Genomic DNA, 57,671 nt, shown 5'->3' on the forward strand with positions numbered 1-57,671 from the left:
GTGATGGAGAAGACCAAGCGCGCCGCGGTGGTGCCGGTCGATTGCGGCTGGTCGGACGTCGGATCCTGGCGCGCGGTGTGGGAGCTCACCGCCAAGGATGGCGGCGGCAATGCCGCGCAAGGCCCCGCGGTCTTCGAAGATTCCCGCAACTGTCACGTGTCCAGCGACCACACCCTGGTCGCGCTCGAAGGCGTCGACGATCTCGTCGTGGTCGCGACCCAGGACGCGGTGCTGGTGTCGCGGCAGAAGGACGGCAATGGACTGAAGCGGCTGGTCGCCAAGGTCAAGACGGTAGCGCCCGAGGTCACCGACCACCACGCCCAGGTCCATCGCCCGTGGGGCTCCTATCGTTCGCTGGATTCCGGTGACCGGCATCAGGTCAAGCGTATCATCGTCAAGCCCGGCGAGCGGCTGTCGCTGCAGAAGCACCACCACCGTTCCGAGCATTGGATCGTGGTGCGCGGCACCGCGCAGGTGACGGTCGACGAACTGATCAAGATCATCCACGAGAACGAGTCGATCTACATCCCGATCGGGGCCACCCACCGGCTGGAGAACCCGGGCAAGATCACGCTCGAGCTGATCGAAGTGCAGACCGGCAGCTATCTGGGCGAAGACGACATCATCCGGTTCGACGACGACTATCGTCGGTCGTAAACCGATCGCCGTCCCCGTCGCGCCCTTCCTTGTTGCGAAAGACCGCCATGTTCCCGACGCCGCAGCCGCTTCTGACGGCCAACACCTACGCCTATGAATCCGAGCCGATGGTGAAGCCAACCGGCTTCCGCGAATACGATGCGCGCTGGCTGTTCGGCCAGGAGATCAACCTGATGGGGGTGCAGGCGCTCGGCATGGGCCTCGGCACGCTGATCGCCGAACTCGGCCGGCCGCAGGAAATTGTCACCGGGCACGACTTCCGCGGCTATTCGGCCTCGATCAAATACGCGCTGATCGCCGGCCTGATGGCGTCGGGTTGCAAGGTGCACGACATCGGCCTGGCCGTGACGCCGATGGCGTATTTCGCGCAGTTCGAGCTCGACGTGCCATGCGTCGCGATGGTGACCGCTTCGCACAACGACAATGGCTGGACCGGCGTCAAGATGGGCGCCAACCGGCCGCTGACCTTCGGTCCCGACGAGATGAATCGGCTGAAGGAGATCGTGCTCGGCGCAGCGTTCAAGCAGGGCGCCGGCTCGTATGTGTTTCATCCGAATTTCCCGGCCCGCTACATCGCCGACCTCACCAAGCACGCCAAGCTGAAGCGCAAGCTCAAGGTGGTGGTCGCCTGCGGCAACGGCACAGCCGGCGCGTTTGCCCCGCAGGTGATGGAAGCGATCGGCTGCGAGGTGATCCCGCTCGACACCGAGCTCGATCACACCTTCCCGAAGTACAATCCCAACCCCGAAGACATGGAGATGCTGCACGCGATCCGCGACGCCGTGCTGCAGCACAAGGCTGATCTCGGGCTCGGCTTCGACGGCGACGGCGACCGCTGCGGCGTAGTTGACGACACCGGCGAGGAGATCTTCGCCGACAAGGTCGGCGTGATGCTGGCGCGCGACATGTCGGCGATCCATCCGAACGCGCGCTTCGTCGTCGATGTCAAATCCACCGGCCTGTTCGCCACCGATCCGGTGCTGCAACAGCAGGGCGCCCAGACAGAATACTGGAAGACCGGCCACTCCTACATGAAGCGCCGCACCAATGAGAGCAAGGCGCTCGCAGGCTTCGAGAAATCGGGCCACTTCTTCTTCAACGCGCCGCTCGGCCGCGGCTATGACGACGGTCTGGTGTCTGCGATCGCGATCTGCGAAATGCTCGACCGCGCGCCCGGCAAGTCGATGTCGCAGCTGAAAGACGCGCTGCCGAAGACCTGGTCGTCGCCGACGATGTCGCCGCATTGCGCCGACGAGGTGAAGTATCGCGTGATCGACGAGGTCGTGAAGCACTTCGAAAAAGCGCAGAAGAGCGGCGATAAGGTCGCCGGCCAGCCGATCCGCGATCTTGTCACCGTCAACGGAGTTCGCGTCACCTGCGAAGACGGCAGCTGGGGCCTGGTCCGCGCCTCGTCGAACAAGCCCGAGCTCGTGGTGGTGGTCGAAAGCCCGGTGTCGGAGCAGCGGATGCACGACATGTTCGAGGCCGTGAACGTCGTGCTGCGCCAACATCCCGAAGTGGGTGCGTATAACCAGACGATCTGAGCCCGATTGCCCGGCAGACCGTGCACGGCAAAGACAGCGGCGCTGAACGCCTAAAGGGTGTCTGCAGAGTTCAGGAAACTGCCATATGACAGGGCAGGTTGGCGGCGTCAGCCGTCACCCTCCCCCCTAGGAGGAGGCGGTTGCCGGAGCCAGAGCCACGAGCGAACCGAGGCCTCTGACATATCCGACACGGTCGGCCGGCGTCGGCTGCCACCAATCAGAGATCAGCTGCTCACGTCCTTTATAGTGCGTGATAAGATCAGCAAACGGACGCTCATTCAGCGGGATCGCGGATTCCAGCTTGTAGATCGACCGGGTGCCCTCCTGTGCATCGAGCTCATCGCTGAAACGCTGGATTTCCAGACCGCGATAGTTGGGCATCATGTGAAGGAAGCCCAAATGGGCCAGCCGGCTCAGCTGCAGGAGTTCGATCACCGACAGGTCGACGCGGATGTAGCCCTCGGCCGGTGCCATCATCTCGACGCCTTGCGCCTGGCCCTTCGAACAGCAGGCTTCGCCGATGGCGTCAGCCAGAATCGAGAGCTGAAGATGGTAACGCTCGATATCCTTGGTTTTCAGATGGGGACGTTGGCTGAACATCGCTTTGATGTCGGCCATCGCTTTCGAGACCCCCTCGGGGGTTGCTCTGGCGGCCATTTCGTAGTGGCGGCCGATCCCCCGGACGATCTGCCGGACGCTTCGTCCATGCCCCTAATTCGCCCGTGCTGGTAGTATGATCTAGCCGAAGACCAGCACGCCCACAAAAGGGCGGCCAGAAGGCCGACGACTATCAGCAGAACGATCATTCCAGCCCCCGCTTGAATGTCTCGAAGCAAGCCCCTTAGCGCAGTCCCGTGTCACTGTAGTGAGTTCTGGTAATTCAATGGTAAACTAATCGGCGGCCGCACAAAGTGTCGCGAGGGGTATCGTCCGAGTAATTCCCGTAGGATGATTACATGTGTCCGCGTCGTCTGGGTGCCGATCGGTGAGCTCGATCCGGCCCAAGTATTTCAACGGGGCAGCTAAGAAGTAGCCCCGCTGGGATCGGTCAAGGGGCGGAGAGAGAGCGTGCTGCTTGCGCCGGGACGGGTCAGGCGCGTGCCCCGGTCATTACCCTCAACGCCTTCACCCTTTCCCCGGCAGGACGCTCGCCAGCAGCTCCTTGGCGCTGTTGGTGAGGACGCTGCCGAGTTCGGGTTCGCTGCCCATCATGGTCATGAAGTTCTTGGCGTCTTTCAGCGTGATGTGGGGCGGCAGCGGCGGGACGTTGGGGTCGGTGTAGGCTTCGAGGATCACCGGGCGGTCGGCCGACAAAGCCTCGTCCCAGGCCGCGCCGACGCGGTCGGGGTTGTCGACGAAGATGCCCTTCAGCCCGATCAGTTCGGCGTAGCGGTGATAGGGGAAGTCGGGAATGCTCTGGGTGGACTCGGTCTTGCCGGCGCCGAGCTGGATGCGCTCCTCCCAGGTCACCTGATTGAGGTCGCGGTTGTTCAGCACCAGCACGATCAGCCGCGGGTCCGACCACTGCTTCCAGTATTTGGCGATGGTGATCATCTCGTTGAGGCCGTTCATCTGCATCGCGCCGTCGCCCATGCAGGCAATCACCGTGCGGTCCGGATACGCCATCTTGGCCGCGACCGCGTAGGGCGTACCGGCGCCGAGCGAGGCGAGGCCGCCGGACAGCGATCCCTTCATGCCGCGGCGCATCTTCAGGTCGCGCGCGTACCAGTTCGCCACCGATCCTGAATCGGCGGTGATGATAGCGTTGTCGGGCAACCGCGGTGACAGCTCCCAGAACACCCGCTGCGGGTTGAGCGGTTCGGCGCTCTGCAGCGCGCGGCTCTCCAGCGTCTTCCACCATGAAGCCACACCGCGCACGATGCCGCGCCGCCAAGAGGTCTCGTCCTTCTGGTTCAGCAGCGGCAATAGGGCGCGTAGCGTCCTGGCGCTGTCGCCGATCAGGTTGACCTCCATCGGATAGCGCAGGCTGAGGCGGCGGCCGTCGACGTCGATCTGCACGCCGCGGGCGTCGCCCGGTTTTGGCAGGAATTCGCTGTAAGGAAACGACGATCCGACCATCAGCAGCGTGTCACAGCCCTTCATCAGGTCCCAGCTCGGCCGGGTGCCGAGCAGGCCGATCGAGCCGGTGACGAACGGTAGGTCATCGGGCAGGGCGGCCTTCCCGAGCAGCGCCTTGGCGACGCCGGCCTGCAGCCGCTCGGCCACCGCAATCACCTCGTCGGTGGCGTCGAGCGCGCCGGCGCCCACCAGGATCGCCACCTTGCTGCCGGCGTTCAGCACCTGCGCGGCGGCCTTCAGGCCGGCTTCGTCCGGCACCTGCGCCGGGTAGGCGTGGCCGATGCCGGTGTGGGTGGCGCCGTGCGCCATCGGCGGGTCTTCGTAGTCAAGGCCCTGCAGATCGTTCGGCAGGATCACGCAGGCGACGCCGCGCTTGTCGTGGGCGATCCGCACCGCGCGGTCGATCAGATGGCGCACCTGCGACGGCACGCTGGCGGTCGCGACATATTCGCTGACTTCGCCGAACAGCGTCTGCAGGTCGACTTCCTGCTGATAGTCAGCCCCGATCGCACTGCGCGCCTGCTGGCCGAGCAGTGCCACCACCGGCACGTGATCCATCTTGGCATCGTACAGGCCGTTGAGCAGGTGGATCGCGCCGGGCGCGGAGGTCGCGTAGCACAGCCCGACCTCGCCGGTGAACTTGGCATGCGCCGACGCCATGAACGCGGCCATCTCTTCGTGGCGGACCTGGACGTATTCGATGCGGTCCTTGGCTTTCTCCAGCGCGACGTCGAGACCGCCGACACCATCTCCCGGATAGCCGTAGACCCGCCGCAGGCCCCACTCGGCCAGTCGCTGCCAGACGAATTCGCTCACATTCATGTCGATGACCCGTGTTTGCGCGCGCCGTCGCGGGGCGACGGTGCAAGTGCGGGATCAACGATGGCTTGGAGCAAACGTTGCAGCGCGGTGCGGCAGCGGCGGATGCGGCGCTGCCGGTCTCACTGCCTTTTGAGGTGGCCTTCGTCAGGCCGCGCCGGTGAGGCGCAGGATCGCCTGCACGACGAACTGGCTCGATTGCGCGATGAACTGCGTGGCGATGCCGATGCCGGCCAGCGGCAGGATGAAGATCAGCCCGAGCAGGATCAGCATGCCGTAGGGCTCAACCCGGGCCAGCGGATGGGCCAGCACCCGCGGCAGGATGCCCACGGCGATCCGGCCGCCGTCGAGCGGCGGGATTGGCAGCAGGTTGAAGATCGCCAGCACCACGTTGATCAAGAGCGCGTTGACGAGGTTCTGCGCCAGCCACTGGCCGGCTTCGCCCGGCACATAGCCGACGACGTGAAACGCCAGCGCAGCGACCGCCGCGAGAATGAGATTGATCGCCGGACCGGCTGCGGCGACTAGCACCATGTCGCGGCGCGGATTGCGCAGATTGCGGAAGTTCACCGGCACAGGCTTGGCGTAGCCGAACAGGAACGGCGATTGCATCACCAGCAGCAACAGCGGCAGCAGCACGGTGCCGAACGGATCGATGTGCTTGATCGGGTTGAAGCTGACCCGGCCGAGCATCCAGGCGGTGTTGTCGCCGCACAGCTTGGCCACATAAGCGTGGGCAGCTTCGTGGAACGTAATCGCGATCAGGAGCGGCAGCGCCCAGACCGAGATCACCACCATCATGTTGGACAACGAACCTGTCATGTCGATCCACTCGGGTTGGGATCGATCGGGAAGCCGAAGATCCGAAGCGGGAACCAGCGAGATATAGAAGCCGCGCCGACGCTGCGCCAGCGCCGGCGGCGATGATGGACTCAAAGTAATCCAGCACCTTGCGGCAGGCAGTTGTTTATCTCCTCTTAACCATCGGCACCTTGGGGCGCCGCGACGGAGCGCCGAACCAATTGGTGGAACCCGCCGGAACCTGATGCATTAGCGCTGGCCGGCAAGCGGAACCTGGCTTGCCGCAGCTCCCGTAAGCGTCATCGTTCGAGACACGCCGCCATGACCACGTTGCCGCCGCATGCTCCGCCGCCCCCGCGTCCGCCGGGGCTTGATCCACTGGCCCGCGAGCAGGCCCAGATCCGCCGGGCACAACGCACCGAACGTCTGCTGCGGATTGCGATCGTCTGGCTGCTGGTGCTGGCGACGCTCTGGGTGGCGCAGCCTTATCTCAGCGCGCTGTGGTTCTCTGCGACGGGCCCGCGGACTGTCACGGCGCGCGGTGAGCTGGCGCCGGCCGAGAAGGCGACAGTCGAGCTGTTCAAGCAGGTGTCGCCCTCGGTGGTGCATGTGTTCGCGCAAAGCGGCCAAAAGGTACCGCCGTTTTTCGCGCAGCAGGAAGCGCCGGTGCAGTCCGGCTCCGGCGTGATCTGGGATGCGGCCGGCCATGTGGTCACCAACAACCACGTCATTCAGAATGCCAGCCAGCTCGGCGTCCGGCTGGCCTCGGGCGAGTTCGTCACCGCGCGGGTGGTGGGGACGGCGCCGAACTACGACCTCGCGGTGCTGCAGCTCGAGCGGCCGCACACGCCGCTCCGCCCGATCGCGATCGGCAGCTCGGACGATCTTCAGGTCGGGCAGGCGACCTACGCGATCGGCAATCCCTACGGTCTCGAACAGACGCTCACCACCGGCATCGTCAGCGCATTGCGGCGGCGGCTGCCGACCGCAGCGGCCCACGAGGTACGCGGCGTGATCCAGACTGACGCGGCGATCAATCCCGGCAATTCCGGCGGCCCGCTGCTCGACAGCGCCGGCCGGCTGATCGGCATCAACACTGCGATCATTTCCGGCTCCGGCGCTTCGGCCGGCATCGGCTTTGCGATCCCGGTCGATGCGGTCAATCGCGTCGTCACCGCGCTGATCACCAACGGCAGCGTGCCGGTGCCGGGCATCGGCATCGTCGCAGCACGCGAGACCGAGACCGCGCAGCTCGGCATCGACGGGGTGGTGATCCTGCGCACGCTGCCGGATTCGCCGGCCGCGCAGGCCGGCCTCGAAGGCGCGACCGACGACGGTTATGTCCGCGATGTCATCACGGGGGCCAACGGCACGCCGATCCACAGCATGTCGGATCTCGCCGCGGCCCTGGAAGAGGCCGGGATCGGCAGCGACGTCAAGCTGACGGTCGAGCGCGACGGGCGCAGCCGGACGGTCACCGTGAAGGTCACCGACATCTCGCAGCGTCGGCGCACCTGAAGCACCGCTCGACGTCCCAATCGGAACGATTGCCCCCGCCGCCGATTGTTGCAGCAATTGGAGGTGAGCGATGGGAAAGGCGTATTACGACATCATCGGCAGCGACAACCGTTGGGGCATCCGCCACGACGACGATCCGACCGGCGACTATTCCAGCAAGGAAGCGGCGTTCGAGGCAGCCTGCGCCGCGGCGTCCAACGCGATCAAATTCGGCCACGAGGTGCGGATCACCGTGCCGGGCAACGAAGGTTCGGAAACCAATCTCGGCGTGATCACGAACTGAACGGCATCGTTCGAAGTTAGAAGAGGTTCTGTGTCTCAGGCGGCCGGGTGCAAGCTCGGCCGCTTTTGCCGTTGTGAGGAGTGACAGTTTTGCGTCATTGCGAGGAGCGAAGCGACGAAACAATCCGGACGCTCCGAGGAGGAGCCTGGATTGCCTCGCTGCGCTCGCAATGACGGAAAGGTGGTTTTCAAAAGATTGGGGGACGCCTCACGCCACCTTTGGCAGTGGGGCCGTTGTCGCCGCGGCCTGATCGGTCACCTCATGGGTGATCACTTCGAAGTTCAGCAGGTTCGCGGTGCCAAATGATGTGGAAATCGCGACGTCGGCGGCGTCGCGGCCGCGGGCGATGACGATGCGGCCAATCCGCGGGGTATTGTGCCTCGCGTCGAAAGTGTACCAGCGGCCGTCGAGATAGACTTCGAACCACGCCGAAAAATCCATCGGTGCCGGATCCTGCGGCACGCCGATGTCACCGAGATAGCCGGTGCAGTAACGGGCAGGAATGTTCATGCAGCGGCACAGGGCGACCGCAAGATGCGCGAAGTCGCGGCAGACGCCGATCTGTTCGGCATGACCTTCGGAGGCGGTGCGGTCGTTACGGGCGAACTGATAGCCGAAGGTGATGCGATTGTGGACGTAGTCGACGATCGCCTGCACGAGCTCCCAGCCCGAGGTTATGCCGCCGAACAGTGACCAGGCGAGGTTCGACAGCTTGTCGGTGTCGCAATAGCGGCTACCGAGCAGATAGATCATCACCTCGTCGGGCAATTCGGCGACGGGGATTTGACGGGCGCCGGGTGCTGCCTCGTCGGGCAGCCCGGAGTCCTCGATCAGGAAGTCATTGCTGATATCGATGCGGCCGGGGGGCGCGACGATCCGGGTGCAGACGTTGCCGAACATGTCCGTGAAGTCGTGCGCGGGCACATCGGGCGACAACTTGATGACATGCTCGCCGATCACGTGCTGGGCGCGCGACGGATGCACGCTGAGCAGCAGATTGATCGGCGTTTCCTGGAAGCAGTGGAAAGCGATGTTGTATCCGGCTCGAATGATCACCTGCAAAGCTCCGTTGCTGATCGAGAAAGGGCCGATGCGATCGGCCCGTGTTGTGTTCTCAATCGCGGAACGAACCTGGTGTTCCCGATCAGGTGTGTCGACGGTTGCGCAAATTAGTGGCAGCACGCCGGCGATGAAACGGCCGGCGTGCTGCAGCTTATTCGGTCAGGCCGAACAGCAGAACGGACCGTGCGGTCACTTGATAAACCTCGCCGCAAGCGAACTGCTCGTCCGGAATGCCGCTCGGCAGGTTGGTGTCGATCAGCAGCGACCACTTCGAGCCGTGCGGCACCTCCGGCAGGGTGAATTCGACGACGCCGTCGAAGCTGTTCATCACCAACAGCACGGTGGCGTCCTCGCCGTGCCGGCGGATGCCGGTGGTTGGGGCGCGGCCGTCGAGCAGCATGCCGAAGCATTTGACGTTTGGATCGTCCCAATGCTCCTGCTGCATCTCGCCGCCATTGGCGTTGATCCAGGTGACGTCGCGAACTTCGAGAGCCTCGTCGTATTGGCCGGTGAGGAACCGGCTGCGTCGCAGCGTCGGATAGGTCCGGCGCAATTCCAGCAGCCGTTGGGTGAAGGCGCGCAGATGCTGCGCGGCCTCATCATGGTCCCAATGCACCCAGGAGATCTCATTGTCCTGGCAGTAGGCGTTGTTGTTGCCGTTCTGGGTGCGGCCAAACTCGTCGCCGGCGAGCAACATCGGCGTGCCCTGCGCGAGCAGCAGTGTCGCCAGCAAGTTGCGCTTCTGGCGTTCGCGAAGGGCGAGGATGGTCTCGTCGTCGGTTGGGCCTTCCGCTCCGCAATTCCACGAGCGGTTGTCGGAATGGCCGTCGCGATTGTCCTCGCCATTGGCCTCGTTGTGCTTGTCGTTGTAGCTCGCCCAGTCATTCAGGGTGAAGCCGTCATGCGCGGTGATGAAGTTCACGCTCGCCCAGGCGCGCCGGCCCTGGCGGTTGAACACGTCGCCGGAGGCCGACAGCCTCGGGGCCAGCGCGGCCGCCGGAGCTTCGCCGCGCCAATAGTCGCGCACGGTGTCGCGGAATTTGTCGTTCCACTCCGCCCAGCCCGGGGGGAATCCGCCGACCTGATAGCCGCCGGGGCCGCAGTCCCACGGCTCGGCGATCAACTTCACCGAGGCGAGCAGCGGATCCTGCATCACCGCTTTCAGAAAGCCGCTCTGCTCGTCGAAGCCGTAATGCTCGCGCGCCAGGATGGTGCCGAGATCGAACCGGAAGCCATCGATGTGCATTTCGCCGGCCCAGTAGCGCAGACTGTCATTGACCATCTGGATCACGCGCGGATGCGTGAGATTGACGGTGTTGCCGGTGCCGGTGTCGTTGATGTAGTAGCGCTTCTGCTCCGGCAGCAGCCGGTAATAGCTGGCGTTGTCGATGCCCTTGAACGACAGCGTCGGGCCGAGTTCGTTGCCCTCGGCAGTGTGGTTGTAAACCACGTCGAGAATCACGGCGAGGCCGACATCATGCAGCCGCGCCACCATCTCCTTGAACTCGCGCAAGCTGTTGGGCACGTCGGCGGCGTAGCGCGGATCGGGCGCGAAGAAGCCGATGGTGTTGTATCCCCAATAATTCACCAGGTCCTTGTCGAGCAGATAGCTGTCATTGACGAAGGTGTGGATCGGTAGCAACTCGACGGCGGTGATGCCGAGCGAGGAGATGTAATCGACCACCGGTTTGGTGCCGAGGCCCGCGTAGGTGCCGCGCAGATGTTCGGGCACCTCCGGATGCAGCTTGGTAAAACCCTTGACGTGGGTTTCGTAGATGATGGCCTGGTCCCACGGCACGAATTTGCGGCCAGGTTCGCCCTTCCAGTCAAAGTCGGGATCGACCACCACGCATTTCGGCACGAACCGGGCGCTGTCGCGCTCGTCGAAGGTGGTGTCGTCACCGCTCTCCATCACATAGCCGAACACGGCCGGATCCCAGGTCAGCGAGCCGGCGTGGGCGCGCGCATAAGGATCGAGCAATAGTTTGTTGGGATTGAAGCGGTGCCCGTTCTCCGGCTCGTACGGGCCATACACGCGATAGCCGTAGAAGGTGCCTGGACCGACATCGGGGATGTAACCGTGAAACACCTCGTCGGTGTATTCGGGCAGCTCGATCCGCCGCTCGGTGTCGCCGTCGAAAAGGCAGACCTCGACCCTGGTGGCGTTGGCGGAGAACAGCGCGAAGTTGGTACCATTACCGTCCCAGCACGAGCCGAGCGGGAAGGGCAGGCCTTCACGAACGGTAGAGGAGTCGTTGACCACCTGATAGGGCGGCGGACCTTCGGGCTTGGTCGGCGTTTCGGGGGCGGTGGTTTCCGCCAGCGGCTCGAGCGTCTCGGTCGCGTCGGTCATCGCCCGGCCTCCGTGATGAGAGAGGCGGCGCCGGCGCAAAGCGCCCGGTCGAGACGGAAAAACGCTGATCGTGTCGTCATTTGATTACGGTCCCCCAAAACGATCTTCACCGACAATGCGGGAAGCCGGAATCCGGTTCCAACATCCGGAAGAACGGCGCCCGCCCGTGTGCATCAGGTCGGGCCCCGCGGGGGCCGGTCCGTCGTTGCTGGCCCGGCAGCGCGAATCTGCCGGGCCGATGTTCTAGCTTCCCTCCGCGTTACTTTGCGGCTTTGGACGACTGCGAGGTGGTGTTGGTGCGGTCGCGCTCGAGCTGCTGCGCCATCTCAAGATGGTGCTGCAGCTTCGGCAGCGTGGTGCCGGCCCACTTCTTCAGCGCGTCATTGTCGCCTCCCTTGGAGTAACGCTCAAACAGCGAGACGGCGTCCTTGTGGGCGGTGACCTGCTGCTCGTCGAAGGTCTCGCTGAATTCGGCGCCGTTGGCGTTCTTCAGCTTGTCGAGCTTGCTTTGATGGGCGGAGTCGAGGGCGGTCGGAAGCTCGGCCTTGACCTTGCCGTCCGATACCATCGCCTTCAGCTCGCTGGAGGTCTTGGTGTGATCGGCGATCATCTGCTTGGCGAACGCCTGCTCGGCGGCGTTGCCCTTGCGCTCGGCGAGCTGGTTCGACTGAATCTCGAACATGTCGCTGATCGCCACCTGCTTGACGAAATCCGCCGTGGACGGCGAGACGCCGAGCACCGAATTGATGCCGGTCTTCTCGGTGACCGATTGTGCCAGCGCAGGGGTGGCGACCAGCAGACAGCCGAGAACGAGTGCGGTCCGGTTCATGCGATTGTTTCCTTTCAGCTTGCGGCTTTACGATTGACGCCCTTGCGGAGCGCCACGGTGTTGAGCTTGGTGTTGGCGGCCTTTTCCTCGTTCAGATTGGTGGTGAGGAAACGCACGATGTCGTCGTGGCCGAGCTCCTCGGCCCACGCGATCAGGGTGCCGTAGCGGGCGATCTCGTAATGCTCCACCGCCTGCGCGTTGGCGACGATCGCGGCGTCGAGCACGGTCTTGTCGGCGATCTCGCCGGCGGTCTCGTCGGATTCCTTGATGAGGCCGTCGATCGCCGGGCAGTTCACGCCCGATGGCGTCTCGCCGAGCTTCTTGAACACCTGGTCGAGCCGTTCGATCTGCTTCTGGGTCTCTTCCAGGTGCGCCTTCAGGCCCTGCGACAGGTCGCGGTTGGTGGCCTGTTCGATCATCTTTGGCAGCGCCTTAGTGATCTGCTGCTCGGCGTAATAGATGTCGCGGAGGCCGTGCAGCAGCAGGTCCTCCATCGTCTGAATGTCCTTGCTGAAAAATCCCATCGTCGCCTCCGCCCAAATGGTCCGCGTCCCGCGGCTCGACCGGAGAACCGGGGACGGTCGATTCTGTTCCGTCGCGTGGCAAGCGCCGGGGGCGGGCGGCTGCTGGGCCGGGGCAAGACGGGTCGGGCAGCGCTCCGGCGAACTGTCGGGCAATCGGACGCCAGAAGTTGGTGGCGCGCCGGCGAGGGGAGTTGAGAGCCCCGGGCGAACGTGTTACGGGGGCTGCATCGCGGGTGTAGCTCAATGGTAGAGCAGCAGCCTTCCAAGCTGAATACGAGGGTTCGATTCCCTTCACCCGCTCCAGTCTCCGATCAAAATTTGATAGATATTGCTAAGGCTTACGGTTTTTAAGCCGGGTCTCCGTTTGCCTCTTGCTGGGCAGCCGGACGTTCAGGGCGCAAATCGGGCGCAGGCCCGCGCGCCGTCGCGGATCAATCCGGCAGCGCTGGCGTTGCTCAGGCCGTGGACGTGCTGAGGCGCGGCAGCGAGCGGGTGCGGAGCGGCGTGAAGATCGCGACCTTCAACGTCAACAATGTCAACAAGCGGCTGCCGGTGCTGCTGGCGTGGCTGAAGGCGGCGCGGCCGGACATCGTCTGCTTGCAGGAGTTGAAGGCGGCCGACGCGGAGTTTCCGGAAGCGGCACTGCGCAAGGCCGGCTATGCGGCGGCGTGGGTCGGGCAGAAAAGCTGGAATGGCGTCGCGATCCTCGCCCGCCGCCGCGAGATCGTGGTGACGCGGCGGCGGTTGCCCGGCGCGCCGCAAGACAAGCAGAGCCGCTACATCGAGGCGGCGGTCGCCGGGATCATCGTCGGCAGCCTGTACGCGCCGAACGGCAATCCGCAGCCAGGACCAAAATTCGACGATAAGCTCGCCTGGCTGAAGCGACTGAACCGCCATGCGGCGACACTGCTGAAGAGCGGGGCGCCGGTGGTGCTGGCGGGCGATTTCAACGTCGTGCCGACGCCGGCCGATATCTACCCAACCAAGTCATGGGACAAGGACGCGCTGGTGCAGCCGGCGGCGCGCAAGCTGTTCGCGGCGCTGCTGCGCCAGGGGTGGACCGATGCACTACGGCACTGCCATCCGGACGACGCGCCCTATACGTTCTGGTCGTATTGGCGAAACCGGTACGAGCGCGACGCGGGCTTGCGGATCGATCACCTGCTGCTCGATCCGTCGCTGGCGGTGCGGCTGAAGCGGGCCGGTGTCGATCGCAAGGTGCGGGCGGCACCGCAGGCGAGCGATCACGCGCCCGCCTGGATCGTGATCGATTGAACGCGACGTCAGCGGCCGGTGAAGTTCGGCGCGCGTTTCTCGACGAAGGCGGCGGCGCCTTCGCGCAGGTCGGCGGTGACGAAGGCACGGCCCTGCTGTTCGGCTTCGTCGTCCAGCACCTCGGCGAGCGGGGTGCTCCATGCCGCTTCGATTTGGCGCTTAATCAGGCCGATGCCGATCGGCGGTCCGGCCGCGAGTTGCTCGGCGATTGCCATCGCTTCGTCCATCAGGCGCTCATCGTCGATTGCCTGGAAGATCAGGCCGGATTGCTCGGCCTGTTCGGCGGACAGCGGACGGCCGAGCAGCGCCAGTGCGCGGGCGCGGGCGACGCCGATCGCCCGTTGCACGAACAGCGAGGTGCCGGCATCGAGCGCGGCGCCGAGCTTGACGAAGCTGAGCACGAATTTCGCCGAGCGCGCCGCCACAACGATGTCGGCGGCGAGCGCCAGGCCGACGCCGGCGCCGGCCGCGGGGCCGTTGACCGCGACGACGATCGGCTTTGCCGCGCTGCGCATCGCCTCGAGCACCGGGCTGAGTTCGGCGCGCATCCACGGCGCGACCGCCGCGCCGGCTTCGAACGTCTCGCTACCGAGCGCCGCGCCGGCGCAGAAGCCTTTGCCGGCGCCGGTGAGCAGGATGGCGCGCACCGCATCGTCGGCGAGCGCCGCGTTCAAGGCGGCGCCGAGCTCGCCGAGCAGGCCGCGGCGCATCGCGTTGTATTGCGCCGGGTTGTTCAACGTCAGCACCGCGACGGCGCCGCGCCGTTCCGACAGAACCAGGGTCATCGCCGTATGTCCGCTTACAGGATCAAGCCGCCGCCGCAGACCAGCACCTGGCCGCTGACGTAGTTGGATTCCGGGCTGCAGAACAGATACACTGCGTCAGCCGCTTCCTCCGGCGTGCCGCCGCGCCCGAGCGGGATCATCCGCGCCATCGCGTCCAGCATCTGCGGCTGCACGCCGACCTTGATGTCGCGGCCGGCGACGTCGATGGTCTTCTGCTGCGCCTCGATCGGCTGGGTGAGGCGGGTGTTGATCAGGCCGAACGCGACGCAATTGACGTTGACCTTGTAGCGGCCCCATTCCTTGCACAGCGTGCGCGTCAGTCCGACCAGCGAGGCCTTGGCCGACGAGTAGCTGGCTTGGCCGGCATTGCCGTAGAGCCCGGCGATCGACGAGATGTTGACGACTTTGCGGAACACCTCCCGACCGGCTTCGGCTTCCTTCTTGGCGAAGATCCGGATCGGCTCGGCGGCGGCGCGCAGGATGCGGAACGGCGCCACCAGATGCACGTCGAGCATCGCCTGGAATTGCTCGTCGGTCATCTTCTGGATCGTCGAGTCCCAGGTGTAGCCGGCGTTGTTGACGATGATGTCGAGGCCGCCGAATTTTTCCACCGCGGCGCCGACGAAGCGATCGGCGAAGCCGGCTTCCGAAACGCTGCCATTGATCGCGATCGCGTCGCTGCCCATTGCCTTGATCTCAGCAGCGACGGCGTCGCCCGGCTCGGCGTCGAGGTCGTTGACGACGACCCGCGCGCCTTCGGATGCGAGCTTCAGCGCGATGGCGCGGCCGATGCCGCGGCCCGATCCGGTGACCAGCGCCACCTTGCCTTGCAGTTTGGCCATGAGGTTTCCTCGAATGCTTGTTGTTATGACAGGGCGACGATCGCTTCGCCGGCGAGCTTGATCTCGCCGGTCTGGTCGCGGGCGGTCAGTGCGAGTCGGGCGCGGCGCTCGCCGCCGGCCTCGATCAGTTCCGTGACTTGGCCTTCGCAGGTGATCTCGGCGCCGAGCTGGGTGATCGCCGCGAACCGCGTCGAGAAGCTGCGGATCCGGCCCGGCGGCACGGCGTCGCTGAGTGCCTGGCCGAGATAGCCCATCACCAGCATGCCGTGGGTGAATACGTCCGGAAAACCCGACGCCTTGGCGAAGTCGATATCGACGTGGATCGGATTATGATCACCGGAGGCGCCGCAATACAGCGCCAGCCGGTGGCGGTTGATCGCGGGGAAGCGCTTGTGGACGATGCGGTCGCCGACCGCGGGAGAGGTGGTCATGTCCATCGTGTCGGTCATCCGTTACGCACCACGATGGTCCGCGTCGTATCGGCGACGTGAACCCCGTGCTGATTGGTGACGGTGGTTTCGACGCCGATCAGCGTCATCGCACCGCCCTTCTTGTCGGTGACGCTGGTCACCTGGGGGCTGAACGTCAGCGTGTCGCCGACCATCACCGGGGCATGGTAGGTGAAGCTCTGCTCACCATGCAGCACCCGGCCGAGATCGATCTGAAGCGCAGTGAGAAACTCGAACGGTTTTTCGTTGTCGAGCATCTCGAGGCAAAACAGATAGGTCGGCGGGATCGGCGGCGCCGCGAAGCCTTCGGCCTTGGCCGCAGCGGCGTCGCGATAAACCGGATTGGTCTCGCCGAGCGTGTCGAGGAAGTAGCGCAGCCGCCCGGCCTCGACATGGGCAGTCACCGGGGTGAACCGGCGACCGACAGCGGATTGATCGACCATGAGATTTGCCTCACGCGCGCTCGTACAGCGTCACCACGCAGGCGCCGCCGAGACCGAGATTGTGCTGCAACGCGCGCTTGGCGCCGTCGACCTGGGTCGCCTCCGCGGTGCCGCGGAGCTGCCGGGTCAGCTCGTAGCATTGTGCGAGGCCAGTGGCGCCGAGCGGATGGCCCTTCGACAGCAGACCGCCCGACGGGTTGGTGACGAACTTTCCGCCATAGGTGTTGTCGCCGTCGGCGATGAACTTCTCGGCGCCGCCTTCGGGGCACAGCCCGAGCGCCTCGTAGGTGATCAGTTCGTTGTGGGCGAAGCAGTCGTGCAGCTCGACGACGTCGATGTCATCCGGTCCGACGCCGGCGTCCTCGTACACCTTGGTGGCCGCAGCGCGCGCCATGTCGTAGCCGACCACGCGCATCATGTCGTGCGCTTCGAAGGTCGACGCCGTATCGGTCGTCATCGCTTGCGCGGCGATGCGAACGTCGGTGCGGAGGCCGTGCTTCTTGGCGAAGGCTTCGGACACCAGCACCGCGGCGGCGCCGCCGCAGGTGGGGGGACAGGCCATCAGCCGGGTCATCACGCCCGGCCAGATCACTTGGTCATTGAGCACGTCGTCGGCCGAGACCTCCTTGCGGAACAGCGCCAGCGGATTCTTCGCCGCGTGACGGCTGGCTTTGGCGCGGACCTTGGCGAAGGACGACAGCGGGGTGCCGTATTTCTGCATGTGGCTGAGGCCGGCACCGCCGAAATAACGCAGCGCCAGCGGCACGCCCGGGGCGTCGATCAACTGATCGGCGGCGGCGTCGAAGTCCTCGAACGCGCTGGGGCGATCGACGAACACCGAGCCGAGCGCGCCGGGCTTCATCTGCTCGAAGCCGAGCGCCAGCACGCAGTCGGCGGCGCCGGAGGCGATCGCCTGCCGCGCCAGGTACAGCGCGGTCGAGCCTGTCGAGCAGTTGTTGTTGACGTTGACGATCGGGATGCCGGTCATGCCGACCTGGTACAGCGCGCGCTGACCGCAGGTGGAGTCGCCATAGACGTATCCGACGAAGGCCTGCTGGATCGCATCGTAGCCGAGGCCGGCGTCGCGCAAGGCCAGCCGCGCCGCTTCGGCGCCCATCAGGTGATACGGCTCGTTTGCGCCCGGCTTGACGAACGGGATCATGCCGACGCCGGCGACGTGGACGGGTGACGCCATTGTTTTCTCCCTAAACTTACCCATTGGACTTTTCATTACCCATGAGTAATATATGCGAGCTGCTGGCGAGTCAATCGATCGGCGCCGGATCAGTTACTTGCCAAATTGCTGCCTGCGGAATTTGTGATGAGCGGACACGCCGCCGACGACCGATCGCCCTGGATGCCGTTCGAGAGCCGCCGCCGCGCCCGCGACGAAAAGCGCGAGGCAGTGCTGCGAACGGCGGTGCATCTGTTCCTCGAACAGGGCTATCATCGCGCCACGCTCAACGAAGTGGCGGAGCGGCTGAACATCACCAAGCCGGCGCTGTACAATTACTTCCGCAGCAAGGAGGAGATTCTGTTCGAGTGCTGGGCGCTCGGTCAGGAGCAGGTCGACGAGATCATTGCGGACATCAGCCGGTCTGGTGACGACGGACTTGGCAAGCTGCGCGCGCTGGTGCGCGCCTATGCCGCAACGATGGCTACGGAGTTCGGTGCCAGCATGGTGCGGTTCAATCCGCGCGACCTGTCGCCGGAGAACGAGAAGACGGTGCGCGCTGCCAAGCGCGGCATCGACCAGACGTTCCGCCGCTTCATCGCGGAGGGCGTCGCCGACGGATCGATCAAGCTGTGCGATCCGAAGCTCACCGCGTTCGCGATCGCCGGATCGCTGAACTGGATCGGCCATTGGTATCAGCGCGACGGCGCGCTGTCGCCGGAGGCGATCGCCGACGAATTCGCGATGCGCCTCACCGAGGGGCTCGCCACCCGATCAACCAAGAAGAAGAGCGCCCTTCAGGCGCCTGAAGGCAACAACAACAGGAAACGACCCAAGGGAGGACATCATGAACATCACCCACGGCCTGCGGCGCGCGTTGCAGATCAACCCGGAAGGGCTGGCCACCGTCTACGCCGGCCGCCGACGTAACTGGCGCGAGGTCGGCGACCGCGTCGCGCGGCTCGCTGCCGGCCTGCGCGCCAGCGGTGTCGGCGAGGGCGAACGCGTTGCCATCCTGTCGCTGAATTCGGATCGCTATCTCGAAATGTATCTCGCTGCCGGCTGGTGCGGCGGCGTGATCGTGCCGCTCAACATCCGCTGGAGCGCGCTGGAGAACGAAGACGCGCTGCGCGACTGCCGCGCGGTGGCGTTGGTGGTCGATAAGGCCTTTGCCGCGACCGGTGCCGCATTGGCGCAGGCGATCCCGTCGATGGCGCTGATCTATGCCGACGAAGGCGATGTGCCGGCCGGCATGCAGAGCTATGAGGATCTGATCGCCACTCACGCGCCGATTCCGGATGCGATGCGCAAGGCCGAGGATCTCGCCGGCATCTTCTACACCGGCGGCACCACCGGCCGCTCCAAGGGCGTGATGCTGAGCCACGGCAATCTGATGGCGAATGCGCTCAATGCGCTGGGCGAGGGGCTGTTTCCCGGGACGTCTGTCTATCTGCACGCCGCGCCGATGTTCCACCTCGCCAACGGCGCCGCGATGTATTCGCTGCTGCTGTCGGGCGGCTCCAACGTCATGATCCCGTCGTTCACGCCGGAGGGCGTGATGCAGGCGATGCAGAACGAGCGGGTCACCGACGTACTGCTGGTGCCGACCATGATCCAGATGTTCGTCGATCATCCGGCGCTGAAGAATTACGACCTGTCGTCGCTGAAGAACATCGTGTACGGCGCCTCGCCGATCAGCGAGGCCGTGCTGGCCCGCGCTTCGGCGGCGCTGCCGAAGGTGCAGTTTACCCAGGCCTACGGCATGACCGAGCTGTCGCCGATCGCGACGCTGCTGCATTGGAAGGAGCACATCGGCGAGGGCAAGGCCAAGGGGCGGCAGCGCGCCGCCGGCCGGGCCACGCTGGGTTGCGAAGTGCGGATCGTCGATGCCGAGGATCGCACCGTGCCGTATGGGACGGTCGGCGAGATCTGCGTGCGCGGCGACAACATGATGATGGGCTATTGGGAGCGGCCGGAGGAGACCGCGCGGGCGCTCGCTGGCGGCTGGATGCACACCGGCGACGGCGGCTACATGGACGAGCACGGCTTCGTCTATGTCGTCGACCGGGTCAAGGACATGATCATCTCCGGCGGCGAGAACGTGTACTCGGTCGAGGTCGAGAACGCGGTGGCGCAGCATCCTGCGGTGGCGCAATGCGCGGTGATCGGCATTCCGCACGAAGCGTGGGGCGAGCAGGTCCACGCGGTGGTGGTCACCAAGGCCGGCGCCACCGTGACGTCGGAAGAGTTGATCGCCCACTGCAAGGCGTTGATCGCCGGCTACAAGTGTCCGCGCAGTGTGGAGATCACCGAGACGCCGCTGCCGCTGTCCGGTGCCGGCAAGATCCTCAAGCGTGAACTGCGCCAGCCGTATTGGGAGAGCCGCGAACGTCGCGTCAGCTGACGCGGCGGCAGGCTGCCACACTATCCGCGCCGCGCGGGATCGCCTCGATTGAGGCGTTTCCCGCGCGGCGTTTTCTTTGCGCTCTGCATGCTCGGTCACTGGCGCGCGCTACACTGGCGCGATCGTCGATTCGTCCTTGCTCGAGATCCGAGGCCCTCCCCATGCCGGCGCTTTTGAATCACCTGTCCGTCCCTGCTCAGTCAGAGGCAGCCTCAGGCGGGATCGACCGGCAGCGTCGGTCTCTGGTGTTCGGTGCCGCGGCTACCGCTGGCGCTGTCGCGCTCGGCTTCAGCCCGGCACAGGCGGCGGTGCGGCGCCCCTCACTGCGATCCGGAATCGACATATCGGCGCGGGTCAGCGCTGCGCGGCTCGACGCCGAGGTGGCCAAGGCGTTCGCGCTGTTCAACGCCCCGGCGATCCTGCCTGCCTTCGATGCTGCCACCGCCGGTGCACAGGTTGACGTCGATCTGCACCGGATCGTGACCACGACCCGTGTTCCCGAGACTGGTGAGCGGCTGAGTGTCAGCGGGCTGTTGGCGGTGCCGGCCGGCAAGACCGGCGAATTGCCGCTGCTGTCCTGGCAGCACGGCACCATCCTGTCGTTCGATCAGGTCCCGTCGAACCTGACCAAGCTGGCCGATCCGGCGTACCAGCTCAGCGATGCGGCGGATTCGCTGGAGACGCTGTTCAACGTGCAGCGGTTCGCGGCGCGCGGCTATGCGGTGGTCGCCGCCGATTATGTCGGCAAGGGTCCATTCCGCAACGGGCGAGGCGAGGGCTACGCGGTCAAAGGCGTCAGCGTCCAGACCTGTCTCGACATGCTGGCGGCGGGCGAGGTGGCGATGAAATCGCTCGGCCTGAAGCCGTCAAAACTCTTCCTGCACGGCTGGTCGCAGGGCGCGCTCAACACCCAGTGGCTTCATCAGGCGCTGCGCCGCCGGTCGCGACCGATCGCCGCCACCGCGGTCGCCAGCCCGTTCAACGATCTGAATGAAGCCTGGAGCTACTGGGCCGGCGCGCAGAGCTTCGCGCTGCCGGCCGGCACGACGTCCTATCCGGCGCTGCCGAATTGGATCTCGCTGTGCATGATCGTTGCGTTGGGCAGTTACGAGCTGAACTATCGCCTCAGCGGTCTGCTCGACAGCGCTATCCGCCCCGAATACCGGGCGATGGCCCGCAAATACTGGGGTGACTACAAGGTCGTGGCCGATCCGCAGCAGCCGTTCCCGACTGGCTCCGATCTGTTGGTGCCGGGCTTCTTTGAGCGCGCCACCGACGATCGCAACAGCGCCTTCCTGCGTCACCTCGCAGCCAATCGGGCTTCGTATTGGCGCTACGATTCGCCGATCCGGTTTCACTATGGGCTCGCCGACGAAGCGCTGCATCCGGCGATGGTGTATCGGGCGCTGTCGGCCGGCGGTCGCCAGGCTGTAGGAATCCCGACTGCCAACGCGAGCCATCGCGCGACGTTTCTCGCGGGGCTGTATGGCGATGCCGCCAGTCTCGGCGGCGCGGAGAATGTGCCGACCTGGTTTGGTAAATTCTAAACGATCCTCACACTCAGAACTGTGCGGTATCGGACATGATGTCGCGGGCGTGCATAGTCCAACGCTCGCTTGAGCGACCAAACGTCACATAAATTGGCGGATGCCGATGCGGAGACGTCCGAGTTGTTATTTGGTGCAGCGCGATATGTGACAGTTGTGACAACGCTGCAGTGACTGATCTGCCGACGCTTTCTGATCAATATGCACAATAGTTACTGTGACGAGTTGTCACGACAAGCTGACGATTAGTTCTGTCAACCGCGCGAGCAATTACCTTCGCTGCGAACTGATCGACGCTCCTTAGACAAAAGGAGCGGTTGACCCTATTGGACCCGCTCTCCAAGACTTCGGCTCCGCTGCCACCAAGAGCAGCCTGGGCATCGATCAGCGTGTGAGCGCGACGACCCGAGACTAACAAGAAGACTTCCCGAGGAACCCGAGGAGAGACGCCCCATGGCCGACAAAAAATTTATCATCGACCGCAGAACTGCGCTCAAGACCGGCTTGGCCGGTGCTGCCGCCCTTGCCACGCCGAGCTTTTTCATCCGCGACGCCTGGGCCGACGATTTCTGCAACATCCCGAAGGGCAAGGAAGTCGTTTTCGGCTTCAACGTTCCGCAGTCCGGCGCCTATGCCGACGAAGGCATGGATGAACTCAAGGCCTATCAGCTCGCGGTGAAGCACCTCAACGGTGAGGGCGACGGCGGCATGCTGAAGACCATGAAGCCGCTGGCGCTCAAGGGCAACGGCGTGCTCGGCAAGAAGGTCACCTTCGTTTCGGGTGATACCCAGACCAAGGCCGATCAGGCGCGCGCCACCGCCAAGCGCATGATCGAAAAGGACGGCGCGATCATGATCACCGGCGGCTCGTCGTCGGCTGAAGCGGTCGCGGTGCAGTCGCTGTGCCAGGACGTCGGCGTGATCTTCATGGCCGGCCTGACCCACTCCAACGACACCACCGGCAAGGACAAGCGCGCCTACGGTTTCCGCCACTTCTTCAACGCCTACATGTCCGGCGTCGCGCTCGGCCCGGTGCTGGCCGAAGCCTATGGCAAGGACCGCGTCGCCTATCATCTGACCGCCGACTACACCTGGGGCTGGACCCAGGAAGAGTCGATGAAGGACGCGACCGAGAAGCAGGGCTGGAAGACGGTCAAGGCGGTCCGCACCCCGCTCGGCGCCGCCGACTTCTCGCAGTACATCACCCCGGTGCTGAACTCCGGCGCCGACGTGCTGGTGCTGAACCACTACGGCAAGGACATGATCAACTCCTTGACCCAGGCGGTTCAGTTCGGCCTGCGCGACAAGATGGCGAACGGCAAGAAGTTCGAGATCGTCGTGCCGCTGTTCTCCGAGCTGATGGCGCAGGGTGCCGGTGATGCGATCAAGGGCATCTACGGCACCGCGAACTGGGACTGGAAGCTCGAAGACGCCGCCACCAGCGCCTTCACCAAGTCGTTCGGCGCCGCTTATGGCACCCCGCCGTCGCAGGCCGCGCAGACCTGCTACGTCCAGGCGATCCTGTATGCCGACGCCGTCGAGCGTGCCGGCACCTTCAATCCGTCGAAGGTGATCGCGGCGCTCGAAGGCTTCGAGTTCGACGGCCTCGGCAACGGCAAGACGCTGTACCGCGCCGCCGACCATCAGTGCTTCAAGGACGTGCTGGTGGTGCAGGGCAAGGAAAAGCCGAAGGACAAGTTCGACCTGCTCGAAGTCAAGAAGATCGTGCCGGCGTCGCAGGTCACCTACGACCCGAGCATCTTCGGCGGCGAACTTGGCTCCAAGGACGCCAAGGCGTGCGGCTGATCTGATCCGGCCGGGCTGCGAGCTGCGGCCCGGCGAGCAGAATCGTGACCGGTCGGCTGAGCCACGCGGCGCAGCCGACCGCCACGTGTCTCTTGAGCAGCAATAAAGCGCGTACCGCCTCTGACCGATGGTCGGGCGACAGTGACTGCAAAGTTTGTATTGGCCCGCCGGCCGTGGTCGGTCGCCGGGGAATTTCGATGGACGCGCGCCATGGTGCCGCGGACACAGGGGGAGATTGACCACGCATGGACGCGATCGTTCTGCAGATCCTGAACGGCCTCGACAAAGGAGGGGCCTATGCGCTGATCGCGCTCGGGCTGACCTTGGCCTTCGGCACGCTCGGCGTGGTGAATTTCGCCCACGGCGCGCTGTTCATGCTCGGCGCGTTCTGCGCCGTGGTGTTCAACAAGCTGCTGACGCTGGAAATCGTCAAGATTGATCCGACGCGGACGACGCCCTGGGGCTCGCCGCTGGAGGTCAAGACGCCCTACGTGCAGTCGATGCTCGGCGACTGGGGCAAGGTGCTGATCGATTACTCGGTGCCGGTGTCGATCCTGCTCGCGATCCCGGTGATGCTGCTGATCGGCATCCTGATTGAGCGCGGCCTGATCCGGTTCTTCTACAAGCGCCCGCATGCCGACCAGATCCTTGTCACCTTCGGCCTTGCCATCGTGCTGCAGGAGATCGTCAAGCACTTCTTCGGGGCCAATCCGATCGCGCAATCGGCACCGGCGCTGTTCTCCGGTTCGCTGCAGATCACCGAGGCGATCGTCTATCCGTACTGGCGCATCGTCTATCTGTGCTTCTCGCTGGTGTTGATCGGCGCGGTGTTCGCATTCCTCCAGCTCACCACCTTCGGCATGGTGGTGCGCGCCGGCATGCAGGACCGCGAGACCGTCGGTCTGCTCGGCATCAATATCGAGCGGCGCTTCACCATCGTGTTCGGCCTCGCAGCGATCGTCGCCGGCCTCGCCGGCGTGATGTACACGCCGATCGTGCCGCCTGACTATCACATGGGCATGGACTTCCTGGTGCTGTCGTTCGTCGTCGTCGTGGTCGGCGGGATGGGGTCGCTGCCGGGTGCGGTGCTGGCCGGCTTCCTGCTCGGCATCCTGCAGTCGTTCGCCTCGATGAACGAGATCAAGGGCCTGCTGCCCGGCATCGACCAAATCATCATCTATCTGGTCGCCGTGGTGGTGTTGTTGGTGCGTCCGCGCGGATTGCTGGGACGCAAGGGCGTGATGGAGAGCTGATCCGATGAAGCACACCTCCAAACTCGCCGACATCGCGCTGCTGATCGGCTTTGCCATCGTGGTGGCGCTGGGCCCGATCATCTTCACCCCGATCGGTGCCGGCTATCCGGACCTGCTGCAGAAGTTCGCTATCTACGGCATCTTCGCCATCGGCTTCCACATCCTGTTCGGTCTCACCGGCTACCTGTCGTTCGGCCACGCCGCGTTCCTCGGCGTCGGCTCCTACGCCGCGGTGTGGTCGTTCAAGCTGCTGTCGATGGATCTGTTGCCCGCGGTGGCGATGTCGGTGGTGCTGGCCGGCGTGCTGGCGCTGGCGATCGGCTTCGTCAGCTTGCGCCGCTCCGGCATCTACTTCTCGATCCTGACGCTGGCGTTCGCGCAGATGTGCTACAACATGGCGTATTCGGTGCTGACGCCGATCACCAATGGCGAAACCGGCCTGCGCGTGCTGCGCCAGGATCCGCGCTATCTCGACGCCGCGATCGGCTACGTCTCGCCGACGCCGTCGCTGTTCGGCATGCAGATCACCGGCTGGACCGGGTTCTACATCTGCGGCGCGGTGCTGGTGGCGGCGTTCGGCCTGTCGATCGCGATCTTCCGCTCGCCGTTCGGCATGACGCTGCGCGCCATCAAGTCGAACCAGAACCGGATGGGCTACACCGGCTATTCGACCCGGCCGTATCTGCTGTCCGCCTTCGTGATCTCCGGCATGTTCGCCGGTCTCGCCGGCGCGCTGCTCGCCGCCACCGATCCGCTCGCGGGCGCCGAGCGCATGCAGTGGACCGCGTCGGGCGAGGTGGTGCTGATGACCATCCTGGGTGGCGCCGGCACGCTGCTCGGCCCGGTTCTCGGCACCGGCATCATCAAGTACTTCGAGAACATCTTCTCGGCCTACAACGAAGCCCAGCTCAAGGCGATGTTCACCTTCGTGCCCGACGGGCTGCGCGAACCGGTGGTCAAGACGCTGAGCCTGTTCGTCGGCGAAGGTTGGCAGCTCACCCTCGGCCTGCTGTTCATGGCGGTGGTGATCTTCCTGCCGGGCGGCGTGATGGAAGGCATCAACCGGCTGATCGGCCTGAAGCACACCCCGAAGGTCAAATCGCTCGGCGACTCGCCGCAGCGTGACGGTCTCGGCGAAATGGTGATCGAGGAGATGCCGTCGCACGACCGCACCGCCGAGATCGAGAAGAACGCCGCCGAGCAAAAAGCGAGAGCCACCGCGCCATGAAAGTGAACAGCGACATCGTTCTGCACATCGATCACGTCCACAAGACGTTCGCGGGTCTGCACGCGCTGGCGGATGTGCATCTCGACATCCGTGAGGGCGAGACCCACGCCATCATCGGCCCCAACGGCGCGGGCAAATCGACGCTGCTCAACGTCTGCGTCGGCGTGCTGCCGCCGACGCAGGGCAAGGTGATGTTCCACGGCACCCAGCTCACGGGGCTGAAGCCGTATGAGATCAATCAGCTCGGCGTGGCGCGGGTGTTTCAGACGCCGGAGATCTTCGGCGATCTGACCGTGCTGGAAAACGTCATGATGGCGATGCTGTCGCATCAGGACGGCGCGTTCCGGCTCAAGCTGGTGTCGCGCTTCGACGAGCAGGGCGAGATCGGCCAGCGCGCCGTGCAGGCGCTGCGCGAGCGCGGCCTCGGCGGCCATCTGTATCACCTCGCCGGTGCGCTCTCGCGCGGCGACAAGCGCCGGCTCGAGCTGGTGATGGGCCTGGTGCAGAAGCCGAAGCTGCTGCTGCTCGACGAGCCGACAGCCGGCATGGCGCGCGCCGACACCAACGCCACCATCGAGATCCTGCGGCAGATCAAGCAGTCGGGCATGACCATCGTGATCATCGAGCACGACATGCACGTCGTGTTCTCGCTCGCCGACCGCATCACCGTGCTGGCCGGCGGCCGCGTCATCGCGCAGGGCGTGCCCGACGAGATCAAGGGCAACCCGAAAGTGATCGAAGCCTATCTCGGCGAGGAACAAGTATGACGACGATGACCGCCGAACGGCCGCACGCCACCCACGCGGGCGAGACGCCGTATTTCTGCTGCCGCAACCTCAACGCCTATTATGGCGACAGCTATATCGTGCAGAACGTCTCGTTCTCGCTGAACAAGGGCGAGATCCTGGCTCTGCTCGGCCGCAACGGGGCCGGCAAGACCTCGACGCTGCGCTCGATCGCACGCGCCTCGACACCCGAGCTGGTCTCGGGCGAAGTGATCCTCGACGGCGTCAAGCTGCACGGCAAGCCGAACTATGTCGCCGCCCAGGCCGGCATCCAGCTGGTGCAGGAGGATCGCCGCATCATCCCGGGGATGACGGTGGAGCAGAACCTGCAGATCGCGGTGATCTCCGGCAGTGTCGGCTGGTCGTTCGAACGGATCTACGAGCTGTTTCCGAGGCTGGCCGAGCGCCGCAAGCAGGAAGGCGTGACGATGTCGGGCGGTGAGCAGCAGATGCTGGCGATCGCCCGCGCGCTGGCCCGCGATCTCAAGCTGCTGCTGCTCGACGAGCCCTACGAAGGCTTGGCTCCGGTGGTCCGCCACGACATCGCCAAGGCGCTCAAGGAAGTACGTGCCGCGGGCATCACCACCATCATCGTCGAGCAGAATGCGGTGGCGGCGCTGGAATTGTCCGACCGGGCCGTGATCCTCGACACCGGCGAAGTGGTGTTCGACGGCACCGCCAAGCACGTGCTGGATAGCGAAGAGCTGCGCCATCGCTATCTGGCGATCTGAGGTGTCCGCGCACGTGCGCGCAGCAAGGACGGGCGGTGCTGCGCACCGTCCGTGCCCACCGAACACGGCGGCGTGACCGGCCACAAACAGTGTTGACTCGATCGCAGGTGCGGGCGTACGGCTCCGGCCGGGTCGAGCCTTTGCGCGCGATCCTTCCTTCTCATCCAACGAAGAGCACATGGGCCCTAGCAGCTTTGGCCGCCTTCCCCCCGCGACAGGCCGGGCGAATGCGACCGCAACACATTGGACCGCGACCGTGTCGGGCCGCGTGAGCAAGGTGCGCTGCTAGCCGCCTGATCTCACCGTCCCGCCGCGTTGCGGCCGTGGAGGTGAGTGATGTCGATCAACTTCAAAACCGCATGGTGGCCGGCCTGGACCGGCCGCGCCGCGCGCCCGGCCGAGAGCCGGCGCGCCCACGCCAACGACAACGTCCGCAGCATGCCGCGCCGGGCGCAGCGTCCCGCACTCGCACTGCATTGGCATGTCGGCTCGGCCGGCACGCTGGTGGCCGGATGGACCGTGGTGCCGTCCGGCGCTGCCGCGGACGCCGAAGGCGGTGACACCGGCGACCGCGTGTACCAGCCGCCCTCGCGCGCGGCGTAATTGGAGCGCCCGGCGGCTTGCCGGGCAGGAGCCATTCCGATGGACCATCAACCCAGATTGCCCGCCGCCGCCTTCGTGCGTGCGGCGGGCCTGCCACTCCCGGAATCAGCACCAGACGTGGCCGTGCCGCATCGGCGCCGGGCCGGCGAGGGCGCTTAGCGCCGCTCTCCGTGTCCGGCCGCTGCGCGCAGGCCGGATCAGGAGAGACAAATGACCAAGCACATCCCCTTGCAGGCGACGGCAGCCTGCGCCGCCGTTCCGCCGAGCGCGGTGCTGGACAGCGCCCATCTCGGCGAGATCCGCGGCGCACTCGGCACTATCGCGGCCGATGACCGCGCGCCGCGGCGTACGCTCAAAGCCCGGCTGCAGACGCTGCTGGCAATCGCCGGTCCCGGCCTGATCGTGATGGTTGGCGACAATGACGCCGGCGCGTTCGGCACCTACACCCAGGCCGGCCAGAACTACGGCACCACGCTGCTGTGGACGTTGCTGCTGCTGATCCCGGTGCTGTACGTCAACCAGGAGATGGTGGTGCGGCTCGGCGCCGTCACAGGCGTCGGCCATGCGCGGCTGATCTTCGCGCGGTTCGGCAAGTTCTGGGGCGCGTTCAGCGTCGCCGACCTGTTCCTGCTCAACGCGCTGACGCTGGTGACCGAGTTCATCGGCATCAGCCTGGCGCTGCAATATCTCGGCCTATCGCAGTTCTGGGGCGTGATCGCGGCTGCGGTGATCATCACCTTTGCGGTCTCGACCGGTGACTTCCGCCGGTTCGAGCGGTTCGCGCTGGTGCTGGTCGCCGGCAGCCTGCTGCTGATTCCGGTTGCCGTGATGGTGCATCCGCCGCTGCCGCAATTGGCGCACGATTTCTTCGTGCCGAAGATGCCGGCCGGCGCGCCGCTCGGCGAGGTGATGCTGCTGATCATCGCCATCGTCGGCACCACCATCGCGCCGTGGCAGCTGTTCTTCCAGCAGAGCTATTTGATCGACAAGCGTATCACCCCGCGCTTCATCCGCTACGAGCGCTGGGATCTCTGCGTCGGCATCGGCCTGGTGATCATCGGCGCGGTGGCGATGATCGGCTTCTCGGCAGCGGCGTTTGCCGGCCGGCCGGAGTTCGGCGCTTACACCGATGCGCTCGGCACCGCGCACGGGCTGGAGCAGGCGGCCGGGCGGCTGCCCGCGATCCTGTTCGCCCTGGCGCTGCTCGACGCCAGCATCATCGGCGCCGCCGCAGTCTCGCTGTCGACCGCTTATGCGATCGGCGACGTGTTTGCGGTGGCGCATTCGCTGCATCGCAAGCCGCGCGAGGCGAAGGGGTTCTACGCGGTCTATGCCGGACTGATCGCGTTTGCGGCGGCGCTGGTGGTCACGCCTGGAATGCCGCTCGGCCTGCTCACCAACGCGGTGCAGACGCTGGCCGGCGTGCTGCTGCCGAGCGCAACGGTGTTTCTGCTGCTGTTGTGCAACGACAAGGCCGTGCTCGGGCCGTGGGCCAACGGCCGCGCCGGCAACCTGTTCACCGGTGCGATCGTCGCGGTGCTGGTGCTGCTGTCGGTCATCCTCACCGTGTCGGTGTTGTTCCCCGAGGTCGGCGAGCGGATGATCCTCGGCATCCTGGGCGGCGGCGTGGTCGGCGCGCTGCTGCTGTCCGCACTCGTGTCGCTGATCGCGCGCCGCCGACAGGACGTTCGCGCCGAGACCGTGGCGACGGCCGCTGTTGCGCTGGAAGAGTGGCGGATGCCGCCACTCGCGACGCTGCCGCCGGCCCGTCTCAGTGCCGTCAGCCGAATTTGGCTGCTGGTGCTGCGCGGCTATCTGGTGCTGGCTGCCGGGCTAGTGCTGTACCGCATCGTCGAGCTGATCGCGCGCTGAGGTGAGGTCGTCGGCGGTCGCTGCGCAGGCTCAGCGCCGCCGCGACACTGCGGCCTCGCTGGTGCCGATGGCGCCCATCTTCAGCGCCAGCGACGCGACCGCCACGACGCGGTCGATCACGCCGTCGACGTCGTCGAGATCGCAGGTGCCTTCCGACAGTCGCAGCAGGCGCTCGCTGTCGCGCACCGTCTGCTGCGCCATTGCCAGGGCGAAGTGCAGGCCCCAATAAATCTCGGCGTCCGGCTTGCCGGGCAGGGAGCGCCGCATCGCCGCGGCGAATTTGCGCAAGTGGTCGATCTCGCGGTTCTTGATCTTGCGGATCGGCGGGATGGTTTCGATCGCGGCGCGGATCATGAAGCGTGCGGCATCCGAGCGCTCGCTGTCCTGGCCGAGGCAGCCGCGCAATGTCGGGCCGATCAGCGCCCGCAACACCGCCTCGATCGGCGCGCGACCGCCGCCGGCGGTTTCCGCGGCCTTGAGCTCGTTGAACCGCTCGCGGTTGGTGGCAATCGAGCGGGTCACGAACAGTTCTGCGATCAGCTCGTCCTTCGAGCCGAAGTGATAGTTCACCGCGGCGAGGTTGACGCCGGCTGCGGCGACGATGTCGCGCAAGGTGACGTCACCGAAGCCGCGCTCGGCATACAGCCGTTCGGCGGCGGTCAGGATCGCACTGCGTGTGGTGTCGGTGGACATGCCGCTCCGCGGGAAATCATCGTTCTTGCAATTCAAACAGCTGTATGAAACTATCGTTTCACAGCCGGAAGTCAATGCGCCGTAGGCGCTGAGGCGCCGGCGGCTTCGTTTTCGCGGTTCGTGGTCTCCCGGCCCTCGGGGGATGCGGGGCGGAATCCGACTTGCGGGCGCGATGCGGCAGGACGACAGTGCCGCCACCCCGTCGGTCACAACAGTCTGGGAAAACAGTGAGGATCGCCTGATGGATTTCACGATGTCCGATCGCCAAAGCGAATGGCTGGACCGCGTCACCAAGTTCATGAACGACCACGTCCGCCCCGCGGTGCCGATCTACAAGCAGCAGGACGCCGAGGGCGAGCGCTGGAAGGTGATCCCGGTTCTCGAGGAGCTGAAGGCCAAGGCGAAGGCCGAAGGTCTGTGGAATCTGTTCCTGCCGCCGTCGTCGCACGACGATGACGAATTCCACGGCGCGGGTCTGTCCAACCTCGAATACGCGCTGCTGTCCGAGCAGATGGGCCACATCTCCTGGGCCTCTGAAGTATTCAACTGCTCGGCGCCCGACACCGGCAACATGGAAGTGCTGTTCCGCTACGGCACCAAGGAGCAGAAGCAGAAGTGGCTGCGGCCGCTGATGGCCGGCGAAATTCGTTCGGCGTTCCTGATGACCGAGCCGGCGGTGGCGTCGTCGGACGCGACCAACATCGAGACCCGGATCGAGAAGGACGGCGATCACTACGTCATCAATGGCCGCAAGTGGTGGTCGTCGGGCGTCGGCGATCCGCGCTGCAAGATCGCGATCGTGATGGGCAAGACCGATCCGAACGCTGCGCGTCATCAGCAGCAGTCGCAGATCCTGGTGCCGCTCGACACCCCCGGCATCACCATCGAGAAGATGCTGCCGGTGTTCGGCTTCGACGATGCGCCGCACGGTCACGGCATGGTCAAGCTGGAGAACGTCCGCGTTCCGGCGTCGAACCTCCTGCTCGGCGAAGGCCGCGGCTTCGAGATCGCGCAGGGCCGTCTCGGCCCGGGCCGCATCCATCACTGCATGCGCACCATCGGCAAGGCCGAAGAGGCGCTTGAGAAGATGGTCAAGCGCCTGCAGTCGCGCGTCGCGTTCGGCAAGCGGATCATCGAGTTCTCGGTTTGGGAGCAGCGGATCGCCGAAGCCCGCATCGACATCGAGATGAACCGACTGCTGTGCCTCAAGGCCGCCGACATGATGGACAAGGTCGGCAACAAGACCGCCCAGCTCGAGATCGCGATGATCAAGGTGGCGGCGCCGCGCATGGCGCAGCGCATCATCGACGAAGCGATCCAGGCCTTCGGCGGCGCCGGCGTGTCCGACGATGCGGGGCTCGCCAAGGATTACGCCAACATCCGTACGCTGCGGCTCGCGGACGGTCCGGACGAGGTGCACAACCGCGCCATCGCCCGCCTGGAGATGAAGAAGTACGCCAACGCGGCGCACTGACCGCGTAGGCCGCACAAAAACGTCATCGCCGGACTTGATCCGGCGATCCATCTCTTGAAAAGATGGATACCCGGGCCAAGCCCGGGTATGACCATTTTGGGATTGTCGGAACGCGCGGCGCGTAACGCGCGAACAAGAACAAGGAGCGTCACTTGGTCGGGAAGCGAAACGACGACGATTACACCGGCACCAAGCCGGTCGAGGAGCGGCATCGGGTCGACGAGGCCCGCCTCGCCGAATGGATGCAGGTGAACGTCGAGGGCTATCAGGGCCCGCTCGAGGTTCAGCAGTTCAGGGGCGGGCAGTCCAACCCGACCTATAAGCTCATCACCCCGAACCGTTCCTACGTGATGCGGCGCAAGCCGTTCGGCAAGCTGCTGCCGTCGGCGCACGCGGTTGATCGCGAATTCCGCGTCATCGCCGCCCTCGGCAAGCAGGGCTTCCCGGTCGCCAAGGCCTATGCGCTGTGCACCGACGACTCCGTGATCGGTGTGTCGTTCTACATCATGTCGATGGAAGAGGGCCGGGTGTTCTGGGATCCGACCCTGCCGACCCAGACGCCGGAAGCGCGCTGGGCGATCTTCAAGGCCAAGATCGAAACGCTGGCGCAGCTGCACAGCTATGAGCCGGAAGCCATTGGTCTCGGCGACTTCGGCAAGCCCGGCAACTACTTCGCCCGCCAAGTCGACCGCTGGAGCAAGCAGTACAAGGCGTCGGTGGCCGAGCCCATCCCGGAGATGGAGCGGCTGATGGAGTGGCTGCCGAGCACTGTGCCGGTGCAGGAGCGGGTGTCGGTGGTGCACGGCGACTACCGGCTCGACAACATGATCTTCCACGCCACCGAGCCGCGGGTGCTGGCGGTGCTGGATTGGGAGCTGTCGACGCTTGGCGATCCGATGGCCGACTTCACCTATCTGCTGATGCAGTGGGCGATGCCGGGCCTCGCCGAAGCCGATCTGAAGGCGCTGAATATCCCCACGCTGGAGCAGGCTGCTGACATCTATTGCAAGGCCGCGGGCATCGCCGGCGTGCCGAACCTCAATTGGTATCTGGCCTACAACACATTCCGCCTCGCTGGCATTCTGGCGGGCATCGCCGGCCGCGTCCGCGACGGCACCGCGGCCTCCGACAAGGCCAAGGAATCCGCCGCCCGCACCGTGCCAATGGCGGAGCTGGCGTGGGAATACGCCCAGAAGGCCGGCGCGAAGTAAGCGGGTTTCGAGATTGAAAAAGGCGCGGTCCGCAAGGATCGCGCCTTTTCTGTTGCTCTCACCAACGTCATTCCGGGATGCACACCGAAGGTGTGCAGACCTCCGGGGGCGCGCGTTACGCCAGCGCCCCGAATGACGAAATTGCGATATTCATCTCAAAAAGGTCGTCATCGCCCGGCTTGACCGGGCGCCCCAGTATCCCAGTGCGTCTTGGTCATCACGAACGCTCTGGAATACTGGATCCCCGCATGCGCGGGGATGACGATCGTGTGTAGAGCGGTCCGCTCCGCTCATCATCCCGTCTCAGATCGGCTTGCCCGCATAGGGCATCGACGCGGTCAGGCCGCCGTCGACCGGGAAGGCCTGACCGTTGACGTAGGACGCTTCGTCGCTGAGCAGGAACAGGCCCATGGTGGCGAGTTCGTGCGGCTGGCCGGCGCGCTTCAGCGGGTTGAGCTGACCGATCTTGTGATCGGTGCCGCGCTGCTTGGCATTGTCGAAAACCGGCTTGGTCATGCCGGTCTCGATCAGGCCGGGGCACACCGCGTTGATGCGCCCGCCGGTGCCGGACAGCGAGTAGGCGGTGGTCTGCACCAGGCTGATCACGCCGGCTTTCGACGCCGCGTAGGGATGGCCCGACGCGCCGCTCTTCAGGCCCGCGACCGAGGCGGTGCACACGATCGCGCCGTGTCCCTGTTTGATCAGATGCGGCATGGTGTGCTTGATCGCCAGGAACGGACCGATCAGGTTGACGCGCAGGATCTCCTGCCAATGCTCCGGCGTCTGTTCTGGCAGCGGCACCAGGCCGCCGCTGATACCCGCATTGGCCCAGATGCCGTCGAGCTTGCCGTAAGCGGCGAGCGCCTTGGCGACGAACCCCTTCACATCGTCCTCGGAGCCCGCATCGGCCATCACCGCTTCGGCGGTGCCGCCCGCCTTGCGCACTTGCTCGACCGTCTCCTGCACGCCTTCGGTGCGATCTACCGCGATCAGTTGCGCGCCTTCCTTGGTGAACAGCAGCGATGCCGCGCGGCCGATGCCGCTACCGGCGCCGGTGATGATGATGGATTTGCCTTCGAGGCGGCCCATGCGTTGCTCCCTGCTGATCGCTTCGGCGTTTGCCGTTTGACGGAATTGGAACGACGATCGTTCGATCGACATCGCGCGTTCGACACACAAGTGACTTGAGGCGATGCGAGGTCTGACGTACAGCGACTTGTGACCGGATTGAAAGGATTTTCTCGCATGACGAACGTGCCGCCGTCTTCCAACGACAAACCGTTCGTCGCCCAACATTCGGTGCCGGTCGGCGTCACCGCGACTCGGTGGTGGTGGGTGCGGCATGCACCGGTGCGCAGCGACGGCGGCAACATCTACGGCCAGATCGACATCGATTGCGACTGCAGCGATCGCGTGGTGTTCGATGCGGTCAGCCGGGTGCTGCCGCAGAACGCGGTGTGGTACGCGAGCAAACTGAAGCGCACCCATATGACCGCGGAAGCAATCTTCGCCGCCGGTTTCCCGCGCCCCGACGCCATCACGCAGGACGCCGATCTCAACGAGCAGCATCTCGGTGATTGGCAAGGCACCAACCGTGCCGCGTTCTTCGCCAAGCTGCCGGTCAATCTCGACACCTTCTGGTTTGCGCCGATCGACGAGCGCGCGCCAAACGGCGAGAGCTTCATGGATCTGTACGAGCGTACAAAGCGTGCGATCGCGCGGATCACCGCCGCGCATGCGGGCGAAGACATTGTTGCGGTCGCGCACGGCGGTACCATCAAGGCCGCGATCGGCGTCGCACTGCGCGATCAGCCGGAGCGGGGTCTGGCCTTCACCATCGACAATTGCTCGATCACGCGGCTTGATCACATGGCCTCGAACGGCCACGAGGGCTGGCGGATTCCGATGGTCAATCAGCAGCCGTGGATCGCCGATCCGTCGCACGCCGCGATGCACCAGCCCGCGGGCCCTGAATTGGCGACGCCGAGCAAGCTGGCCTAGGCACCATTGTCGAACCCAAGCCATCCGTCATTGCGAGGAGCGAAGCGACGAAGCAATCCAGCGTAGTGCACGGACCTGGATTGCTTCGCTACGCTCGCAATGACGGATAAGTCATCCACTCACAACAATCACAACGGGAGAGAAACATGAACTTGTTCGACCTGAGCGGCAAAGTCGCCGTCATCACCGGCTCGTCGCGCGGCATCGGCAAGGCGATCGCCGAGCGGATGGCGGAGCACGGCGCCAAGGTGGTGATCTCGTCGCGCAAGCAGGATGCTTGTGACGCGGTCGCCAAGTCGATCAACGACACCTATGGCGCCGGGACTGCGTTGGCGCTCGCCGCCAACATCTCCAGCAAGGATGACCTGAAGCGCCTCGCGCAGGAGGCGACTCAGAAACTCGGCAAGATCGACGCGCTGGTCTGCAACGCCGCGTCGAACCCGTATTATGGGCCGCAGGCCGGCATCAACGACGATCAGTTCCGCAAGATCCTCGACAACAACATCGTCGCCAACCACTGGCTGATCAGCGAAGTCGTGCCGCAGATGATCGAGCGCAAGGACGGTTCGATCACCATCGTGTCCTCGATCGGCGGCCTGAAGGGCTCGACCGTGATCGGCGCTTACTGCATCTCCAAGGCCGCAGACATGCAGCTCGCCCGCAACCTTGCTTGCGAGTACGGCGTGCACAACATTCGCGTCAATTGCATCGCGCCCGGCCTGATCAAGACCGACTTTGCCCGCGCGCTGTGGGAGAACCCCGAGACGCTGAAGCACTCCACCGCGCGCTCGCCGCTGCAGCGGATCGGCGAACCCGACGAAATCGCCGGCGCCGCCGTGTTCCTCGCTTCCAAGGCCGGCAGCTTCACCACCGGCCAGACCCTCGTGATCGACGGCGGCGCGACGATCAGCTGACCCTCTGGGGTCATTCCGGGGCGCGCGAAGCGCGAACCCGGAATCCCGAGGTCATAGGAACGAGAGTCATTCCGGGTTCGCGAGCTTTGCTCGCGCCCCGGAATGACTCGGGGAGAGGGCGGCTAACTACTCCACCGCCGCATACACCAGATCGCGCACCAGCGTGCGGAAGTATTCGCGCTGGCCGGGGCCCTGCGACATGAACACCGCGAACAGCTGTTCGGCGGGATCGATCCAGAAGAACGTGCCGGCGATGCCGCTCCAGTAGAACTGACCGACCGAGCCGGGGAAGGGCGAGATGCCCGGCTGGGTGCGGACCGCGAAGCCGAGGCCGAAGCCGTTGCCCGGCGGCAGGATGTAGTTGTCCGGCGGGATGTGCGGCTCGAGGTGATTGCTGGCCATCAGTTCCAGCGTCTTGCGGCCGATAATCCGCGTCCCATCCAGCGTGCCGCCGCCCAGCAGCATCTGGCAGAACCGCGCGTAGTCCATCGTGGTCGAGACCAGGCCGCCGCCGCCGGATTCCATCACCGGCTTTTCCAGCATGTTGAACAGCGCCACCGGATCGCCGGTCCACGGATCGGTCGGGAACGCCTCGGCGAGCCGGCCCTTGTTGTCGGCCGCGGTGTGGAAGCCGGTTTCGCTCATCTGCAGCGGCGCCAGGATGCGTTCGGTGAGGAACGCGCCGAGTGTCTTGCCGGCGACCACTTCGATCACCCGGCCGAGGATGTCGGTCGACCGGCTGTAATTCCACGCCGCGCCGGGCTGACACACCAACGGCATTGAGGCGATCAGGGTGGCGTGTTCTTCGTTGGTGATCTTGCGGCTGCGGATCCGCGAGGCCCGGTACATCTTGTGGATCGGACCATCGCCGGTGTGGTCGTAGGTGATGCCCGAGGTGTGGCGCAGCAAATCCTGGATAGTGATCGGGCGTTGCTGCGGCACCAGTTCCAGCTCGCCGCCGCGCACGATGCCGACGTTGGTATTCTCGAATTCGGGGATGAACTTCGAGAGCGGATCGTCGAGCAGCATCTGGCCGTCTTCGACCAGCTGCATGATGCCGATCGAGACGATCGGCTTGGTCATTGAGAAGATGCGGAAGATGCTGTCGCGGCGCATCGGCGCGTCGGAGCCGGGCGCCTGCCGGCCCAGCGCTTCGAACCAGCCGATCTTGCCCTTGCGCGACACCAGCACCGTGACGCCGGGGATGGTGCCCTTGTCGATCTCGCGCTTGAAGGCGTCCGACATCACCTGCAGCCGGCGCGGCGACAGCCCCAGGGTTTCGGGCTTGGCCTCCGGCAAAGCCGGGGTCTGCGGGGGGAGGGCGGAGGTTGCGGCGGCTGTCGCGGTCATGGCGTTTCCCGATTGCTGTTTTTGTTGTGGTCCGGCGCCGGTGTTCACACGGGTGTCATCCGGGCCTGCGGGGGCATTCCGCGCCAGATTGACCCATAAAATCCGGCTTGAACAGGGTGCTTTTCCGCAGTAACCAGCCGCGGTTTCGCCGCCTTCCAGGCTGGCGCCGACAAGGATGGAGAACGATGGCCAAAGCAAAGTTTGAACGTACGAAGCCGCATTGCAACATCGGGACGATCGGTCACGTCGACCATGGCAAGACGTCGCTGACTGCGGCGATCACCAAGGTTCTGGCGGAGACGGGCGGTGCGACGTTCACGGCCTATGACCAGATCGACAAGGCGCCTGAAGAGAAGGCGCGCGGCATCACGATTTCGACCGCGCACGTCGAGTACGAGACGCAGAACCGTCACTACGCGCACGTCGACTGCCCCGGTCACGCCGACTACGTGAAGAACATGATCACCGGTGCGGCGCAGATGGACGGCGCGATCCTGGTGGTGTCGGCGGCCGACGGCCCGATGCCGCAGACCCGCGAGCACATCCTGCTGGCCCGTCAGGTCGGCGTGCCGGCGCTGGTGGTGTTCCTGAACAAGTGCGACATGGTCGACGATCCGGAACTGCTCGAGCTGGTCGAGATGGAAGTGCGCGAGCTGCTGTCGAAGTACGACTTCCCGGGCGACGACATTCCGATCGTGAAGGGCTCGGCGCTTGCGGCGCTGGAGAACTCGGATCCGAAGCTGGGTCACGACGCGATCCTGGAGCTGATGCGCCAGGTCGACGCCTACATCCCGCAGCCGGAGCGTCCGATCGACCAGCCGTTCCTGATGCCGGTGGAAGACGTGTTCTCGATCTCGGGCCGCGGCACCGTGGTGACCGGCCGTGTCGAGCGCGGCATTCTGAAGGTCGGCGACGAAATCGAAGTCGTCGGCATCCGCGACACGCAGAAGCACACCTGCACCGGCGTCGAAATGTTCCGCAAGCTGCTCGATCAGGGCCAGGCGGGCGACAACATCGGCGCGCTGCTGCGCGGTACCAAGCGTGAAGACGTCGAGCGTGGCCAGGTGCTGTGCAAGCCGGGTTCGGTGAAGCCGCACACCAAGTTCAAGGCCGAAGCCTACATCCTGACCAAGGAAGAGGGTGGCCGCCACACCCCGTTCTTCACCAACTACCGTCCGCAGTTCTACTTCCGCACCACCGACGTGACCGGTGTGGTGCACCTGCCGGAAGGCACCGAGATGGTGATGCCGGGCGACAACATCGCGATGGAAGTGCACCTGATCGTGCCGATCGCGATGGAAGAAAAGCTGCGCTTCGCCATCCGCGAAGGCGGCCGCACGGTGGGCGCCGGCGTCGTCGCCGCGATCATCGAGTAACAACTCGATCGACGTGATGAGCTTGGGTAAGCCGCGCATACGCTTTGCCGTATGCGCGGCTTTTCTTTTCGCTTGGGCTTGGCCGGTGGCAGGCGAGGCGGCCTGTCCGGACCGGCCGCCGTGCAAAGGTTGCGGCTGCAGGGGCGGTCCTGGCTATCGCGCGCCGGATGGTCACTGCGTCGGTTTCCGCGAACTCCACCGGGTGTGCGGCACCCCGCCGAGCCGCTGCGTTTTCGAAAATGCGCCGGGCACTGGCGCCAACCGGGAATGCGCGCTGGCGCGCCCGGCGCGGCCCGGATCGAAGCCGGCCGCAGAGCCAGCCCCCAACGCGGCAGTGGAATAGACCAAAGCCTAACCGCGCATCCCACTTGCCAGCAGGGGGGTGCCTATGCTTCAACCGGCGCATTCGGCGGCGACGCCGGCCCTAGGAGTGTAGCTCAATTGGTAGAGCACCGGTCTCCAAAACCGGGGGTTGGGAGTTCGAGCCTCTCCACTCCTGCCAGGCGCGCTCCGTAAATCTGACAGCTGGTTGAAACTGAACGGATTTTCTGTCTGCGGCGGGTTGCCGCGACGGTCCCGTGCGCGGCTCTGTCCACCGCCGCGCAGCTTGACGTTTTGCCGAACTCGCCATACAAGGCCTCACTCGCTGCCGGCCCGCTTCGACGGATTTCCGGCGCGGCTTTGATTTCCCGAAAATTGGGCCCGTTGTCGGCTCATCCCCGGCGAGGTTCGCCAGGGTTGGGTTCACCGGGGCTGTTCGGATTTCTGAAACACCCACATTCGACTGATCTGGATCACACGATGGCCTTCAGCCCGTTCAAATTCCTGCAGGAAGTGCGGAGCGAGACCGCCAAGGTGACCTGGCCGACCCGCCGCGAGACCTCGATCACCACGATCATGGTGTTCGTGATGGTGGCGCTGGCTTCGATCTTCTTTTTTGCCGCCGACCAGGTGATCAGCGTTCTGATCCGCCTGTTGCTCGGCGTTTGACGGCAGGCCCCTTACCATGAGCATGCGCTGGTATATCGTCCACGCCTATTCGAACTTCGAAAAGAAGGTCGCCGAATCGATCAAGGAGCAGGCCAAGCAACGCGGCCTGGAAGATCTGTTCGAGCAGGTGCTGGTGCCGACCGAGAAGGTTACCGAGGTGCGCCGCGGCCGCAAGGTCGACGCCGAGCGCAAGTTCTTCCCGGGCTACGTGCTGGTGAAGATGAACCTCACCGACGAAGCCTTCCACCTGATCAAGAACACCCCGAAGGTCACCGGTTTCCTCGGCGCCGAGAACAAGCCGATGCCGATCTCGGAATCCGAGGCGATGCGCATCCTGCACCAGGTGCAGGAAGGCGTGGAGCGCCCGAAGGCGTCGGTGTCGTTCGAGATCGGCGAGAACGTTCGCGTCGCCGACGGTCCGTTCGCGTCGTTCTCCGGCGTGGTCGAGGAAATCGACGAGGCGCGTTCGCGCGTGAAGGTCGCGGTGTCGATCTTCGGCCGCGCCACCCCGGTCGAACTGGAATTCGGTCAGGTCGAGAAGGTCTGATCGTTACTGTCATTGCCGGGCTTGACCCGGCAATCCATCCGCTTCGTTTGAAGAGGGATGGATGCCCGGATCAAGTCCGGGCATGACGGAAGAGGGTAGGGCGAAGGCTCTGCTCTTTAGAGACGTGGGAGGCGGGCCGGTGATCGCCAGTCATCGGAAAACGCCCCACCACGGAACCTGAAACCGCCGGTTCGCCGGCAACAGGAGAGTTGGTATGGCAAAGAAAGTGACCGGATACCTGAAGTTGCAGGTGCCGGCCGGAGCGGCGAACCCGTCGCCTCCGATCGGTCCCGCGCTTGGTCAGCGCGGCCTCAACATCATGGAGTTCTGCAAGGCGTTCAACGCGCAGACCCAGAAGGAAGAGAAGAACACGCCGATTCCGGTGGTGATCACGATCTACGCCGATCGTTCGTTCACCTTCGAGATGAAGACCCCGCCGATGTCCTACTTCCTCAAGCAGGCGGCCAAGATCCAGTCCGGCTCCAAGGCGCCGGGCCGTGACTTCGTCGGCAAGGTGACCTCCGCGCAGGTGCGCGAGATCGCCGAGAAGAAGATGAAGGATCTCAATTGCGACACCGTCGATTCGGCCATGCGTATGGTCGAGGGCTCTGCCCGTTCGATGGGCCTGCGGGTCGAGGGGTAAGGCGAACATGGCAATCGGTAAGCGTCTGAAGAAGATCCGGGAAGGCATCGACCGCACCAAGCTCTATCCGCTCGACGAAGCGGTGAAGCTGGTCAAGGAGCGCGCCATCTCGAAGTTCGACGAGACCATCGAGGTCGCGATCAACCTCGGCGTCGATCCGCGTCACGCTGACCAGATGGTCCGCGGCGTGGTCATGCTGCCGAACGGCACCGGCCGCACCGTGCGCGTCGGCGTGTTCGCGCGTGGCGCCAAGGCGGACGAAGCCAAGGCTGCGGGCGCCGACGTCGTCGGCGCGGAAGATCTGGTGGAGCAGGTTCAGGCCGGCAACATCAACTTCGACCGCTGCATCGCCACCCCGGACATGATGCCCCTGGTCGGCCGCCTCGGTAAGGTGCTCGGCCCGCGCGGCATGATGCCGAACCCGAAGATCGGCACGGTGACCATGGACGTCGCCGGCGCGGTCAAGGGTGCCAAGGGCGGTTCGGTCGAGTTCCGCGTTGAGAAGGCCGGTATCATCCAGGCCGGCGTTGGCAAGGCCTCGTTCGATGCCGACAAGCTGGTGGAGAACATCAAGGCGCTCGCGGACGCGGTCAACAAGGCCAAGCCGACCGGCGCCAAGGGTACCTACATTCAGCGCGTTGCGGTGTCCTCGACCATGGGCCCGGGCGTGAAGGTCGAGCCGGGCACCGTCCACTAAGTCCGTTGCCCGGACGATGACGATTTGAAGAGGGCGGACGGGGCAACCCGTTCGCCCTTTTTGCTTGCTCGCAAAACAACAAAAAACGGGAGGGGCAGAAATGGCCGACAAGGTTCTGGTGGCGTCGCGGTTTGGGCGGTCGATGCTGGGGAGATTTGCCGAGCGGTTCGAGCTTCTGGAGACCGCCGGCAAACCGGCCGATCAGGTGTTCAGTGCCGCCGAGCTCGCCGATGTCCGCGCGCTGCTGACGATGGGCGGCCAGCCGCTCGGCCGCGAGACCTTCGACATGCTGCCGGCGCTCGGCGCGGTGGTCTGCTACGGCACCGGCTATGACGGCGTCGACCTGAAGGCTGCTGCCGAGCGCGGCATCGTGGTCGGCAACAGCCCGGCGGCGAATGCCTCCGCGGTCGCCGATCTGGCGCTGGCGCTGCTGTTGGCGCTGATGCGGCGGGTGCTGCCGGCCGACGCCTATGTGCGGGCCGGGGGCTGGTCCGGCGCCAAGCCGTCGCCGATGCTGAAGCCGCCGCGCGGACTGACCGGCGCCAAGGTCGGGGTCTATGGCATCGGCGAGATCGGCCGCAAGATTGCCGCCCGTGTCGCCGGCTTCGAGACCGAGGTCGCCTATCACAGCCGCAGCCGCCACGACGTGCCCTACACCTATATCGGCAGTCTCACCGAACTGGTGGAGTGGTGCGACGTGCTGCTGGTCGCGGTCCGCGCCGGCCCGGATACCGAGAACATCATCGATGCCGGCCTGCTGAAGCGGCTCGGACCGAGCGGCGTGGTGGTCAACATCTCACGTGGTTCGGTGATCGATCAGCCGGCGCTGATCGCCGCTCTGGCCGATGGCACGATTGCCGGGGCCGGCCTCGACGTGTTCGCGCAGGAGCCGTACGCGCCGGATGCGCTGGCCGAGTTTCCGAACGTGGTGCTGACGCCGCATATCGGCGGTCACACCCAGGAAGCCCACCGCGCGATGCAGGACTGCGTCATCGCCAATCTGGCAGCGTTCTTCGCGGGGCAACCGCTGCCGAATCCGGTGCAGGGGTAACGGCTCCGACCTCAGGCCACGCTGACGGGCTCGGAACTGCCGCCAGATCGGCAGCCGAACCCGCAACAGAGACAAAGGCATGGTCCCTTCGGTTCATCGTTTCGCTGAAGATGAGCGGGCGGGCCGGCGCCTCTTGTCGGACCGGTGAGTCGGTCGACCGGAAGGCTTGCGCGGCCCGGCTCGATCCGGCAGGATTCACCTCGTCGTTGCCGCCGCGGCCCCCTCGAGTGGGCCCCTATGCCAAAATCGTGCCGATTGGCGAAGTTTGCTCTTGGCAAGCGCATTAAGACTCGCTAAACACCCCGCTCCGGGCGTGCCGGCTGTGGCTGGCGCGCCCGTGCGCGCATTCCAATGACCTGATCGATAGGAGGCTGTTCCTTCAACTCATCCACCCGGATCGCTGAAGGATGCAGAACACTGTCGCTCGATCGGAATGCGGGCAGGGATCGGAAAGGTCGATAGGCCGGCTCGCCGGACTATTTGCCAGAACGATCTTGGTCCTGTCCAAGACTGCAGGCGCCGAAGCGGAAGCTTACGTTTCCTCAAAGGCTTAATCATACGGCCTGCATAGACGGGTGAAGACCGGATTTTGTGTCTCAACGCTACGGGCGTCGGGATGCGGATAGGGTTCGAACCTCGACACCCCGTTCGGGCGAAGGCGGTCAGCCGGAGCCGGTTCGGGAGGGCAGGCAATTCACGATCGTCTCGCCCTACGTGTCCTTGGAGGCTTGCGCCTCGGGGTCGGGTTGGAGCGGGACGGTGGGTGCAACCCGGTGGTCCTGCTCGTAGGGACCGCCAACCGGAGAGAGCTTGCTGTGGAAAGAGCGGCAAAAAAAGAGGCGGTCGAATCGCTGAATGGTCTGTTCCAGACCACCAGCGTCGCGATCGTCGCTCACTATTCCGGCCTCACCGTTGCCCAGATGCAGAAGCTGCGCCAGCAGATGAAGCAGGCGGGCGCCTCGGTGAAGGTTTCGAAGAACCGTCTCGCCAAAATTGCTCTTGAAGGCACCGACGTCGCAGCCATCGGCTCCCTGCTGAAGGGGCCGACTGTGATCGCTACATCCAGCGATCCGGTGGCGGCGCCGAAAGTTGCCGTCGAATTCGCCAAGGCGAACGAGAAGTTCGTCATTCTCGGCGGTTCGATGGGCACAACCGTCCTGAACGTCGATGGCGTCAAGGCTCTTGCCTCGCTGCCGTCGCTCGATGAACTGCGCGCCAAGCTGGTCGGCCTCGTCCAGGCCCCGGCGACCAAGATCGCGCAGGTCACCACCGCTCCGGCTGCGAAGCTGGCCCGCGTGGTTCAGGCCTATGCCTCCAAAAGCGAAGCGGCCTGACGCTTCACTCCCAATCAACCCTGGTTCGAACTGATACCCGTAAGGAACTGATTCAATGGCTGATCTGCAGAAGATTGTTGACGACCTCTCGAGCCTCACCGTGCTCGAAGCCGCTGAGCTCGCCAAGATGCTCGAAGAGAAGTGGGGCGTCTCGGCCGCTGCGGCCGTCGCGGTTGCCGCTGCTCCGGGCGCCGGTGGCGCCGCCGCTCCGGCGGAAGAGAAGACCGACTTCACCGTTGTCCTGGCCTCGGCCGGCGACAAGAAGATCGAGGTGATCAAGGAAGTCCGCGCCATCACCGGCCTGGGCCTCAAGGAAGCCAAGGATCTGGTCGAAGGCGCTCCGAAGCCGCTCAAGGAAGGCGTCAACAAGGAAGAAGCCGACAAGATCAAGGCCCAGCTCGAGAAGGCTGGCGCCAAGGTCGAGCTCAAGTAAGCCGATCGGTTTGGCCGGGCCCGGGTCTCCCCGGGTCCGGCACGATCGCGGTTCGGGCCTTCGGGTCCGGGCGGCAACGGCGAGGCGGGCTGCGGTGTGCCCGGACGAGCCGTCACAGGAATGTGTGGAAAGACGCGGGGACAACCCCTCGAATCTCCACATTGCCGTCCCATATTGGTCCGGCAGCACGAAAGCGCAGGCGCGAGGACGTGGTAATGTGTCCGCGCAGCCTCTGGGAGAATCGGCAATTTCGGGCTTTTTCGGTCTGTGACGATGAGGTTTTCGACGGGCGGGTGCGGCAGCGCCCCGCGCGTCATTTTGCGTTCGGAATTAGTGCTGAGCCGACTTAGGATTTAGTTCCTGAAATCTGGCGCCTGAATTTCGGATGTTCGGTATTCAACCCGGGGGCGAGGCGGCTCGCGCTCCGGAAGGTTCGCCCCACCGGGCGACGAAACGAGAGGCCACGATGGCGCAGCAGACGTTCACCGGTCGCAAACGCGTTCGCAAGTTTTTCGGTCACATCCGGGAAGTCGCGGAGATGCCGAACCTCATCGAGGTTCAGAAGGCGTCTTACGACCAGTTCCTGATGGTCGCCGAACCTCCCGGAGGACGTCCAGACGAGGGTCTGCAGGCGGTGTTCCGGTCGGTCTTCCCGATTTCGGACTTCTCCAACGCCTCGATGCTCGAATTCGTTCGCTACGAATTCGAGCCGCCGAAGTACGACGTCGATGAGTGCCGCCAGCGCGGCATGACCTATGCTGCGCCGCTGAAGGTGACGCTGCGCCTCATCGTGTTCGATATCGACGAGGAAACCGGCGCCCGCTCCGTGAAGGACATCAAGGAGCAGGATGTCTACATGGGCGACATCCCGCTGATGACGATGAACGGTACCTTCATCGTCAACGGTACCGAGCGCGTCATCGTCTCGCAGATGCACCGGTCGCCGGGCGTATTCTTCGATCACGACAAGGGCAAGACCCACTCGTCGGGCAAGCTGCTGTTCGCCGCCCGCATCATCCCGTATCGCGGTTCCTGGCTCGACATCGAGTTCGACGCCAAGGACATCGTCTATGCGCGTATCGACCGTCGCCGCAAGCTGCCGGTGACGTCGCTGATGTTCGCCCTCGGCCTCGATGGCGAAGAGATCCTGTCGACCTTCTACAACAAGATCCTCTACAAGCGGACCAAGGACGGCTGGCGCGTGCCGTTCGACGTCAACCGCTTCCGCGGCTACTCGACCGTCAACGACCTGATCGACGCCGACACCGGCAAGGTCGTGCTCGAGGCCGGCAAGAAGCTGACCGTGCGTGCCGCCCGCCAGCTGCAGGAAAAGGGCCTCAAGGCGCTGCGGATGTCCGACGAGGAACTCGTCGGCAACTACCTGGCCGAAGATCTGGTCAACCCGAAGACGGGTGAAATCTACGCGGAAGCCGGTGAGGAAATCACCGACAAGACGCTGAAGATGCTGAACGAGCAGGGCTACAAGGAGCTGCCGCTGCTCGACATCGACCATGTCAACGTCGGCCCGTACATCCGCAACACGCTGAACGCCGATAAGAACATGACGCGTGAAGACGCGCTGTTCGACATCTACCGGGTGATGCGTCCGGGCGAGCCGCCGACTCTCGAGTCCGCGCAGAACATGTTCCAGTCGCTGTTCTTCGACGCCGAGCGCTACGACCTGTCGGCCGTGGGTCGCGTCAAGATGAACATGCGCCTCGACCTCGACGCGCCCGATACCCATCGCACGCTGCGCAAGGAAGACATCCTGGCGGTGATCAAGACCCTGGTCGGCCTGCGGGACGGCAAGGGCGAGATCGACGACATCGACCACCTCGGCAACCGCCGTGTGCGCTCGGTCGGCGAGCTGATGGAGAACCAGTACCGCATCGGCCTGCTTCGCATGGAGCGCGCCATCAAGGAGCGGATGAGCTCGGTCGACATCGACACCGTGATGCCGCAGGACCTGATCAACGCCAAGCCGGCGGCGGCGGCGGTGCGCGAGTTCTTCGGCTCGTCGCAGCTCTCGCAGTTCATGGACCAGACCAATCCGCTGTCGGAAATCACCCACAAGCGGCGCCTGTCGGCGCTCGGCCCGGGCGGTCTGACCCGCGAGCGTGCCGGCTTCGAAGTCCGCGACGTGCATCCGACCCACTACGGCCGTATCTGCCCGATCGAGACGCCGGAAGGTCCGAACATCGGTCTGATCAACTCGCTGGCGACCTTCGCCCGCGTGAACAAATACGGCTTCGTCGAGACCCCGTACCGCAGGGTCAAGGAAGGCCGCGTCACCGACGAGGTGGTGTATCTGTCGGCGATGGAAGAGGGCCGCTACGCGGTTGCTCAGGCCAACGTGTCGCTCGACGCCAAGGGCAAGTTCACCGACGATCTGGTGGTCTGCCGCGCCGGCGGCACCCGCGACGTCGTTCCGATGCCGGCCGACCAGGTCGACTACATGGACGTGTCGCCGAAGCAGCTGGTTTCGGTCGCCGCGGCGCTGATCCCGTTCCTTGAGAACGACGACGCCAACCGCGCGCTGATGGGCTCGAACATGCAGCGCCAGGCGGTGCCGCTGGTTCGCGCCGAGGCGCCGTTCGTCGGCACCGGCATGGAAGGCGTGGTCGCCCGTGACTCGGGCGCGGCGATCGCCGCGCGCCGCACCGGCGTGATCGACCAGATCGACGCGACCCGCGTCGTTATCCGCGCCACCGAGGATCTCGATCCGACCAAGTCGGGCGTCGATATCTATCGGCTGATGAAGTACCAGCGCTCGAACCAGTCGACCTGCATCAACCAGCGTCCGCTGGTGAAGGTCGGTGACCACGTCAAGAAGGGCGACATCATCGCCGACGGTCCGTCGACCGATCTCGGTGAGCTCGCGCTCGGCCGCAACGTGCTCGTCGCGTTCATGCCGTGGAACGGCTACAACTTCGAAGACTCGATCCTGCTCTCCGAGCGGATCGTGAAGGAAGACGTCTTCACTTCGATCCACATCGAAGAGTTCGAAGTGATGGCCCGCGATACCAAGCTGGGTCCGGAGGAAATCACGCGCGATATTCCGAACGTGTCGGAAGAAGCGCTGAAGAACCTCGACGAAGCCGGCATCGTCTACATCGGCGCCGAAGTCCGCGCCGGCGACATCCTGGTCGGCAAGATCACGCCGAAGGGCGAAAGCCCGATGACGCCGGAAGAGAAGCTGCTGCGCGCCATCTTCGGTGAAAAGGCCTCGGACGTTCGCGACACCTCGCTGCGGGTGCCGCCGGGCGTGCAGGGCACCATCGTCGAAGTCCGCGTGTTCAACCGCCACGGCGTCGACAAGGACGAGCGTGCGCTGGCGATCGAGCGGGAAGAGATCGAGCGGCTCGCCAAGGACCGCGACGACGAGCAGGCGATTCTCGACCGTAACGTCTACGGCCGGCTCGCCGACCTGCTCGACGGCCGCCAGGGCATCGCCGGTCCGAAGGGCTTCAAGAAGGACACCAAGATCACCCGCGCGGAGCTCGAGGAGTATCCGAAGTCGCAGTGGTGGCTGTTCGCGGCGCCGAACGACAAGCTGATGGCCGAAATCGAGGCCATGCGGAAGCAGTACGACGAGTCGAAGAAGGGCCTTGAACAGCGCTTCCTCGACAAGGTCGAGAAGCTGCAGCGCGGCGACGAACTTCCGCCCGGCGTGATGAAGATGGTCAAGGTCTTCGTCGCGGTGAAGCGCAAGATCCAGCCGGGCGACAAGATGGCCGGCCGCCACGGCAACAAGGGTGTGGTGTCGAAGATCGTTCCGATCGAGGACATGCCGTTCCTCGAGGATGGCACTCACGCCGACATCGTGCTGAACCCGCTCGGCGTGCCGAGCCGCATGAACGTCGGTCAGATCCTCGAGACGCATCTCGGCTGGGCGTGCGCGGGCCTCGGCAAGCGCATCGGCCAGACCATCGACACCTACTACCAGAGCCAGGATCTCAAGCCGCTGCGCGAGACCCTGAAGAAGATCTACGGCGAGGACGAGACCATCAAGTCGCTCGACGATGGTGAGCTGCTCGAACTCGGCCGCAATCTGAGCCACGGCGTGCCGATTGCCACCCCGGTGTTCGACGGCGCCAAGGAGACCGACATCGAAGAAATGCTGAAGCTCGCGGGCTTCGACGCTTCGGGTCAGTCGACCGTGTACGACGGTCGCACCGGCGATCAGTTCGATCGTCGCGTCACCGTCGGCTACATCTACATGCTGAAGCTGCATCACCTCGTGGACGACAAGATCCACGCCCGGTCGATCGGTCCGTACTCGCTCGTTACCCAGCAGCCGCTGGGTGGTAAGGCGCAGTTCGGCGGCCAGCGCTTCGGCGAAATGGAGGTGTGGGCGCTCGAGGCTTACGGCGCGGCCTACACGCTGCAGGAAATGCTGACGGTGAAGTCGGACGACGTCGCCGGCCGCACCAAGGTGTACGAGGCGATCGTGCGCGGCGACGACACGTTCGAGGCCGGTATCCCGGAATCGTTCAACGTGCTCGTCAAGGAAATGCGCTCGCTCGGCCTCAACGTCGACCTGCACAACTCCAAGCTGGCGGCACCGCCTCCGGCCGAGGCTGCCGAGTAACTCAATGCGTCGAGCCCGGCGGCGTGCGCTTTGCGCCGGCCGCCGGGTGTCTCCGCCGCGCTAGTCACGCGCGCGACGGAGAGTGCCTCTGGAATTCCGATTTTGCGGCTGGTGACGACCGGCACGCGAGGAGATGGCGATGAACCAGGAAATTATGAATCTGTTCAATCCGACGACGCCGGCTCAGGTCTTTGACCAGATCCGGATCTCGATCGCGTCGCCGGAGAAGATTCTGTCGTGGTCGTACGGCGAGATCAAGAAGCCGGAAACGATCAACTACCGTACCTTCAAGCCCGAGCGCGACGGCCTGTTCTGCGCCCGCATCTTCGGGCCGATCAAGGACTACGAGTGCTTGTGCGGCAAGTACAAGCGGATGAAGTACAAGGGCATCATCTGCGAGAAGTGCTCGGTCGAAGTGACTCTCAGCCGCGTCCGTCGCGAGCGCATGGGCCACATCGAGCTGGCCGCGCCGGTCGCTCACATCTGGTTCCTGAAGTCCTTGCCGTCGCGTATCGGGCAGCTGCTCGACATGACGCTGAAGGACCTCGAGCGCATCCTGTACTTCGAATACTACGTGGTGCTTGAGCCGGGCCTCACCGACCTCAAGGAGCGTCAGCTCCTGTCGGAGGAGGAGTACCTGCGTGCCCAGGATCAGTACGGTCAGGACAGCTTCACCGCCATGATCGGCGCGGAAGCGATCCGCGAACTGCTGAAGGGCCTCGAACTCGAAAAGATCGACGCGCAGCTGCGCGCCGAGATGGCCGAGACCGACTCCGACATCAAGCACAAGAAACTCGCCAAGCGGCTGAAGATCGTCGAAGCGTTCCGCTATTCCGGCAACAAGCCGGAGTGGATGATCCTCACGGTCGTGCCGGTGATCCCGCCGGATCTGCGCCCGCTGGTGCCGCTCGACGGCGGCCGGTTCGCGACCTCGGACCTCAACGACCTGTATCGCCGCGTCATCAACCGTAACAACCGCTTGAAGCGGCTGATGGAGCTGCGCGCGCCGGACATCATCATCCGCAACGAAAAGCGCATGCTGCAGGAAGCTGTGGACGCGCTGTTCGACAACGGCCGCCGCGGCCGCGTCATCACCGGCGCCAACAAGCGTCCGCTGAAGTCGCTTGCCGACATGCTGAAGGGCAAGCAGGGCCGGTTCCGTCAGAACCTGCTCGGCAAGCGCGTCGACTATTCGGGCCGTTCGGTGATCGTGGTCGGTCCCGAGCTCAAGCTGCATCAGTGCGGCCTGCCGAAGAAGATGGCGCTCGAACTGTTCAAGCCGTTCATCTACTCGCGGCTCGACGCCAAGGGTCTGTCGACCACCGTCAAGCAGGCCAAGAAGCTGGTGGAGAAGGAGCGGCCGGAGGTTTGGGACATCCTCGATGAGGTGATCCGCGAACATCCGGTGCTGCTGAACCGCGCGCCGACGCTGCATCGTCTCGGCATCCAGGCGTTCGAGCCGGTGCTGATCGAAGGCAAGGCGATCCAGCTGCATCCGCTGGTGTGCTCGGCGTTCAACGCCGACTTCGACGGCGACCAGATGGCCGTGCACGTTCCGCTGTCGCTCGAAGCGCAGCTGGAAGCGCGCGTGCTGATGATGTCGACCAACAACATCCTGCATCCGGCGAACGGCCAGCCGATCATCGTGCCGTCGCAGGACATCGTGCTCGGCCTGTACTACCTGTCGATCATGCGGGAAGGGCTGCCGGGCGAGGGCAAGGTGTTTGCCGATCTCGCCGAGCTCGAGCACGCGCTGTACTCGAAGGTCATCCACCTCCACACCAAGATCAAGTATCGCTGGCATTGGGTGAACGAGGAAGGCCAGAACACGGTCCGTCTGCTGGAGACCACCGCCGGCCGCATCCTGCTCGGTCAGGTGCTGCCGAAGTCGCCGAAGCTGCCGTTCGACGTCATCAACAAGCTGATGACCAAGCGCGAGATCTCCGGCGTCATCGACCAAGTCTATCGTCACTGCGGTCAGAAGGAGACGGTGATCTTCTGCGACCGGATCATGGCGCTCGGCTTCTTCAACGCGTTCAAGGCTGGCATCTCGTTCGGCAAGGACGACATGGTCGTGCCGGGTTCGAAGTGGAAGATCGTCGACTCGACCCGTACGCTGGCGAAGGATTTCGAGCAGCAATACAACGACGGTCTCATCACCCACGGCGAGAAGTACAACAAGGTGGTCGACGCCTGGTCGAAGGCCACCGAAGAAATCGCCAAGGAGATGATGAAGGAGATCTCCGCGGTTCGGAAGGCGCCCGACGGCTCCGAACAGCAGGTCAACTCGATCTACATGATGGCCCACTCCGGTGCGCGTGGTTCGCCCGCGCAGATGCGTCAGCTTGCCGGTATGCGCGGCCTGATGGCCAAGCCGTCGGGTGAAATCATCGAGACGCCGATCATCTCGAACTTCAAGGAAGGTCTGTCGGTTCTCGAGTACTTCAACTCGACCCACGGCGCCCGTAAGGGTCTGGCCGACACCGCGCTGAAGACCGCGAACTCGGGTTACCTGACCCGCCGTCTGGTCGACGTGGCGCAGGACTGCATCATCACGCAGGCCGACTGCGGCACCTCGCTCGGCATCAAGATGCGGGCGATCGTCGACGCCGGCACCGTGGTCGCTTCGCTGGGCAGCCGTATCCTCGGCCGTACCGCGGGCGAGGACGTGCGCGACCCGGCCACCAACGAGATCATCGTCAAGCGCGGTGATCTGATGGAGGAGCGGGACGTCGAGGCGATCCACCAGGCCGGCGTTCAGGAAGTGAAGATCCGCTCGGCACTGACCTGCGAGCTGGTCAACGGCATCTGCGGCAAGTGCTACGGGCGCGATCTCGCCCGCGGTACCCCGGTCAACCACGGCGAAGCGGTCGGCGTGATCGCGGCGCAATCGATCGGTGAGCCGGGCACGCAGCTGACGATGCGTACCTTCCACATCGGCGGTGCGGCGCAGATCAACGAGCAGTCGGTGATCGAGTCGAACTTCGAGGGCAAGATCGTCATCAAGAACCGCGCCATCGCCCGCAACGGCGAAGGCCACAATGTTGCGATGGTTCGCAACATGGTGATCGCGATCGTCGATCCGGACGGCTCCGAGCGTGCGACCCATCGCATCCAGTACGGCGCGCGCGTGCACGTCGACGAGGGCGATATGGTCAAGCGCGGCCAGCGTATCGCCGAGTGGGATCCGTACACCCGTCCGATCCTCACCGAGGTCGAGGGTACCATCGACTTCGAGGATCTGATCGAGGATCAGTCGATCTCCGAAACGCTCGACGAGTCGACCGGTATCGCCAAGCGTATCGTTATCGACTGGCGCTCGACCCGCGGTGGTGCGGATCTGCGTCCGGCGATCGTGATCAAGGGCAAGGACGGCAAGGTGCTGAAGCTGGCGCGCGGCGGTGACGCCCGCTACATGCTGTCGGTCGACGCCATTCTGTCGGTCGACGTCGGCGCCCAGGTCAAGCCCGGCGACATCCTCGCGCGTATCTCGACCGAGAGCGCCAAGACCCGTGACATCACCGGCGGTCTGCCGCGGGTGGCGGAGCTGTTCGAGGCACGGCGGCCGAAGGATGCGGCGATCATCGCCGAGATCGCCGGCACCATCCGGTTCGGTCGCGACTACAAGAACAAGCGCCGGCTCTCGATCGAGCCGCTCGACAAGAACGAGGAAGCGCGCGAGTACCTGATCCCGAAGGGCAAGCACATCCACTTGCAGGACGGCGACGTCGTCGAAAAGGGCGACTTCATCGTCGAGGGCAATCCGGCACCGCACGACATCCTGGCGATCAAGGGCATCGAAGAACTCGCGGCCTATCTCGTCAACGAAATCCAGGAGGTCTATCGACTCCAGGGCGTGTTGATCAACGACAAGCACATCGAGGTGATCGTTCGCCAGATGCTGCAGAAGATCGAGATCACCGACCAGGGCGATACCGACATGATCTCGGGCGAGCAGGTCGACAAGATCGAGTTCAACGCGGTCAACGCCAAGGCGGTCGAAGAGGGCAAGAAGCCGGCAACCGGCAATCCTGTGCTGCTCGGCATCACCAAGGCGAGCTTGCAGACCCGCTCGTTCTTCTCGGCGGCGTCGTTCCAGGAGACCACCCGGGTGCTCACCGAAGCCGCGGTCAACGGCAAGGTGGATCCGCTGGAAGGCCTCAAGGAAAACGTCATCGTCGGCCGGCTGATCCCGGCGGGTACTGGCGCCTCGATGGCCAAGATCCGCGAAGTGGCGATGAAGCGCGACCGTCTGATCCTCGACGAGCGCGAGAAGCAGGCGGCGATCGTGCCGGCCGCTGCGCCGGAAGCCGAACCGCTATCGCTGCCGCCGGCAGAGTAACGTTCGCTTCTGTCATTCAATCCTGGGAAGGGCCGGCCTTGTGCCGGCCTTTCTCATATCTGGGCCGCATTCCGGGCCTTTTGCCGCCACCTTACGGGTTGTTCATCTTCCCTTCAGGTGAAAGGCGCCTTGCTGTATGCCGAACGACGGGAATCCGGCACAGGGGCGCCGTTTCGCCGTCAAAACCAGCCCCAAGTCGCTGAAGTCACGCTGATTTTCTCGGAGAATCACGCCTCGACCGACGGCGCGGAGCAGAGACACGCTGCGTGGCGATCGATGCCGCGGGATGTTGAAAGAGCACCATGTTTGACCTTGCAATCGTAGGTGGCGGCCCGGGCGGTCTGATGAGCGCCTGGTATCTCAAACGAAAGCTCGGGGGCCTGTGCAAGGTCACCATCTTCGAGGCCTCCGATCGGCTCGGCGGCAAGATCGTCACCCAGAAATTCGAGACTGCGCCGGCGATGTACGAGGCGGGCGTCGCCGAACTCTACGATTACTCGATGACCGGCCCGGATCCGCTGCGGGAACTGGTGCAGCACTTCGGCCTGCAGACCATTCCGATGGATGCCGAGCAGGTGCAGCTCGACGGCGAGCTGCTCAACGACGTGCCGGGCATGCGCAAGAAGTACGGCGACAAGACCGCCGAGGCGATCGTCGCGTTCCGCAAGAAGTGCACCGAGCAGATGACGCCGACCCAGTATTACGAGGGCGTCGGCGCGCACGACAACGAACACCCCTGGGCCTGGACCAATTGCGAGCAGTTGCTCGACAAGGAGGTCGAGGACTCCACCGCCAAGCGCTTCTTCAAGGTGATGGCGAAGTCCGACATCGCCACCGAGAGCCACAACACCAACGGCCTCAACGCGCTCAAGAACTTCGTGATGGATATCGACGGCTATATCGGCCTGTATTCGATCCAGAACGGCAACGAGCAGCTGATCGAATGCCTGCGCTCGGAGATCGACGCCGACATCCAGTTCAATCACCGCGTCCTCAAGGTCGGCAAGACCGAGACCGGCCGCTATGAGCTGAACATGATGAACGGCAAGGGGCCGGAGACGCGCGACTTCGATCTCGTGCTGATGTGCCTGCCGCACAACTGGCTCGCCACGCTGAGCTGGGGCAACGAGCAGCTGCGCAAGGCGATGGTCAAGCACGTCGCCTATTTCGATCGCCCGGCGCACTACCTGCGGATCTCGATGCTGTTCGATTCCCCGTTCTGGGGCGACAAGATCCCGGGCTCCTGGTTCATGTCGGAAGCGTTCGGCGGCTGCTGCGTCTACAACGAAGGCTCGCGCCACGACGTCGGCAAATACGGCGTGCTCAACTTCCTGATCGCCGGCTCGGACGCGCTGGCGTTCTCCAACCTGACCGACAAGGAGCTGATCGAGCTGGCGCTGAAGTCGCTGCCGGCCGAGCTCGGCGACGTCCGCGGGCATTTCCTCGAAGGCAAGACCCATCGCTGGCTGTCGTCGGTGAACTGCATCCCCGGCGGCCTGCCGGTGCGCGACGTCATGACCAACCATCGCCCCGAGCCGAAGAACCATCCGGGCTTCGTCATCGTCGGCGACTATCTGTTCGACTCGACGCTGAACGGTCTGCTCGATTCCTCGGACGCCGCCACCGACATCATCGTCACCGAGACGATGAAGCTGCGCCGTGCCCGCGCACAGGACGGCAAGCCGGTCTCCGACAAGATTGACCGCGACTATTTCGAGAACTATCGCAACCAGGGCCCGTATCGCGAGGTCTGGAGCCGGTTCACCGATCCGGACTATCTGATCCAGACCATCAAGACGGTGTGGGACAAGCCGGGCGGCTACAAGCTGCTGGTCGCCGGCTCCGCCAGCGGCGAACTGGTCGGCGCGCTGCGCGAGCGCGGCATCGACGCCTACGGCGTCGAGAACAACCGCTACATCCACGGCAAGACCCCGGAGGCGCTGAAGCCTTACAACAAGCTCGGCTCGGTCGTCGAACTGCCGTTCGAAGACGAAGAGTTCGACTTCGTGTTCGAAACCAGCCTGTGCCACCTCGCCGAGAACCGCGTCGTCAAGGCGATCCGTGAGCTGCACCGCGTTGCGCGCACCGGCGTGATCTTCGGCTCGGTCACCAGCGACATGGATCCGGGCGTGATCGACCGCTACGACCTGCTGCGCGGCGTCAAGAAGCTCGGCACCTGGTGGGAATGGTCGGAGCTGTTCTTCAACAACGGCTTCGACCTGTCGGTGCATCGCAACGATTGCGGCGACGCGCTGTGGGAGCTGGCGGTGAAGGCGGGCAGGGGCCCGGGCCAGTGGTACAGCGACGCCGACAGCCTGCGCTATTCGTTCTTCGACAAGGTCGACGACGAGGGTGACGACGACTGAGCCAAGGTCGTCGCGGACGGCTCGCGTTCGCTTCAGCAGATCCGGCGCCGTGGCTTTGAACGAGTCACGGCGTCGCTTATTGTAGTCGTGCGGTCCGGCCACCTAGCGGTTTTCAATTCATGGCGCGTAAGCCCAATCCTCCCGTCACCCCGGACTCTCCCCCAGGCGACAAATCCGCCGCGCCGCCGCCGGCCGATGCCGCAGCCGGCAGTCCTGCGCCGGGCAGTGAAGGCACCGCCGCCCCGGCTTCGCCGCTCGACGAGAAGTTCGCGCTGCCGGTCGGCGCCGCGGCACCGGTGGTGCCGACCACCAAGCCTCCGGTGAAGCAGCTGATCGCCGACAAGGTCCCGGCCACTCCCGTGCCCGCCGCCAAAGCCGCCGCGGCGGACGACGGCGACGAGGACGATGAGGACGACGACGAAGAGGATGACGACGACGACGATGAGGACGAGGAACTCGTCGTCTTCACCGCGCGCGAGGCCGCCGGCGCATTCGCGACGGTCGCCGGCTTCATCCGGCCGGTCGTTGCCAACTACAAGAAGATGCTGGCGTTCGTGGTGTTCGGCGTGGTCGTCGAAACGCTGTTCAACGTCATCATGCCGCTCAGCCTGAAGTTCCTGATCGACGACGCGCTCGGCGAGGAGGACTTCCACGAACTCTACAAGATCCTGTCGATCCTCGGCGTCGCCGGCGTCATCACCTCGATCATCGCGGTGTGGTACGAGCGCTGGGACGCCCGGCTGTCCGCGGCGGTGATCTCCGACGTCCGCACCCGATTGTTCGAACACGTCCAGCGCCTGCCGGCTGGGTATTTCGCTCGCACCAAGCGCGGCGAGATCCTGTCGCGGTTCTCGATCGACATGGCGGCGTTCTCGCGGGTGGTGGAGATCCTCGCCAACACCGCGCTGCTGCCGTTCCTCGAATTGGTCGCCGGCGTCGTCCTGATGCTGTTCCTGAACTGGCAGCTCGCAGTGTTGGCGCTCTTGATCTTCCCGATCACGCTGATCGGGCCGCGCATCCTGACGCCGAAGGCGGTGCAGGCGAACTACGAGCAGAAGGTGCAGGAGGCCGGACTGCTCGGCCTGGTGCAGGAGAACGTCGGCGCGCAGGCGGTCGTCAAGGCGTTCAGCCTGCAGCGCAAGATGTTCGGCTTCTTCTCGCTTCGCAATCAGGCGACGCGGCAGAAGATGGCGCAGGCCACCTTCCTGACCTCGATGGTCGAACGCAGCGTCACCGTCGCGGTGCTGATGCTGCATTTGATGGTGCTGGCGCTCGGCGCCTATCTGGCGACCACCGGCCAGATCACCGTCGGCACCTTCGTCACCTTCGAGAGCGCGTTCTGGGAGGTGTCGTACAACATCGCCCATCTGATGCAGTTCATCCCGGTGTCGATCCAGGCGGCCGCCGCGGTGCGCCACATGCAGGAGCTGCTCGACGAGAAGACCCCGATCGCCGACAAGCCGGGCGCTGCCGAGATGCCGCGCATCGTCGACAACATCGCGTTCGAGCGGGTGTCGTTCGCCTATGAGGGCGCCGAGCAGCCGGTGATCGACAATCTCAGCCTCAAGCTGAAGGCCGGCAAGACCATCGCGATCGTCGGCCCGAGCGGTTCGGGCAAGAGCACGCTGCTCAACATGGTGCTGCGGCTGTACGACCCGACCGAAGGCCGGGTCTCGGTCGACGGCGTCGACATCCGCAACGTCACGCTGGATTCGCTGCGCCGGAGCATGGCCGTGGTGTTCCAGGAGAACATGCTGTTCAACATGTCGATCCGCGACAACATCCGGCTCGGCAAGGAAGGCGCGACCGACGCCGAGGTCGAGCAGGCGGCGAAGAAGGCGGAGATCCACCGCTTCATCATGAGCCTGCCGCAGAAGTACGACACCGTGGTCGGCGAGCGCGGCGACACGCTGTCCGGCGGCCAGCGCCAGCGCATCGCGATCGCCCGCGCGGTTGTCCGCGATCCCTCGGTGCTGCTGCTCGACGAGGCGA

Annotated in this window: 46 protein-coding genes and 2 tRNA genes (1 of these 48 running past the window's edge); 33 read left to right on the top strand and 15 right to left on the bottom strand. The window is 64.8% G+C overall.

Annotated features, from left to right (window positions below):
- Both DY467_RS08285 and DY467_RS08290 read left to right on the top strand, forming a co-directional pair.
- Positions 1-657: cupin domain-containing protein (locus DY467_RS08285; protein ID WP_164635244.1), on the top strand; the 657-nt coding region annotated here is incomplete at its 5' end.
- Positions 658-704: 47 nt separating this feature from the next.
- Positions 705-2,201 carry a phosphomannomutase/phosphoglucomutase gene (locus DY467_RS08290; RefSeq protein ID WP_164635246.1) on the top strand — a complete coding sequence of 499 codons (1,497 nt, stop codon included), beginning with the start codon at positions 705-707 and terminating at the stop codon, positions 2,199-2,201.
- A gap of 126 nt (positions 2,202-2,327) precedes the next feature.
- Here the strand turns inward: DY467_RS08290 and DY467_RS08295 are convergent, their stop codons facing one another.
- From DY467_RS08295 to DY467_RS08305, 3 genes are all read right to left on the bottom strand, one after another.
- Positions 2,328-2,819 carry a hypothetical protein gene (locus tag DY467_RS08295; protein ID WP_246701496.1) on the bottom strand — a complete coding sequence of 164 codons (492 nt, stop codon included), beginning with the start codon at positions 2,817-2,819 and terminating at the stop codon, positions 2,328-2,330.
- 507 nt (positions 2,820-3,326) lie between these two features.
- On the bottom strand, positions 3,327-5,102 hold the full coding sequence (locus DY467_RS08300) for a thiamine pyrophosphate-requiring protein (protein ID WP_164635248.1): 1,776 nt from the start codon (positions 5,100-5,102) through the stop codon (positions 3,327-3,329).
- Between the two features lie 144 nt (positions 5,103-5,246).
- The gene (locus DY467_RS08305; protein WP_107345121.1) at positions 5,247-5,921 is read right to left on the bottom strand and encodes a site-2 protease family protein; all 675 of its coding nucleotides are present in this window, start codon (positions 5,919-5,921) and stop codon (positions 5,247-5,249) included.
- 300 nt (positions 5,922-6,221) lie between these two features.
- On the opposite strand from DY467_RS08305, the gene DY467_RS08310 reads away from it, so the two are divergent.
- A complete protein-coding gene (locus tag DY467_RS08310) occupies positions 6,222-7,418 on the top strand; it encodes a S1C family serine protease (RefSeq protein WP_164635250.1) in 1,197 nt (398 codons plus the stop codon).
- Between the two features lie 70 nt (positions 7,419-7,488).
- Positions 7,489-7,701 (top strand): hypothetical protein, encoded by a 213-nt coding sequence (locus tag DY467_RS08315; protein ID WP_013501820.1) that lies wholly within the window; start codon positions 7,489-7,491, stop codon positions 7,699-7,701.
- A gap of 207 nt (positions 7,702-7,908) precedes the next feature.
- On the opposite strand, the gene DY467_RS08320 is transcribed toward DY467_RS08315, so the two are convergent.
- The 4 genes from DY467_RS08320 to DY467_RS08335 form a co-directional block, all read right to left on the bottom strand.
- Positions 7,909-8,757 carry a transglutaminase-like domain-containing protein gene (locus DY467_RS08320; RefSeq protein ID WP_164635252.1) on the bottom strand — a complete coding sequence of 283 codons (849 nt, stop codon included), beginning with the start codon at positions 8,755-8,757 and terminating at the stop codon, positions 7,909-7,911.
- Between the two features lie 157 nt (positions 8,758-8,914).
- A complete protein-coding gene (glgX, locus tag DY467_RS08325; RefSeq protein WP_164635254.1) occupies positions 8,915-11,116 on the bottom strand; it encodes a glycogen debranching protein GlgX in 2,202 nt (733 codons plus the stop codon).
- A gap of 259 nt (positions 11,117-11,375) precedes the next feature.
- A complete protein-coding gene (locus DY467_RS08330) occupies positions 11,376-11,945 on the bottom strand; it encodes a DUF4142 domain-containing protein (RefSeq protein ID WP_164635256.1) in 570 nt (189 codons plus the stop codon).
- Between the two features lie 14 nt (positions 11,946-11,959).
- Complete coding sequence (locus tag DY467_RS08335) at positions 11,960-12,469, bottom strand: YciE/YciF ferroxidase family protein (RefSeq protein WP_107345116.1); 510 nt, start codon at positions 12,467-12,469, stop codon at positions 11,960-11,962.
- 229 nt (positions 12,470-12,698) lie between these two features.
- Here DY467_RS08335 and DY467_RS08340 point away from each other — a divergent pair.
- Together DY467_RS08340 and DY467_RS08345 are read left to right on the top strand one after the other, a co-directional pair.
- Positions 12,699-12,772, top strand: a tRNA-Gly gene (locus DY467_RS08340).
- A 201-nt stretch (positions 12,773-12,973) separates the two neighbouring features.
- Positions 12,974-13,744 (top strand): exodeoxyribonuclease III, encoded by a 771-nt coding sequence (locus DY467_RS08345; RefSeq protein WP_164635492.1) that lies wholly within the window; start codon positions 12,974-12,976, stop codon positions 13,742-13,744.
- A gap of 8 nt (positions 13,745-13,752) precedes the next feature.
- Here DY467_RS08345 and DY467_RS08350 read toward each other — a convergent pair whose 3' ends face one another.
- Genes DY467_RS08350 through DY467_RS08370 form a run of 5 tightly spaced genes read right to left on the bottom strand, consistent with a single transcriptional unit; the run spans position 13,753 to position 17,458 of the window.
- Complete coding sequence (locus DY467_RS08350) at positions 13,753-14,529, bottom strand: enoyl-CoA hydratase-related protein (RefSeq protein ID WP_164635258.1); 777 nt, start codon at positions 14,527-14,529, stop codon at positions 13,753-13,755.
- A gap of 14 nt (positions 14,530-14,543) precedes the next feature.
- On the bottom strand, positions 14,544-15,371 hold the full coding sequence (locus tag DY467_RS08355) for an SDR family NAD(P)-dependent oxidoreductase (protein WP_164635260.1): 828 nt from the start codon (positions 15,369-15,371) through the stop codon (positions 14,544-14,546).
- A 23-nt stretch (positions 15,372-15,394) separates the two neighbouring features.
- Positions 15,395-15,820, bottom strand: coding sequence for a MaoC family dehydratase (locus DY467_RS08360; protein ID WP_205502180.1), 426 nt, complete (start codon positions 15,818-15,820; stop codon positions 15,395-15,397).
- On the bottom strand, positions 15,817-16,263 hold the full coding sequence (locus DY467_RS08365; RefSeq protein ID WP_107356152.1) for a MaoC family dehydratase N-terminal domain-containing protein: 447 nt from the start codon (positions 16,261-16,263) through the stop codon (positions 15,817-15,819). The genes DY467_RS08360 and DY467_RS08365 overlap by 4 nt, the downstream gene beginning before the upstream one ends.
- A gap of 10 nt (positions 16,264-16,273) precedes the next feature.
- Complete coding sequence (locus DY467_RS08370) at positions 16,274-17,458, bottom strand: lipid-transfer protein (RefSeq protein ID WP_107356151.1); 1,185 nt, start codon at positions 17,456-17,458, stop codon at positions 16,274-16,276.
- 126 nt (positions 17,459-17,584) lie between these two features.
- Between DY467_RS08370 and DY467_RS08375 the strand changes: the two genes are divergently transcribed.
- The 10 genes from DY467_RS08375 to DY467_RS08420 all read left to right on the top strand — a co-directional run bounded on the left by DY467_RS08375 (position 17,585) and on the right by DY467_RS08420 (position 29,666).
- Entirely contained in the window at positions 17,585-18,367 is a 783-nt protein-coding gene (locus DY467_RS08375; protein WP_164635262.1) for a TetR/AcrR family transcriptional regulator, read from the top strand.
- Complete coding sequence (locus tag DY467_RS08380; protein WP_164635264.1) at positions 18,285-19,841, top strand: acyl-CoA synthetase; 1,557 nt, start codon at positions 18,285-18,287, stop codon at positions 19,839-19,841. Before DY467_RS08375 ends, DY467_RS08380 begins: the two co-directional genes overlap by 83 nt.
- A 245-nt stretch (positions 19,842-20,086) precedes the next feature.
- A complete protein-coding gene (locus tag DY467_RS08385; protein ID WP_349627623.1) occupies positions 20,087-21,388 on the top strand; it encodes an alpha/beta hydrolase family protein in 1,302 nt (433 codons plus the stop codon).
- A 453-nt stretch (positions 21,389-21,841) separates the two neighbouring features.
- On the top strand, positions 21,842-23,194 hold the full coding sequence (locus DY467_RS08390) for a substrate-binding protein (RefSeq protein WP_107345106.1): 1,353 nt from the start codon (positions 21,842-21,844) through the stop codon (positions 23,192-23,194).
- 245 nt (positions 23,195-23,439) lie between these two features.
- The gene (locus tag DY467_RS08395) at positions 23,440-24,447 is read left to right on the top strand and encodes a branched-chain amino acid ABC transporter permease (RefSeq protein ID WP_164635268.1); all 1,008 of its coding nucleotides are present in this window, start codon (positions 23,440-23,442) and stop codon (positions 24,445-24,447) included.
- A gap of 4 nt (positions 24,448-24,451) precedes the next feature.
- Complete coding sequence (locus DY467_RS08400) at positions 24,452-25,675, top strand: branched-chain amino acid ABC transporter permease (protein ID WP_164635270.1); 1,224 nt, start codon at positions 24,452-24,454, stop codon at positions 25,673-25,675.
- A complete protein-coding gene (locus DY467_RS08405) occupies positions 25,672-26,442 on the top strand; it encodes an ABC transporter ATP-binding protein (protein WP_164635272.1) in 771 nt (256 codons plus the stop codon). Before DY467_RS08400 ends, DY467_RS08405 begins: the two co-directional genes overlap by 4 nt.
- Positions 26,439-27,191, top strand: coding sequence for an ABC transporter ATP-binding protein (locus DY467_RS08410; protein WP_164635275.1), 753 nt, complete (start codon positions 26,439-26,441; stop codon positions 27,189-27,191). Before DY467_RS08405 ends, DY467_RS08410 begins: the two co-directional genes overlap by 4 nt.
- 336 nt (positions 27,192-27,527) lie before the next feature.
- Positions 27,528-27,794 carry a hypothetical protein gene (locus DY467_RS08415; RefSeq protein ID WP_164635277.1) on the top strand — a complete coding sequence of 89 codons (267 nt, stop codon included), beginning with the start codon at positions 27,528-27,530 and terminating at the stop codon, positions 27,792-27,794.
- A 210-nt stretch (positions 27,795-28,004) separates the two neighbouring features.
- Entirely contained in the window at positions 28,005-29,666 is a 1,662-nt protein-coding gene (locus tag DY467_RS08420; RefSeq protein ID WP_164635279.1) for an NRAMP family divalent metal transporter, read from the top strand.
- Between the two features lie 30 nt (positions 29,667-29,696).
- On the opposite strand, the gene DY467_RS08425 is transcribed toward DY467_RS08420, so the two are convergent.
- A complete protein-coding gene (locus tag DY467_RS08425; protein WP_164635281.1) occupies positions 29,697-30,359 on the bottom strand; it encodes a TetR/AcrR family transcriptional regulator in 663 nt (220 codons plus the stop codon).
- Between the two features lie 241 nt (positions 30,360-30,600).
- Between DY467_RS08425 and DY467_RS08430 the strand changes: the two genes are divergently transcribed.
- Together DY467_RS08430 and DY467_RS08435 are read left to right on the top strand one after the other, a co-directional pair.
- Positions 30,601-31,833, top strand: a complete 1,233-nt coding sequence (locus DY467_RS08430; RefSeq protein WP_013501889.1) for an acyl-CoA dehydrogenase family protein — start codon at positions 30,601-30,603, stop codon at positions 31,831-31,833.
- 152 nt (positions 31,834-31,985) lie between these two features.
- Positions 31,986-33,044, top strand: a complete 1,059-nt coding sequence (locus tag DY467_RS08435) for a phosphotransferase (RefSeq protein WP_164635289.1) — start codon at positions 31,986-31,988, stop codon at positions 33,042-33,044.
- 303 nt (positions 33,045-33,347) lie between these two features.
- Here the strand turns inward: DY467_RS08435 and DY467_RS08440 are convergent, their stop codons facing one another.
- Positions 33,348-34,133 carry an SDR family NAD(P)-dependent oxidoreductase gene (locus DY467_RS08440; protein WP_164635290.1) on the bottom strand — a complete coding sequence of 262 codons (786 nt, stop codon included), beginning with the start codon at positions 34,131-34,133 and terminating at the stop codon, positions 33,348-33,350.
- A 156-nt stretch (positions 34,134-34,289) separates the two neighbouring features.
- Here DY467_RS08440 and DY467_RS08445 point away from each other — a divergent pair, with 156 nt between their 5' ends.
- Together DY467_RS08445 and DY467_RS08450 are read left to right on the top strand one after the other, a co-directional pair.
- Positions 34,290-35,045, top strand: coding sequence for a histidine phosphatase family protein (locus tag DY467_RS08445; RefSeq protein ID WP_164635292.1), 756 nt, complete (start codon positions 34,290-34,292; stop codon positions 35,043-35,045).
- Positions 35,046-35,191: 146 nt separating this feature from the next.
- Positions 35,192-35,959, top strand: a complete 768-nt coding sequence (locus DY467_RS08450; protein ID WP_164635294.1) for an SDR family NAD(P)-dependent oxidoreductase — start codon at positions 35,192-35,194, stop codon at positions 35,957-35,959.
- Between the two features lie 126 nt (positions 35,960-36,085).
- Here DY467_RS08450 and DY467_RS08455 read toward each other — a convergent pair whose 3' ends face one another.
- Complete coding sequence (locus DY467_RS08455; RefSeq protein ID WP_164635296.1) at positions 36,086-37,309, bottom strand: serine hydrolase domain-containing protein; 1,224 nt, start codon at positions 37,307-37,309, stop codon at positions 36,086-36,088.
- A 185-nt stretch (positions 37,310-37,494) separates the two neighbouring features.
- Between DY467_RS08455 and tuf the strand changes: the two genes are divergently transcribed.
- From tuf to DY467_RS08520, 13 genes are all read left to right on the top strand, one after another.
- Positions 37,495-38,685, top strand: a complete 1,191-nt coding sequence (tuf, locus tag DY467_RS08460; protein WP_164635298.1) for an elongation factor Tu — start codon at positions 37,495-37,497, stop codon at positions 38,683-38,685.
- Between the two features lie 426 nt (positions 38,686-39,111).
- Positions 39,112-39,187: transfer RNA gene (locus tag DY467_RS08465), tRNA-Trp, on the top strand.
- A 299-nt stretch (positions 39,188-39,486) separates the two neighbouring features.
- On the top strand, positions 39,487-39,675 hold the full coding sequence (gene secE, locus DY467_RS08470; protein ID WP_012496665.1) for a preprotein translocase subunit SecE: 189 nt from the start codon (positions 39,487-39,489) through the stop codon (positions 39,673-39,675).
- 16 nt (positions 39,676-39,691) lie between these two features.
- Positions 39,692-40,222: a transcription termination/antitermination protein NusG gene (nusG, locus tag DY467_RS08475; RefSeq protein ID WP_011158817.1), complete on the top strand. Its 531-nt coding sequence runs from the start codon at positions 39,692-39,694 to the stop codon at positions 40,220-40,222.
- A 214-nt stretch (positions 40,223-40,436) separates the two neighbouring features.
- Positions 40,437-40,865 (top strand): 50S ribosomal protein L11, encoded by a 429-nt coding sequence (rplK, locus tag DY467_RS08480; RefSeq protein ID WP_107345094.1) that lies wholly within the window; start codon positions 40,437-40,439, stop codon positions 40,863-40,865.
- 7 nt (positions 40,866-40,872) lie between these two features.
- Positions 40,873-41,562, top strand: coding sequence for a 50S ribosomal protein L1 (rplA, locus tag DY467_RS08485; protein ID WP_012496664.1), 690 nt, complete (start codon positions 40,873-40,875; stop codon positions 41,560-41,562).
- Positions 41,563-41,662: 100 nt separating this feature from the next.
- A complete protein-coding gene (locus tag DY467_RS08490; protein ID WP_164635300.1) occupies positions 41,663-42,613 on the top strand; it encodes a 2-hydroxyacid dehydrogenase in 951 nt (316 codons plus the stop codon).
- 815 nt (positions 42,614-43,428) lie between these two features.
- Entirely contained in the window at positions 43,429-43,947 is a 519-nt protein-coding gene (rplJ, locus tag DY467_RS08495; RefSeq protein WP_107345092.1) for a 50S ribosomal protein L10, read from the top strand.
- Between the two features lie 55 nt (positions 43,948-44,002).
- Positions 44,003-44,380 carry a 50S ribosomal protein L7/L12 gene (gene rplL, locus DY467_RS08500; RefSeq protein ID WP_107345091.1) on the top strand — a complete coding sequence of 126 codons (378 nt, stop codon included), beginning with the start codon at positions 44,003-44,005 and terminating at the stop codon, positions 44,378-44,380.
- Positions 44,381-44,846: 466 nt separating this feature from the next.
- Positions 44,847-48,971 (top strand): DNA-directed RNA polymerase subunit beta, encoded by a 4,125-nt coding sequence (rpoB, locus tag DY467_RS08505; protein ID WP_107356139.1) that lies wholly within the window; start codon positions 44,847-44,849, stop codon positions 48,969-48,971.
- Positions 48,972-49,110: 139 nt separating this feature from the next.
- Positions 49,111-53,313, top strand: coding sequence for a DNA-directed RNA polymerase subunit beta' (rpoC, locus tag DY467_RS08510; protein ID WP_107346649.1), 4,203 nt, complete (start codon positions 49,111-49,113; stop codon positions 53,311-53,313).
- 302 nt (positions 53,314-53,615) lie between these two features.
- On the top strand, positions 53,616-55,679 hold the full coding sequence (locus tag DY467_RS08515; RefSeq protein WP_164635302.1) for an FAD-dependent oxidoreductase: 2,064 nt from the start codon (positions 53,616-53,618) through the stop codon (positions 55,677-55,679).
- A 119-nt stretch (positions 55,680-55,798) separates the two neighbouring features.
- On the top strand, positions 55,799-57,671 hold the 5' portion of the coding sequence (locus DY467_RS08520) for an ABC transporter ATP-binding protein (RefSeq protein ID WP_164635304.1). The gene runs 281 nt beyond the window's last position; the window shows 1,873 of its 2,154 coding nt (coding positions 1-1,873); the start codon lies at positions 55,799-55,801; the stop codon falls past the right edge of the window.

The organism is Rhodopseudomonas sp. BR0G17 (assembly GCF_010907025.1).
In the GTDB taxonomy this organism is placed as follows: domain Bacteria; phylum Pseudomonadota; class Alphaproteobacteria; order Rhizobiales; family Xanthobacteraceae; genus Rhodopseudomonas; species Rhodopseudomonas palustris_H.

Bases quoted from the DNA above. Each gene is read 5' to 3' on its own strand.
- DY467_RS08515 (WP_164635302.1), top strand. From the start codon at position 53,616: ATGTTTGACCTTGCAATCGTAGGTGGCGGCCCGGGCGGTCTGATGAGC.
- rplK (WP_107345094.1), top strand. From the start codon at position 40,437: ATGGCAAAGAAAGTGACCGGATACCTGAAGTTGCAGGTGCCGGCCGGA.
- DY467_RS08295 (WP_246701496.1), bottom strand. From the start codon at position 2,819: ATGGCCGACATCAAAGCGATGTTCAGCCAACGTCCCCATCTGAAAACC.
- DY467_RS08395 (WP_164635268.1), top strand. From the start codon at position 23,440: ATGGACGCGATCGTTCTGCAGATCCTGAACGGCCTCGACAAAGGAGGG.
- DY467_RS08410 (WP_164635275.1), top strand. From the start codon at position 26,439: ATGACGACGATGACCGCCGAACGGCCGCACGCCACCCACGCGGGCGAG.
- tuf (WP_164635298.1), top strand. From the start codon at position 37,495: ATGGCCAAAGCAAAGTTTGAACGTACGAAGCCGCATTGCAACATCGGG.
- secE (WP_012496665.1), top strand. From the start codon at position 39,487: ATGGCCTTCAGCCCGTTCAAATTCCTGCAGGAAGTGCGGAGCGAGACC.
- DY467_RS08310 (WP_164635250.1), top strand. From the start codon at position 6,222: ATGACCACGTTGCCGCCGCATGCTCCGCCGCCCCCGCGTCCGCCGGGG.
- DY467_RS08445 (WP_164635292.1), top strand. From the start codon at position 34,290: ATGACGAACGTGCCGCCGTCTTCCAACGACAAACCGTTCGTCGCCCAA.
- DY467_RS08290 (WP_164635246.1), top strand. From the start codon at position 705: ATGTTCCCGACGCCGCAGCCGCTTCTGACGGCCAACACCTACGCCTAT.
- nusG (WP_011158817.1), top strand. From the start codon at position 39,692: ATGAGCATGCGCTGGTATATCGTCCACGCCTATTCGAACTTCGAAAAG.
- DY467_RS08335 (WP_107345116.1), bottom strand. From the start codon at position 12,469: ATGGGATTTTTCAGCAAGGACATTCAGACGATGGAGGACCTGCTGCTG.
- DY467_RS08305 (WP_107345121.1), bottom strand. From the start codon at position 5,921: ATGACAGGTTCGTTGTCCAACATGATGGTGGTGATCTCGGTCTGGGCG.
- DY467_RS08430 (WP_013501889.1), top strand. From the start codon at position 30,601: ATGGATTTCACGATGTCCGATCGCCAAAGCGAATGGCTGGACCGCGTC.
- DY467_RS08400 (WP_164635270.1), top strand. From the start codon at position 24,452: ATGAAGCACACCTCCAAACTCGCCGACATCGCGCTGCTGATCGGCTTT.
- DY467_RS08350 (WP_164635258.1), bottom strand. From the start codon at position 14,529: ATGACCCTGGTTCTGTCGGAACGGCGCGGCGCCGTCGCGGTGCTGACG.
- rpoB (WP_107356139.1), top strand. From the start codon at position 44,847: ATGGCGCAGCAGACGTTCACCGGTCGCAAACGCGTTCGCAAGTTTTTC.
- DY467_RS08315 (WP_013501820.1), top strand. From the start codon at position 7,489: ATGGGAAAGGCGTATTACGACATCATCGGCAGCGACAACCGTTGGGGC.
- rplA (WP_012496664.1), top strand. From the start codon at position 40,873: ATGGCAATCGGTAAGCGTCTGAAGAAGATCCGGGAAGGCATCGACCGC.
- DY467_RS08380 (WP_164635264.1), top strand. From the start codon at position 18,285: ATGAACATCACCCACGGCCTGCGGCGCGCGTTGCAGATCAACCCGGAA.
- DY467_RS08425 (WP_164635281.1), bottom strand. From the start codon at position 30,359: ATGTCCACCGACACCACACGCAGTGCGATCCTGACCGCCGCCGAACGG.
- DY467_RS08375 (WP_164635262.1), top strand. From the start codon at position 17,585: ATGAGCGGACACGCCGCCGACGACCGATCGCCCTGGATGCCGTTCGAG.
- DY467_RS08440 (WP_164635290.1), bottom strand. From the start codon at position 34,133: ATGGGCCGCCTCGAAGGCAAATCCATCATCATCACCGGCGCCGGTAGC.
- DY467_RS08405 (WP_164635272.1), top strand. From the start codon at position 25,672: ATGAAAGTGAACAGCGACATCGTTCTGCACATCGATCACGTCCACAAG.
- DY467_RS08415 (WP_164635277.1), top strand. From the start codon at position 27,528: ATGTCGATCAACTTCAAAACCGCATGGTGGCCGGCCTGGACCGGCCGC.
- DY467_RS08455 (WP_164635296.1), bottom strand. From the start codon at position 37,309: ATGACCGCGACAGCCGCCGCAACCTCCGCCCTCCCCCCGCAGACCCCG.
- DY467_RS08490 (WP_164635300.1), top strand. From the start codon at position 41,663: ATGGCCGACAAGGTTCTGGTGGCGTCGCGGTTTGGGCGGTCGATGCTG.
- DY467_RS08300 (WP_164635248.1), bottom strand. From the start codon at position 5,102: ATGAATGTGAGCGAATTCGTCTGGCAGCGACTGGCCGAGTGGGGCCTG.
- DY467_RS08330 (WP_164635256.1), bottom strand. From the start codon at position 11,945: ATGAACCGGACCGCACTCGTTCTCGGCTGTCTGCTGGTCGCCACCCCT.
- DY467_RS08390 (WP_107345106.1), top strand. From the start codon at position 21,842: ATGGCCGACAAAAAATTTATCATCGACCGCAGAACTGCGCTCAAGACC.
- DY467_RS08420 (WP_164635279.1), top strand. From the start codon at position 28,005: ATGACCAAGCACATCCCCTTGCAGGCGACGGCAGCCTGCGCCGCCGTT.
- rpoC (WP_107346649.1), top strand. From the start codon at position 49,111: ATGAACCAGGAAATTATGAATCTGTTCAATCCGACGACGCCGGCTCAG.
- glgX (WP_164635254.1), bottom strand. From the start codon at position 11,116: ATGACCGACGCGACCGAGACGCTCGAGCCGCTGGCGGAAACCACCGCC.
- DY467_RS08365 (WP_107356152.1), bottom strand. From the start codon at position 16,263: ATGGTCGATCAATCCGCTGTCGGTCGCCGGTTCACCCCGGTGACTGCC.
- DY467_RS08450 (WP_164635294.1), top strand. From the start codon at position 35,192: ATGAACTTGTTCGACCTGAGCGGCAAAGTCGCCGTCATCACCGGCTCG.
- DY467_RS08355 (WP_164635260.1), bottom strand. From the start codon at position 15,371: ATGGCCAAACTGCAAGGCAAGGTGGCGCTGGTCACCGGATCGGGCCGC.
- rplL (WP_107345091.1), top strand. From the start codon at position 44,003: ATGGCTGATCTGCAGAAGATTGTTGACGACCTCTCGAGCCTCACCGTG.
- DY467_RS08370 (WP_107356151.1), bottom strand. From the start codon at position 17,458: ATGGCGTCACCCGTCCACGTCGCCGGCGTCGGCATGATCCCGTTCGTC.
- DY467_RS08360 (WP_205502180.1), bottom strand. From the start codon at position 15,820: ATGACCGACACGATGGACATGACCACCTCTCCCGCGGTCGGCGACCGC.